This window comes from Pontivivens ytuae (genome assembly GCF_015679265.1).
Lineage (GTDB): Bacteria > Pseudomonadota > Alphaproteobacteria > Rhodobacterales > Rhodobacteraceae > Pontivivens > Pontivivens ytuae.
The window spans coordinates 1,007,383-1,063,022 of record NZ_CP064942.1 but is presented as its reverse complement, the minus strand read 5'-3'; the positions used below and the strand labels follow the sequence as shown (position 1 = coordinate 1,063,022).

53 protein-coding genes (2 of these 53 only partly in view) are annotated in these 55,640 nt (G+C 68.2%); 15 read left to right on the top strand and 38 right to left on the bottom strand.

Translation table 11 applies throughout. The annotated features are described in order from the left end of the window. The 3 genes in view from add to I0K15_RS05020 are tightly spaced (each overlapping or abutting the next) and all read left to right on the top strand, a layout consistent with a single transcriptional unit that may run on beyond the window. On the top strand, positions 1–183 hold the final stretch of the coding sequence (add, locus tag I0K15_RS05030; protein ID WP_196105373.1) for an adenosine deaminase. 795 nt of this gene lie to the left of the window's left edge; only the last 183 of its 978 coding nucleotides appear in the window; its start codon lies beyond the left edge, outside the window; its stop codon occupies positions 181–183. After that, positions 180–812 (top strand): uracil phosphoribosyltransferase, encoded by a 633-nt coding sequence (gene upp / locus I0K15_RS05025; RefSeq protein ID WP_196104312.1) that lies wholly within the window; start codon positions 180–182, stop codon positions 810–812. The genes add and upp overlap by 4 nt, the downstream gene beginning before the upstream one ends. Next, a complete protein-coding gene (locus I0K15_RS05020) occupies positions 809–1,336 on the top strand; it encodes a P-loop nucleotide/nucleoside kinase family protein (RefSeq protein ID WP_196104311.1) in 528 nt (175 codons plus the stop codon). Before upp ends, I0K15_RS05020 begins: the two co-directional genes overlap by 4 nt. 121 nt (positions 1,337–1,457) lie before the next feature. On the opposite strand, the gene I0K15_RS05015 is transcribed toward I0K15_RS05020, so the two are convergent. The 5 genes from I0K15_RS05015 to I0K15_RS04995 all read right to left on the bottom strand — a co-directional run bounded on the left by I0K15_RS05015 (position 1,458) and on the right by I0K15_RS04995 (position 4,935). Continuing rightward, the gene (locus I0K15_RS05015; RefSeq protein WP_196104310.1) at positions 1,458–1,661 is read right to left on the bottom strand and encodes a helix-turn-helix domain-containing protein; all 204 of its coding nucleotides are present in this window, start codon (positions 1,659–1,661) and stop codon (positions 1,458–1,460) included. After that, entirely contained in the window at positions 1,661–2,143 is a 483-nt protein-coding gene (locus I0K15_RS05010) for a DUF2975 domain-containing protein (protein WP_196104309.1), read from the bottom strand. Before I0K15_RS05010 ends, I0K15_RS05015 begins: the two co-directional genes overlap by 1 nt. A gap of 63 nt (positions 2,144–2,206) precedes the next feature. Continuing rightward, a complete protein-coding gene (locus tag I0K15_RS05005) occupies positions 2,207–2,899 on the bottom strand; it encodes an NAD(P)-dependent oxidoreductase (protein WP_196104308.1) in 693 nt (230 codons plus the stop codon). A 43-nt stretch (positions 2,900–2,942) separates the two neighbouring features. Then, entirely contained in the window at positions 2,943–3,842 is a 900-nt protein-coding gene (rpoH, locus tag I0K15_RS05000; RefSeq protein WP_196104307.1) for an RNA polymerase sigma factor RpoH, read from the bottom strand. A gap of 88 nt (positions 3,843–3,930) precedes the next feature. Continuing rightward, a complete protein-coding gene (locus I0K15_RS04995; RefSeq protein WP_196104306.1) occupies positions 3,931–4,935 on the bottom strand; it encodes an RluA family pseudouridine synthase in 1,005 nt (334 codons plus the stop codon). On the opposite strand from I0K15_RS04995, the gene I0K15_RS04990 reads away from it, so the two are divergent. Further along, positions 4,934–5,248, top strand: a complete 315-nt coding sequence (locus I0K15_RS04990; RefSeq protein ID WP_196104305.1) for a DUF6476 family protein — start codon at positions 4,934–4,936, stop codon at positions 5,246–5,248. The two genes, I0K15_RS04995 and I0K15_RS04990, sit on opposite strands and share 2 nt — an antisense overlap. Before the next feature lie 177 nt (positions 5,249–5,425). Here the strand turns inward: I0K15_RS04990 and I0K15_RS04985 are convergent, their stop codons facing one another. Further along, positions 5,426–5,737, bottom strand: coding sequence for a hypothetical protein (locus I0K15_RS04985; protein ID WP_196104304.1), 312 nt, complete (start codon positions 5,735–5,737; stop codon positions 5,426–5,428). A gap of 92 nt (positions 5,738–5,829) precedes the next feature. Between I0K15_RS04985 and I0K15_RS04980 the strand changes: the two genes are divergently transcribed. The 4 genes from I0K15_RS04980 (at position 5,830) to I0K15_RS04965 (ending at position 10,688) form a co-directional block, all read left to right on the top strand. Further along, on the top strand, positions 5,830–7,590 hold the full coding sequence (locus I0K15_RS04980) for an aminopeptidase P family protein (protein ID WP_196104303.1): 1,761 nt from the start codon (positions 5,830–5,832) through the stop codon (positions 7,588–7,590). A 70-nt stretch (positions 7,591–7,660) separates the two neighbouring features. Then, positions 7,661–8,005: a DUF427 domain-containing protein gene (locus I0K15_RS04975; RefSeq protein ID WP_196104302.1), complete on the top strand. Its 345-nt coding sequence runs from the start codon at positions 7,661–7,663 to the stop codon at positions 8,003–8,005. 71 nt (positions 8,006–8,076) lie between these two features. Further along, a complete protein-coding gene (locus tag I0K15_RS04970) occupies positions 8,077–9,744 on the top strand; it encodes a chloride channel protein (RefSeq protein ID WP_196104301.1) in 1,668 nt (555 codons plus the stop codon). Continuing rightward, complete coding sequence (locus tag I0K15_RS04965; RefSeq protein ID WP_196104300.1) at positions 9,741–10,688, top strand: Gfo/Idh/MocA family protein; 948 nt, start codon at positions 9,741–9,743, stop codon at positions 10,686–10,688. The genes I0K15_RS04970 and I0K15_RS04965 overlap by 4 nt, the downstream gene beginning before the upstream one ends. Here I0K15_RS04965 and I0K15_RS04960 read toward each other — a convergent pair. The 8 genes from I0K15_RS04960 to I0K15_RS04925 all read right to left on the bottom strand — a co-directional run bounded on the left by I0K15_RS04960 (position 10,685) and on the right by I0K15_RS04925 (position 18,820). After that, positions 10,685–12,043: a TrkH family potassium uptake protein gene (locus I0K15_RS04960; RefSeq protein WP_196104299.1), complete on the bottom strand. Its 1,359-nt coding sequence runs from the start codon at positions 12,041–12,043 to the stop codon at positions 10,685–10,687. The genes I0K15_RS04965 and I0K15_RS04960 overlap by 4 nt on opposite strands. A 71-nt stretch (positions 12,044–12,114) precedes the next feature. Then, positions 12,115–13,950 carry a M3 family oligoendopeptidase gene (locus I0K15_RS04955; RefSeq protein ID WP_196104298.1) on the bottom strand — a complete coding sequence of 612 codons (1,836 nt, stop codon included), beginning with the start codon at positions 13,948–13,950 and terminating at the stop codon, positions 12,115–12,117. A 125-nt stretch (positions 13,951–14,075) separates the two neighbouring features. After that, positions 14,076–14,522: an OmpA family protein gene (locus I0K15_RS04950; RefSeq protein WP_196104297.1), complete on the bottom strand. Its 447-nt coding sequence runs from the start codon at positions 14,520–14,522 to the stop codon at positions 14,076–14,078. 168 nt (positions 14,523–14,690) lie between these two features. Next, positions 14,691–15,842, bottom strand: a complete 1,152-nt coding sequence (locus I0K15_RS04945) for an FAD binding domain-containing protein (RefSeq protein WP_196104296.1) — start codon at positions 15,840–15,842, stop codon at positions 14,691–14,693. A 160-nt stretch (positions 15,843–16,002) separates the two neighbouring features. Then, positions 16,003–16,440 carry an OmpA family protein gene (locus I0K15_RS04940; protein ID WP_196104295.1) on the bottom strand — a complete coding sequence of 146 codons (438 nt, stop codon included), beginning with the start codon at positions 16,438–16,440 and terminating at the stop codon, positions 16,003–16,005. A gap of 224 nt (positions 16,441–16,664) precedes the next feature. Beyond that, positions 16,665–17,351 (bottom strand): molecular chaperone DjiA, encoded by a 687-nt coding sequence (locus I0K15_RS04935; RefSeq protein WP_196104294.1) that lies wholly within the window; start codon positions 17,349–17,351, stop codon positions 16,665–16,667. A 43-nt stretch (positions 17,352–17,394) separates the two neighbouring features. Continuing rightward, the gene (locus I0K15_RS04930; RefSeq protein WP_196104293.1) at positions 17,395–18,222 is read right to left on the bottom strand and encodes a PhzF family phenazine biosynthesis protein; all 828 of its coding nucleotides are present in this window, start codon (positions 18,220–18,222) and stop codon (positions 17,395–17,397) included. A 76-nt stretch (positions 18,223–18,298) separates the two neighbouring features. After that, positions 18,299–18,820 (bottom strand): GNAT family N-acetyltransferase, encoded by a 522-nt coding sequence (locus I0K15_RS04925; RefSeq protein WP_230374297.1) that lies wholly within the window; start codon positions 18,818–18,820, stop codon positions 18,299–18,301. Positions 18,821–18,853: 33 nt separating this feature from the next. Between I0K15_RS04925 and I0K15_RS04920 the strand changes: the two genes are divergently transcribed. After that, positions 18,854–22,459 (top strand): hydantoinase B/oxoprolinase family protein, encoded by a 3,606-nt coding sequence (locus I0K15_RS04920; protein ID WP_196104292.1) that lies wholly within the window; start codon positions 18,854–18,856, stop codon positions 22,457–22,459. 98 nt (positions 22,460–22,557) lie between these two features. On the opposite strand, the gene I0K15_RS04915 is transcribed toward I0K15_RS04920, so the two are convergent. The 5 genes from I0K15_RS04915 to I0K15_RS04895 all read right to left on the bottom strand — a co-directional run bounded on the left by I0K15_RS04915 (position 22,558) and on the right by I0K15_RS04895 (position 29,768). Then, positions 22,558–24,153: an ABC transporter ATP-binding protein gene (locus I0K15_RS04915; protein WP_196104291.1), complete on the bottom strand. Its 1,596-nt coding sequence runs from the start codon at positions 24,151–24,153 to the stop codon at positions 22,558–22,560. Next, positions 24,150–25,262, bottom strand: a complete 1,113-nt coding sequence (locus I0K15_RS04910) for an ABC transporter permease (protein WP_196104290.1) — start codon at positions 25,260–25,262, stop codon at positions 24,150–24,152. The genes I0K15_RS04915 and I0K15_RS04910 overlap by 4 nt, the downstream gene beginning before the upstream one ends. Then, positions 25,259–26,344: a microcin C ABC transporter permease YejB gene (locus tag I0K15_RS04905; RefSeq protein ID WP_196104289.1), complete on the bottom strand. Its 1,086-nt coding sequence runs from the start codon at positions 26,342–26,344 to the stop codon at positions 25,259–25,261. Before I0K15_RS04905 ends, I0K15_RS04910 begins: the two co-directional genes overlap by 4 nt. Before the next feature lie 6 nt (positions 26,345–26,350). Further along, a complete protein-coding gene (locus I0K15_RS04900) occupies positions 26,351–28,270 on the bottom strand; it encodes an extracellular solute-binding protein (RefSeq protein WP_196104288.1) in 1,920 nt (639 codons plus the stop codon). A 160-nt stretch (positions 28,271–28,430) separates the two neighbouring features. Next, on the bottom strand, positions 28,431–29,768 hold the full coding sequence (locus I0K15_RS04895; RefSeq protein ID WP_196104287.1) for a c-type cytochrome: 1,338 nt from the start codon (positions 29,766–29,768) through the stop codon (positions 28,431–28,433). A gap of 154 nt (positions 29,769–29,922) precedes the next feature. On the opposite strand from I0K15_RS04895, the gene I0K15_RS04890 reads away from it, so the two are divergent. Next, positions 29,923–30,762, top strand: a complete 840-nt coding sequence (locus I0K15_RS04890; protein ID WP_196104286.1) for a prephenate dehydratase — start codon at positions 29,923–29,925, stop codon at positions 30,760–30,762. A gap of 84 nt (positions 30,763–30,846) precedes the next feature. Here the strand turns inward: I0K15_RS04890 and I0K15_RS04885 are convergent, their stop codons facing one another. Beyond that, positions 30,847–31,698: a helix-turn-helix domain-containing protein gene (locus I0K15_RS04885; RefSeq protein ID WP_196104285.1), complete on the bottom strand. Its 852-nt coding sequence runs from the start codon at positions 31,696–31,698 to the stop codon at positions 30,847–30,849. Between the two features lie 123 nt (positions 31,699–31,821). Here I0K15_RS04885 and I0K15_RS04880 point away from each other — a divergent pair, with 123 nt between their 5' ends. The 3 genes from I0K15_RS04880 to I0K15_RS04870 all read left to right on the top strand — a co-directional run bounded on the left by I0K15_RS04880 (position 31,822) and on the right by I0K15_RS04870 (position 33,798). Further along, positions 31,822–32,022: a DUF2061 domain-containing protein gene (locus I0K15_RS04880; RefSeq protein WP_196104284.1), complete on the top strand. Its 201-nt coding sequence runs from the start codon at positions 31,822–31,824 to the stop codon at positions 32,020–32,022. A gap of 125 nt (positions 32,023–32,147) precedes the next feature. Beyond that, a complete protein-coding gene (locus I0K15_RS04875; RefSeq protein WP_196104283.1) occupies positions 32,148–32,765 on the top strand; it encodes a TetR/AcrR family transcriptional regulator in 618 nt (205 codons plus the stop codon). Positions 32,766–32,808: 43 nt separating this feature from the next. Next, on the top strand, positions 32,809–33,798 hold the full coding sequence (locus I0K15_RS04870; RefSeq protein WP_196104282.1) for a glutathione S-transferase family protein: 990 nt from the start codon (positions 32,809–32,811) through the stop codon (positions 33,796–33,798). A 206-nt stretch (positions 33,799–34,004) separates the two neighbouring features. Here I0K15_RS04870 and cobT read toward each other — a convergent pair whose 3' ends face one another. The 4 genes from cobT to I0K15_RS04850 all read right to left on the bottom strand — a co-directional run bounded on the left by cobT (position 34,005) and on the right by I0K15_RS04850 (position 37,626). Further along, positions 34,005–35,870: a cobaltochelatase subunit CobT gene (gene cobT / locus I0K15_RS04865; protein WP_196104281.1), complete on the bottom strand. Its 1,866-nt coding sequence runs from the start codon at positions 35,868–35,870 to the stop codon at positions 34,005–34,007. Continuing rightward, the gene (locus I0K15_RS04860; RefSeq protein ID WP_196104280.1) at positions 35,863–36,360 is read right to left on the bottom strand and encodes a bacteriocin immunity protein; all 498 of its coding nucleotides are present in this window, start codon (positions 36,358–36,360) and stop codon (positions 35,863–35,865) included. The genes cobT and I0K15_RS04860 overlap by 8 nt, the downstream gene beginning before the upstream one ends. A gap of 3 nt (positions 36,361–36,363) precedes the next feature. Further along, positions 36,364–37,350: a cobaltochelatase subunit CobS gene (cobS, locus tag I0K15_RS04855; RefSeq protein ID WP_196104279.1), complete on the bottom strand. Its 987-nt coding sequence runs from the start codon at positions 37,348–37,350 to the stop codon at positions 36,364–36,366. A 66-nt stretch (positions 37,351–37,416) separates the two neighbouring features. After that, entirely contained in the window at positions 37,417–37,626 is a 210-nt protein-coding gene (locus I0K15_RS04850) for a DUF2842 domain-containing protein (protein WP_338420757.1), read from the bottom strand. A gap of 103 nt (positions 37,627–37,729) precedes the next feature. Between I0K15_RS04850 and I0K15_RS04845 the strand changes: the two genes are divergently transcribed. Then, positions 37,730–38,752 (top strand): M42 family metallopeptidase, encoded by a 1,023-nt coding sequence (locus I0K15_RS04845; protein ID WP_196104277.1) that lies wholly within the window; start codon positions 37,730–37,732, stop codon positions 38,750–38,752. Positions 38,753–39,025: 273 nt separating this feature from the next. Here I0K15_RS04845 and recN read toward each other — a convergent pair whose 3' ends face one another. The 14 genes from recN to I0K15_RS04775 all read right to left on the bottom strand — a co-directional run bounded on the left by recN (position 39,026) and on the right by I0K15_RS04775 (position 55,321). Next, a complete protein-coding gene (gene recN, locus I0K15_RS04840; protein ID WP_196104276.1) occupies positions 39,026–40,678 on the bottom strand; it encodes a DNA repair protein RecN in 1,653 nt (550 codons plus the stop codon). Positions 40,679–40,682: 4 nt separating this feature from the next. Further along, on the bottom strand, positions 40,683–41,522 hold the full coding sequence (locus I0K15_RS04835; protein WP_196104275.1) for an outer membrane protein assembly factor BamD: 840 nt from the start codon (positions 41,520–41,522) through the stop codon (positions 40,683–40,685). Between the two features lie 133 nt (positions 41,523–41,655). Continuing rightward, positions 41,656–42,588 carry a UDP-3-O-acyl-N-acetylglucosamine deacetylase gene (lpxC, locus tag I0K15_RS04830; RefSeq protein ID WP_196104274.1) on the bottom strand — a complete coding sequence of 311 codons (933 nt, stop codon included), beginning with the start codon at positions 42,586–42,588 and terminating at the stop codon, positions 41,656–41,658. 213 nt (positions 42,589–42,801) lie between these two features. Further along, the gene (gene ftsZ, locus I0K15_RS04825; RefSeq protein ID WP_196104273.1) at positions 42,802–44,325 is read right to left on the bottom strand and encodes a cell division protein FtsZ; all 1,524 of its coding nucleotides are present in this window, start codon (positions 44,323–44,325) and stop codon (positions 42,802–42,804) included. A gap of 184 nt (positions 44,326–44,509) precedes the next feature. Next, the gene (locus I0K15_RS04820) at positions 44,510–45,667 is read right to left on the bottom strand and encodes a cytochrome P450 (protein WP_196104272.1); all 1,158 of its coding nucleotides are present in this window, start codon (positions 45,665–45,667) and stop codon (positions 44,510–44,512) included. Between the two features lie 82 nt (positions 45,668–45,749). Continuing rightward, positions 45,750–47,093: a cell division protein FtsA gene (gene ftsA / locus I0K15_RS04815; protein WP_196104271.1), complete on the bottom strand. Its 1,344-nt coding sequence runs from the start codon at positions 47,091–47,093 to the stop codon at positions 45,750–45,752. Beyond that, positions 47,090–47,956 (bottom strand): cell division protein FtsQ/DivIB, encoded by an 867-nt coding sequence (locus I0K15_RS04810; RefSeq protein ID WP_196104270.1) that lies wholly within the window; start codon positions 47,954–47,956, stop codon positions 47,090–47,092. The genes ftsA and I0K15_RS04810 overlap by 4 nt, the downstream gene beginning before the upstream one ends. Next, positions 47,944–48,864 carry a D-alanine--D-alanine ligase gene (locus I0K15_RS04805; RefSeq protein WP_196104269.1) on the bottom strand — a complete coding sequence of 307 codons (921 nt, stop codon included), beginning with the start codon at positions 48,862–48,864 and terminating at the stop codon, positions 47,944–47,946. Before I0K15_RS04805 ends, I0K15_RS04810 begins: the two co-directional genes overlap by 13 nt. A gap of 59 nt (positions 48,865–48,923) precedes the next feature. Next, positions 48,924–49,877 (bottom strand): UDP-N-acetylmuramate dehydrogenase, encoded by a 954-nt coding sequence (gene murB / locus I0K15_RS04800; RefSeq protein ID WP_196104268.1) that lies wholly within the window; start codon positions 49,875–49,877, stop codon positions 48,924–48,926. Between the two features lie 241 nt (positions 49,878–50,118). Continuing rightward, positions 50,119–51,522 (bottom strand): UDP-N-acetylmuramate--L-alanine ligase, encoded by a 1,404-nt coding sequence (gene murC / locus I0K15_RS04795; RefSeq protein ID WP_196104267.1) that lies wholly within the window; start codon positions 51,520–51,522, stop codon positions 50,119–50,121. After that, positions 51,519–52,619, bottom strand: a complete 1,101-nt coding sequence (murG, locus tag I0K15_RS04790; RefSeq protein WP_196104266.1) for an undecaprenyldiphospho-muramoylpentapeptide beta-N-acetylglucosaminyltransferase — start codon at positions 52,617–52,619, stop codon at positions 51,519–51,521. The genes murC and murG overlap by 4 nt, the downstream gene beginning before the upstream one ends. 41 nt (positions 52,620–52,660) lie before the next feature. After that, entirely contained in the window at positions 52,661–53,839 is a 1,179-nt protein-coding gene (locus I0K15_RS04785) for a peptidoglycan glycosyltransferase FtsW (protein ID WP_196104265.1), read from the bottom strand. A gap of 208 nt (positions 53,840–54,047) precedes the next feature. Continuing rightward, positions 54,048–54,668, bottom strand: a complete 621-nt coding sequence (locus I0K15_RS04780; RefSeq protein WP_196104264.1) for a class I SAM-dependent methyltransferase — start codon at positions 54,666–54,668, stop codon at positions 54,048–54,050. Next, the gene (locus I0K15_RS04775) at positions 54,665–55,321 is read right to left on the bottom strand and encodes an N-acetylmuramoyl-L-alanine amidase (RefSeq protein WP_196104263.1); all 657 of its coding nucleotides are present in this window, start codon (positions 55,319–55,321) and stop codon (positions 54,665–54,667) included. Before I0K15_RS04775 ends, I0K15_RS04780 begins: the two co-directional genes overlap by 4 nt. Between I0K15_RS04775 and I0K15_RS04770 the strand changes: the two genes are divergently transcribed. Then, positions 55,320–55,640: the 5' portion of a hypothetical protein gene (locus I0K15_RS04770; protein ID WP_230374296.1), read on the top strand. Its footprint extends 312 nt past the window's final position; 321 of the gene's 633 nt are visible here — the first part of the coding sequence; its start codon is at positions 55,320–55,322; its stop codon lies off the right edge, out of view. The genes I0K15_RS04775 and I0K15_RS04770 overlap by 2 nt on opposite strands.

Below are 55,640 nucleotides of genomic sequence, written 5' to 3'. Positions count from 1 at the left end.
TCCACTGACGATCCGCCCTATTTCCATACGTCGATGCGCAAGGAATATGCCGATCTCGCCCGGGTCTTCGGCTGGACGCGCGCGGAATTCGATGCCATCAACCGCGTCGCGCTCAACGCCGCCTTCTGCGATGCGGCGACCCGGGCGCGCCTGATGACCCGCTTCGAGGAGGCCACCGTATGACCCAGCACCTGACCGTCGTCGATCACCCGCTGGTGCAGCACAAGCTGACCCTGATGCGGGAGAAGGGGACCTCCACCGCCGTGTTCCGCCAGCTTCTGCGGGAGATCAGCCACCTGCTCGCCTATGAGGTCACGCGCGACCTGCCGATGACCACGACCCAGATCGACACGCCGCTGACCGAGATGGAGGCGCCGACGCTGAAGGGCAAGAAGCTCGCGCTGATCTCGATCCTGCGGGCGGGCAACGGGCTGCTGGACGGAGTGATGGACCTGATCCCCTCGGCCCGCGTCGGCTTCGTCGGCCTCTACCGGGATGAGGAGACGCTGAAGCCGGTGCAGTACTACTACAAGGTGCCCGCCGAGCTCGACAGCCGCGTGGTCATTGCGGTGGACCCGATGCTGGCGACAGGCAACTCGTCGGCCGCGGCGGTGGATCTGCTGAAGCAGTCGGGGGCGAAGGACATCCGCTTCCTCTGCCTGCTCGCGGCACCCGAGGGCGTGGCCTGCATGAAGGAACGGCACCCGGACGTGCGGATCGTGACTGCGGCACTCGACGAGCGGCTGAACGAGAAGGGCTACATCCTGCCCGGCCTCGGCGATGCGGGCGACCGGATGTTCGGGACGAAGTGATCGTCCACATCAATGGACGCCCGGGGACCGGCAAGCTCACCATCGGGACGGCGCTGGCCGAGCGGATCGGGGCGCGCCTGCTCGACAATCACACGATCTACAACCTCGCCTTCGCGCTGACCGAGGCGAAATCCCCCGCCTTCTACGAGGCCGTGGCGGAGGTGCGGGAGATCGCCCATCGCCGCGTGCTCGACCTGCCGGCGGAGGTGCCGGTGGTCCTGACGGATGCGCATTTTGCGGATTCCGCGCATGGACGGGCGGCGTGGGCGACCGGGGCGGCACTCGCCCGGCGGCGGGGCTGTCCGTATCTGGTCGTGGTGCTCGACTGTGCTGCGGAGGAGAACCTGCGGCGCCTGCAGAGCCCGGGCCGGGCGGGCAAGCGCAAGCCGCGGGACCCCGCTCTCTATCCTGGCATCACGGCGCGGCGCCCACTGATCCGCGAGGGCGGCGACCGGACGCTGGAGCTCGACGTGACGGAGCTGTCGGCGGAGGACGCGGCGGCGCAGATCGCCGACTGGATCTGACGGTGCCGTCATGGTCAGGCGATCCTCGGGTCGCGCCCGAGGATGACAATTGAGACGCCTGGCGGCGTCGCAGCTTTCCCGTGCGCCTGCGGCGGGCGAATGTTTGGGCGGAGCCGAAGGATCAGGGTTCCCACTCGATCAGGTCGCCGGGCTGGCAGTCGAGGGCGCGGCAGATCTTCTCCAACGTGTCGAAGCGCAGGCCCTTCGCCTTGCCGGTCTTGAGGATCGAGAGGTTCTGCTCGCTGATCCCGATCTCGGCGGCGAGATCCTTTGAGCGCATCTTGCGCCGCGCGAGCATCACGTCGAGGCGAATGACGATCGGCATCAGATGATGAGCTTGCGCTCTTCGGCCTGCGCGGCGGCTTCGGCCAGCGCGCTCGCGACGACGAGCAGGAGAGCCGCGAGCACCGCGAAGCCGATCACGTCGCTGGAGATCGCGATGGCGAGCGTGCGCTGCCCCGGCCCGTTCGCCCAGCTGTCGAGGACGGAGAAGGCGGCGCCGACGATTGGCGTCAGGACCGCCTGGACCAGCAGCGACAGGGCGAAGCGGCGCAGGTCGCGGGTGGCGCTGGCGGTCAGTACACCACCCCGGCGCGCCGCCTCGAAGAACCGGGCGAGGGCGGCGAGGCCCCAGAGGCCGACGGTGACCGGGGGCACGAGCACCGCGATGCCGATCAGCGCGAGCGCGGGGTCGAGGCCCCGCGTGGCGATGGTGTAGAGCGCGGCGACCGGGATCACGACGACGGCCAAGTGGCAGGTGACGCGCGCCGCGAGGCAGGCGCGGCGCAGGGCAGGGGAGAGGGGCATGACTTCGCTCCAGACAATCAGTGATTCATGTCTTACATGAATTTATGATCGCTGGATAGGGTGTCAGGCGACACTTGGTGTCTTGCGGGCGAGCACCTTCCCATCGTCCTTCTGCGCGAAGCAGGGGCACTTGCGGATCCACGTCTCCTCGACCGCGCAGGTCACGAGAAACTCCGCGAGGTCGGCGCGGCGCGTCAGCCAGCAGCCCTCCGGAGCGCGGTCGGCATGGGGTTCGGGGGGAGGGCTGTCGATCGCGTCGTCCTGCAGGTAGCCGGCGCGGACGGCGGTGAAGCGGAGTTTCGGATGCGCACCCAACTGCCGCTCCATCGCGCGCATCTGGGAATAGACCCGGGTGAGCGCCATGACGGGCCCCGCGCGGAACCAGAGCGGGCCGTAATCGTTGCCGCGCGACCAGAGGGCGGAGACGCAGATGAGGCGGTCGAGGCCCGCATCCTCCATTGCGTTGACCACGTTCATGTGCCCATCGGTGTAGAGCGGTGGCGGGGAGGCGAGCGTCGCTGGATCGTTGCCGACGCCCAAGGTCGAGATCACCGCATCTACGCCGTTGAGCGCCTCGGGCAGGCCCCGCGGCTCCATCACGTCGACGGCGACGGGGCGCACCTCGGCATCGGTAGTCTCGATGTCACCGGGATCGCGCGCCGCGGCGTTCACCTTGAGGCCGCGGTGGCGCGCGGCCTCGACCACCAGTTTGCCGGTGTCACCGGTGGCGCCGAGGACAAGGATGCGTTCGATCATCTGCCTTCTCCCTTTCGGGGCAGGCAGATAGGACGCCCGGCGGTCAGTTCACCGCCGGGATCATGTTCTGCTCTGCGGCAAGCTCACGCATCCGCTTCTGCAGCTTCTCGAAGGCGCGGACCTCGATCTGGCGGATCCGCTCGCGGCTGACGCCGTACTCCTGGGAGAGATCCTCCAGCGTCTGCGGCTCGTCCTTCAGCTTGCGCTCCGTCAGGATGTGGCGCTCGCGCTCGTTGAGCATCTCCATCGACTGCATCAGCAGCTCGCGGCGGTTGTCGAGTTCGTCCTGCTCGGCATAGGCCTCGGCCTGATCGGCATCCTCGTCCGTCAGCCAGTCCTGCCACTCGGAAGCGCCCTCGCCGTCCGATTTCAGCGGGGCGTTGAGCGAGGCGTCACCGCCGGAGAGGCGACGGTTCATGGACGTTACCTCCTCCTCCGTCACGCCGAGATCGGTGGCGATCTTCTGCACGTGCTCGGGGCGGAGATCCCCCTCCTCTAGCGCGCCGATCTTGTTCTTGGCCTTGCGCAGGTTGAAGAAGAGCTTCTTCTGCGCGGCGGTCGTGCCCATCTTCACGAGGGACCAGGACCGCAGGATGTATTCTTGGATCGACGCGCGGATCCACCACATCGCGTAGGTGGCGAGGCGGAAGCCCTTTTCCGGGTCGAAGCGTTTGACGGCCTGCATGAGGCCCACGTTCGCCTCGCTCACCACCTCTGCCGTCGGGAGGCCATAGCCGCGATAGCCCATGGCGATCTTCGCCGCGAGGCGCAGGTGCGAGGTGACGAGCTTGTGCGCGCTCTCCTTGTCCTGGTGATCGACCCAGGCCTTGGCGAGCATGTACTCCTCCTCCGGCTCCAGCATGGGGAACTTGCGGATCTCCTGCATGTAGCGGGACAGGCCCTGTTCGGGGCTTGGAGCGGGAAGACTGGTGTAATTGGCCATGAGAAAACCCCCTGGTGGCTGGGCGTTGAACCCTATCTGGGGATTATACGCGGAATTGCAAGGAATGGATCGCAAGAAATGCGATTGTTCACCGGAGTGAACGGAGGTCACTTAGCAGATCGGCCATGTCGGCTGGTAGCTCGCTTTCGAATTCCAGCGCGTCTCCGGTGATCGGATGAGCGAAGCCGAGCGTGGCGGCGTGCAGCGCCTGGCGGGGGAACTCGCGCAGGAAGCGGGCGGCCTCCGGCACCGAGCGATGGCCGCCATAGACCGGATCGCCGACGAGGGCATGGCCCGCATGGGTCATGTGAACCCGGATCTGGTGGGTGCGCCCGGTCTCGAGTTTGCACTCGATCAGGGCGGCGAGGGGCCGGGCGAGATCGAAGCGTTCGAGCACGCGCGCACGGGTGACGGCGTGACGGCCCGTGGGGCGCACGGCCATCTTCTTGCGGTCGGCGGGGTGGCGGTCGAGATTGGTTTCGATGCGGATCACGCCGCCCGGCTCCATCACCAGCCCGGGCACACCGCGCAGGCGCGGGTCGCCCGGATCGGGCACGCCGTGGCAGATCGCGCGGTAGCGCCGGTCGATGTCGTGGGCGGCGAAGCGGGCGGCGAGGGCCTGGTGCGCGGCGTCGCTCTTCGCCACCACCAGGAGGCCCGACGTGTCCTTGTCGATCCGGTGGACGATGCCGGGCCGCCGCTCCCCTCCGATGCCGGAGAGGCTGTCGCCGCAATGGTGAAGCAGCGCGTTGACGAGGGTGCCGCTCTCCGCCCCCGGCGCGGGGTGGACAACCATGCCCGCTTGCTTGTCCACGACGATCAGGTGCGCATCCTCGTAGGCGACGGTGAGGGGAATGTCCTCTGGCTGCGGCTCCGGATCGGTGGCGGGGGGCAGGGTGACGGCGAAGCGCTCGCCGGGGGCGACACGGCGGCGGATGTCGGTCTCGATGCCATGCGGGCCTTCGACCGCGCCGCCCTCGATCAGCGCGCGCAGGCGGGAGCGGGAGAGGCCCGTCCCCTCTGGCGCCACGTCGGCGAGGACCTTATCAAGGCGGCCGGCATTGGCCGCGATCAGCTCGAAAGGTTCAGACATGGCGACGCCCTCCGATCAGGACCCGCCGGAGCCCGCGAACCTGCGGTTCCTGCGCCGGCTCGTCACCGTGCTCACGGCAGTGATGATCCTCGGCGTGATAGCGATCGTGGGCCTGCTTGTCATCCGCCTGGGCGGCGGGGCCGAGGCGCCGGTGGTGCCGGAGGTGGTTGCTTTGCCCGAGGGCGAGCGGGCGGAAGCGGTGACGCAGGGCCGCGGCTGGTTCGCGGTGGTCACGACGGATGAGGGCGGTCGGCAGCGGATCCGGATCTTCGGTGAGGGCGGTGCCCTGCGCGAGGTCGTGGAGATCGAGTAGGAGCGGCGTGCGGAGGGCAGCGCCCGACCCTGGGTGGGCGCCAGCGAACGCTCGCCGCGATGTACCGACCGCTCAAGCAACCCTACTGCAGTTCCGATTGATACGTTGCAAAGCGCCCTCCCAGGGTCGGGCGCTGCCCGGCCTGTCAGCCGGGCGGGCCATTCGTGACGGCAGCGCTCACCGCAACTGAGGCTCACCCCGTCCCGCGATCCAGAACAGGATCGCGAAGCCGATCATGATCGGGAAGAGCGGCGTCTGCAGCACCGGGAACACCAGGTTCTCCCAGATCCATGGACCCGAGGGCAGGTAGCGCTCCACCCCCGGCTGCAGGCCCAGCAGGCTCTCGCGATGGATGCTCGCCCAGATCTCCCCCGTGTCGAACATGCGGAAGGCGCGGTCCTGCATCACCGTGGCGGTGAAGTCGAAGTAGAGGCGCACGAACGCGGCCACGAACAGAACGTAGGACAGAACACGGAAGGTCTTGCGCATCCGGGGAGATCTCCTTGGGTCGGGGCCTTGCGCCGGCGGGCGGCGATGGCGAAGGTGCGAACTCTGGCTCACGCTTATCCTCGGGAGTGATCATGTTCCAATCCTTCGAGATGTCCACCTCTCCCGACACCGGCGCGCCGCGGCTGGCCGCCCTGCGCGCCGAGATGGCGGCGCAGGGCCTCGACGCCTTTCTCGTGCCGCGCGCCGACGCCCATCAGGGGGAGAACGTGGCCCCTCGCGACGAGCGGCTGGCCTGGCTGACGGGCTTCACCGGCTCCGCGGGCTTCTGCGTTGTGCTGGCGGGCGAGGCCGGGGTCTTCATCGACGGGCGCTACACGCTGCAGGTCCGCAACCAGGTGGATACGGAGGTCTTCACTCCGGTGGACTGGACCGAGATCCAGGTCGGCGACTGGCTGGCCGAGCGGCTGGAGACGGGCGTCGTCGGCTTCGATCCGTGGCTCCACACGCCCGCCGAGATCGCGAAGCTGGAGAAGGCCTTGGACGGCGTCGAACTCCGCCCTGTCGCCAACGCCGTCGATGCGGTGTGGGAGGATCAGCCCCAGCCGCCCGCCGAGCCCATCGTGGAGCATCCGCTCGAATTCGCGGGGGAGAGTGCCGCGGACAAGGCCGCGCGGCTGGCCAAGGAGCTGCGGGAGAAGGGGGCTGCGGCCGCCGTCCTGACGCTGCCCGACTCCGTCGCGTGGCTCCTCAACATCCGCGGGGCCGACATCGCGCGCACGCCGGTGCCGCATCTCTTCGCGATCCTGCACGACGATGGCCGCGTGGATCTTTTCGGCCAGCCGCGTCCTGCTCCAGTGGAGATCACGCTGATGGCCGAGTTCGAGGGCGCGCTGAAGGCTCTTCAAGGCAAGGTGGCGCTCCACAAGGGTACTGCGCCGGTCTGGGTGGCCGAGCGGCTCGACCATGTGGAGATCGTGGATCACGAGCCCGTCCGCCTGCCCAAGGCGCGAAAGAACGCGGCCGAGATCGAGGGGGCGCGTACCGCCCACCGCCGCGACGGCGCCGCGATGGCGGAGTTCCTGTGCTGGCTCGACAGCGCCGCGCCCTCCGGCGAGCTCACCGAGATTGCCATCGTCAAGGAGCTGGAGGCGAGGCGCCGCGCCACCAACCAGCTCAAGGACATCTCCTTCGAGACGATCTCCGGCAGCGGACCCAATGGCGCCATCGTGCATTACCGCGTGACGGAGCAGAGCGACCGGACGCTGGTGCCGGGCGAGCTGATGCTGGTGGATTCGGGCGGCCAATACGCCGATGGGACCACCGACGTCACCCGCACCATGGCCACCGGACCGGTGGACCCCGATGCCGCTCGCGCCTTCACGCTGGTGCTCGAGGGGATGATCGCGATCTCCCGCCTGCGCTGGCCGGAAGGGCTGGGTGGCGCGCATCTCGACGCGCTCGCCCGCGCGCCGCTCTGGTCGGCGGGGTTCGACTACGCCCACGGCACGGGCCACGGCGTCGGCGCCTATCTTGGCGTGCACGAGGGGCCGCAAAGCCTGTCGCGCCGCTCCACCGTCGCCTTCGAGCCGGGCATGATCCTGTCCAATGAGCCCGGTTACTACCGCGAGGGCGCCTTCGGCATCCGCATCGAGAACCTGGTGGTGGTCGAGGAGCCGACGACGCCGGAGGGCGGCGACCAGCCCATGCTCTCCTTCGAGACGCTGACACTGGTGCCCATTGACCGGCGGCTCATCCAGCCCCACCTGCTGGGAGCTGCCGAGCGCGACTGGCTCGACAGCTATCACGCCCGGGTGCTGGCCGAGATCGGCCCGCTCGTCTCGCCCGAGACCCGCGACTGGCTCACCGCCGCCTGCGCCCCGCTCACCGACTGACCGTTACCGAACCGTCATCTGCGACGGGCAAGGTGACGGCCCACCCCGCCACGACATGAGGAGACCCCCCATGGTCGACCGCTACATCACCATCACGAAGGCCGACGGCACCTGGGTCGTGCGTGCCGCCGGTGCCATCATAGCCGAAAGCGCCAATGCCCTCGAACTGGCCGAAGGCGACTACCCGCATGTGATCTATTTCCCGCGCGAGGACATCGCGATGGAGTTTCTCGACCGGACCGATCGCGCCTCGCACTGCCCGCACAAGGGCGACGCCTGCTACTTCTCGATCGTGGCCAAAAGCGGCACCCTCGCCAATGTCGCCTGGTCCTACGAGAGCCCGAAGGCGGAGGTCGAGCGCATCCGCGACCACGTCGCCTTCTACACCGACCGGGTGACGGTCGAACAACTGTGAGCATCCCGCTCTGATCCACGACTTTTCAGCCCTCCGCCCCGGTGCTAGGACCGGAGACAGGCGGAGGGCCGATGGGCAACATCCTTAGACGCAAGTGGAGGCTGGTGCGCCGCAAGTGGGCGGACGATATCCGACGTCTGCGCAAGGACGGCCCGGGTGAGATCCAGTTCTGGCTGCTCGCCCTGGTCATCGGGATCTTCGCCGGGATCGTCGCCATCCTGTTCCGCGAGGGTATCGCGCTGTTGCAGGAAACCTTCTACGGCGAGACCGATCAGCAACTGCATTCGCACCTCTCGACGCTGCACTGGACCGTGGTGGTCGGGATCCCGATCCTCGGCGGCCTCGCGGTCGGGCTGATCCTCTGGCGGTTCACGCCGGACGGGCGCGGGCGCTCGGTCGCCCACGTGATCGAGGGCGCCGCGCTGGGCCGCGGGCGGGTGGAGCAGGAGGCGGGGCTCGCCTCCGCCGCCGCGTCGCTCATCACGCTCTCGACCGGAGGCTCGACCGGGCGGGAGGGGCCGGTGGTGCACCTTGCCGCCGTCATCTCCTCGCAGGTGTCGAACTGGATCCGGGCGAGCGACATGACGGCGCGCGACCTGATGGGCTGCGCCGTGGCGGGCGCGGTGTCGGCGAGCTTCAACGCACCGATCGCAGGAGCGCTCTTCGCGCTGGAGGTCATCCTGCGCCACTTCGCCATCCACGCCTTCGCCCCCATCGTGGTCGCTTCGGTCGCGGGCACGGTCGTCTCGCGCCTCTGGTCGGGGGACGGCCCGGAATTCATGCTGCCCGAGCACACGCTCGCCTTTTATGTGGAGCTCCCGGCGTTCATGCTGCTGGGCCTCATCTGCGGGCTGGTGGCCGTTGCGATGATGAAGGCGATCTTCCTCGCCGAGGATGCAGGCGACTGGGTGCAGGAGAAGCTGCGCCTGCCGATCCCCCTGCGCCCGGCGCTGGCGGGGGCCATCCTAGGCGTCATCGCCATCTACTTTCCCCACATCATCGGCGTCGGGTACGAGACGACGAACCGCGCGCTGTCGGGCGAGTTCGCGCTCTGGACCGCGTTCCTCTTTGCCGTGGTGAAGGTCGTCGCCGTGGCCGTCACCATGGCCGGTCGCATGGGCGGCGGGGTGTTCTCCCCCTCGCTGATGCTCGGCGCGCTGACGGGGCTCGCCTTCGGCTGGGTCGCGACGGCGATCTTCCCGACGGTGAGTGGGGCGCAGTCGCTCTATGCCCTCGCCGGGATGGGGGCGGTGGCGGCCGCGGTGCTGGGCGCCCCGATCTCCACCACGTTGATCGTCTTCGAGCTGACCGGCGACTGGCAGGCCGGGATCGCGGTGATGGTTGCCGTCTCCCTCGCCACCGCCGTGTCGGTGAAGCTCGTCGACCGCTCCTTCTTCCTCACGCAGCTCGAACGGGCCGGGCGCCACGTCGCCGCTGGGCCGCAGGATTACGTGCTCTGTACCATCACCGTGGGCGCCCTCATGCGCCCGCGCGGGGCGGAGAACGGGGCCTCCGACACGCAAAGCTGGAGCCTTGTGGAGCAGGGTGCCTACCTCACCCGCGCCGACACGCTGGAGACGGCGATGCCGCTTTTCGAGCGCATCAAGGGCGGCGTCGTGCCGGTGGTCGACGCCCGCAAGGACGGCCCGCCGGAGCTATTGGGCGCGCTCTTCCAGGTCGATGCGCTCAAGGCCTACAACCGTGCACTCGCCGAGGTGGCGAAGGAGGAGCATTCATGACCGAGGTTCGCTGGGGCATTCTGGGCGCGGCCAAGATCGCGCTGACCGACGTGATGCCCGCCATCCACCTGTCGAAGCGCGGCCGGGTGCAGGCCGTCGCCTCCCGCTCCGCCAAGCGGGTCGCGGGCTACGAGCCGATTGCGCATTACACCGATTACAACTCGCTGATCGACGATCCGGATGTCGACGCGATCTACATCCCCTTGCCGAACCACATGCACGTGGAGTGGACCAAGCGCGCGGCGGAGGCGGGCAAGCACGTGCTCTGCGAGAAGCCGATCGCGTGGGATGCCGCGCAGGTCGAGGAGCTGATCGGCGTGCGCGATCGCACCGGCAAGCTGATTGCCGAGGCCTTCATGGTCTGCCACCACCCGCAATGGCACCTCGTGCGCGACCTGCTCGCCGAGGGGACGATCGGCAAGCTGGTGCACGTCCAAGGCGCCTTCGCCTTCTTCAACGACGATGGCGACAACATCCGGAACCGGGCCGAGACGGAGGGCGGCGCGCTCGGCGATATCGGCGTCTATCCGTCGGTTACAACCCGCTTCGTGACGGGAGCGGAGCCGGTCTCCGCCACCGCGAAGCTGACGATGGAGAACGGGGTCGATGTGACCGCGCGCACGATGGTGGATTTCGACGGCTTCGCGCTCGATTTCCACTGCTCGATGCGCATGGCGTCGCACCAGTCCATGAGCTTCCACGGCACCCGCGGCGTCATCGAGGTGCCCGCCCCCTTCAACGCCCGCAAGTTCGGCGAGGCACGCGTCATCGTCCGCCGGGGCCACGAGGCGCGGGAGCATCGCTTCCCCGAGGTCGAGCAATACCTCCGCCAGATGGACGCGTTCAATGCCGCCGTGCTGGACGGAACGGACTTCCCGGTGACGCTCGAATTCTCCCGCGGGAACGCCGCGATGATCGACATGATCCGCGCAGCCGGCGCCTAGAGCACGAGTTCGTTGTCCTGCTCCTCCTCCCGGCTTTCGTCGTGGGAGGCGATGGCGATGCCGAAGGTGAGGATCCCGACGCGGCCCGCGGTCATCAGCACGATGATGATGAGCTTGCCCAGCGGTGAGAGATCGCCGGTGATCCCCATGCTCAGCCCCACCGTGCCCATGGCCGAGATCACCTCGAACATCACGACCTCGAAGGCCGCACCGGGCTCCGTGAGGAACAGGAAGAACATCGCGAGCCCGGCGAGCACCAGGTAGAAGGCGAGCGAGGAGGCGGCGAGCTGCAACCGGTCCAGCGGCACACGGCGCTTGAGATACCGGATCTCATCGCGCCCCTTCAGCGTCGAGCGGACGAGGCCGACGAGAGCGGCGAAGGACGTCGTCTTGAGGCCCCCGCCGGTGCCCGCAGGCGAGGCGCCGATGATCATCAGGAAGAAGAAGAGCATCAGCGCCGCAAGGCTCATCGCACCGATCGGCATGGTGTTGAAACCGACCGTCGTCGTCGCCGTCATCGTCTGGAAGAAGGCGGCGAGCAGCCGCTCCACCGGCGGCAGCGCGTTGATCGAGGGCTCCACCACGAAGAGCACGGCGGTGCCCACGATCAGGAACAGGAGCGTCATCCGCACGATGACCTTCGAGGAGAACCCGAGCCAGCGCCGCTGCGCGGTAAGCGTCCGCCAGGTGTCCACCACGATCAGGAAGCCCATGGCCCCAAGGATCGACAGGGCCGAGATTACGATGTTGATGCCCGCATGGCCGGCATAGCCCTCGAAACTCGTCGAGAAGAGGCTGAAGCCCGCCGTGCAGAAGGCGGAGATCGAGTGGAAGATGGCGAGCCACAGCGCGTTCGGCTCGCCTGCCGCCGCGAACATCGGCCAGAGCGCCAGCGCGCCGATCGTCTCCGCGATCAGGGTGAAGACGACGACCCAGACGACGAAATGGCCGGGGCGGATATGCTCCGGCAGGTTGAAGGCGTGCTTCGTCGTGCGCGCCCGCATCCCCGGCAGCTTGCCCAGGATCGCGAGCGTCGCGAAGGAACCGATGGTCATGTAGCCGAGGCCGCCCGCCTGGATCAGCAGGATGATGACGATCTCGCCGAACAGGGTGAAGCTGCCGCCCGGATCGACGCTGACGAGCCCCGTGGTGGAGACTGCGGAGGTCGCGATGAAGAGCGCATCGAGCGGGCTAACGGGAACCTGTTGCGCGACCGGCAGGGACAAGAGGACCCAGCCGATCAGCATGTAACTGACATAGCCGGTCAGCAGCAGCTTCGCCGGCGACATGCTGATGAGAGCGATGCGAAAGCGGGCGACCGCCTTCAAATGCGACTTGCCGTGAGCCTCGGCCATCAGAGTTCCATTCCGCTACGGAACCTCGTCTAAGGTCCCGTGACGGCAAGATATTCCGATGGAGGGGAAGGTCACGCCTCCATCGCTTCCAACTCGTCGATCAGCCCTTCAATGACGCTCAGCCCCTTGTCCCAGAACTTCGGGTCGGAGGCGTCGAGGCCGAAGGGCGCCAGCAGCTCCTTGTGATGCTTCGACCCGCCGGCCTCCAGCATCGCGAAGTACTTCTCCCGGAACTCCGGATCGCCCTCCTCGTAGACGGCGTAGAGCGCGTTCACCAGCCCGTCGCCGAAGGCATAGGCGTAGACGTAGAACGGCGAGTGGATGAAGTGGGGGATGTAGGACCAGAAGGTCTCGTACCCCTCCACGAACTCGAAGACGGGGCCGAGGCTTTCGGCCTGAACGCTCATCCAGATCGCGTTGATGTCGTCGGGCGTCAGTTCACCCTGTCGCCGCGCGTCGTGCAGCTTCACCTCGAAATCGTAGAAGGCGATCTGGCGCACGACCGTGTTGATCATGTCCTCGACCTTGGAAGCGATCAGCGCCTTGCGCTTCTCCGGCTCCGTGGTCTGGGCGAGCAGCTTCTTGAAGGTCAGCATCTCGCCGAACACGCTCGCGGTCTCGGCCAGCGTCAGCGGGGTGGAGGACAGCAGCTCCCCCTGCTTGGCCGCGAGCCGCTGGTGGACGCCGTGGCCAAGCTCGTGGGCCAACGTCATCACGTCCCGCTGCTTGCCAAGGTAGTTCAGCATGACGAAGGGGTGCGCGTCCGTCACCGTGGGATGGGCGAAGGCGCCGGGGGCCTTGCCGGGCTTCACCGGTGCATCAATCCAGCCTTCGGTGAAGAAGGGCTCGGCGAGCTCCGCCATCTTCGGATCGAAGCCCGCATAGGCGTCGAGCACCGTGTCCTTGGCCTCGTCCCAGCCGATCACGCGGTCGTCGGCGGTGGGCAGCGGCGCGTTGCGGTCCCAGACCTGCATCGTGTCGAGGCCGAGCCACTTCGCCTTCAGCGCATAATAGCGGTGCGACAGCCGAGGATAGGCCGCGACCACCGCGTCGCGCAGCGCCTGCACCACCTCGGGCTCCACATGGTTGGACAGGTGGCGGGAGGCCTGCGGCGTCGGCAGCTTGCGCCAGCGATCCTCGATCTCCTTTTCCTTGGCGAGCGTGTTGGTGATGCGGGCAAAGAGCGGCAGGTGCTCGCGGAACACGGCGATCAGCGCATGGGTCGCCGCCTCCCGCTTCGCCCGGTCGGTGTCGGTGAGCAGGTTGAGCGTCGCCTCCAGCGGCAGCATCTCGCCGCTCACCTCGAATTCCAGCCCGGCCATCGTCTCATCGAACAGGCGGTTCCAGGCGGCGGCCCCGACGACGGACTGGTCGTGCAGGAACTGCTCCAATTCGTCGGAGAGCTGGTACGGCTTCATTGCGCGCATCCGGTCGAGCACCGGCTTGTAGCGGCGCAGCTCCGCGCTTTGATCGATGAGCATCGTGTAGCGCTCGTCCTCGATCCGGTTCATCTCCAGGCTGAAGAAGACGAGGTCGGCGCTGATCGCGGTGATCCTGTCCTGCATGTCGGACATGAACTTCGCGCGCTGCGGATCGGTGGTGTTCTGGTAGTAGCGCAGGCCGGCATAGGACATCACGCGGCCCATCACGGTCTGGATGCCCTCATAGCGCTGGATGCAGGTGGCGAGCGCGTCCGGGCTTTTCTCCGCCAACTGGCCCTCGTAGTCGGAACGGAAGCCCTTCGTCTCGCCGGCCAGCCAGTCGAGATCCGCGGTCAGCTTCTCGTCATCCGGGGCGGCGTAGAGGGCGGAGAAGTCCCATTCCGGCAGACCCTCCAGCTCCCCCGGGCCCCCGGCAGCCTCGGCATTCAGGCGGGTGGGCAGGGTGGTGAGAGGCTGCGAGAACATGGGCGGCTCCTTGGCTGTCGATTGATCCTGACAGTTAAGCGGGTGCGCCCCGCCTGCAATGGCCCATCAACGAAAATGCCCCGCGCGAATGGGCGCGGGGCATCTGGAAACGGGAGTGGCGGCCGTCAGTTGGACAGGCCGATCTCCACCCGGCGGTTGCGCGGCTCGCGCACGCCGTCCTCGGTCGGCACGGCGAGGTCGTTCTCGGACCGGCCCGACGCGGTGATGATCGCGGGGTTCACGCCGTCGGCGACCATCGCGCCCACGACGGTGGAGGCGCGCGCCTCCGACAGACCCTGGTTGTATTCGACGGAGCCGGAGGTGTCGGTGTGCCCGACGACCGACACCGACGTCGCACCACCGGCCATCGCGGCCGACGCGGCTTCGGACACGGTCTGCTGGCCGAGATCGGTCAGGTCAGCGCGGTCGAAGCCGAAGAAGACGGTGTATTCGGTCGCGGCGGGAGCCTCGACGGCGGGCGGGGGCGGAGGGGGCGGCGGCGCCTCCTGGACGTGAGCACATGCGCCGAGTACCGCGGAGGCACCAATCAATGCGGTGGTAACGGACTTCATCCCTCTCTCCATTCCTTGTCAGAGGTCACGACCGCGCAAGGCGCGATCCTGTCAGGTGAGATAGGGTGGCCGCGGCGGGCGCCCTCCCGCGGATCAGGTGCATCGCGGCATTTTCGAGTTTTGATGCAAAAAAGCATCTATCCGGCGCAGATTGCGATGCTCAGCCGTTCAGGCCGCGGCGATACCCAGCCCCGAATGCGCTGCGAGCCGCCGTCCGTGGCGGGCGAGCACTGTCAGGTCCGCATTTCGCGACGCGTCCCATTGTTCAAGGCGCTCCGTCGGCGGGGGCGTTCCGCCGCGCCAGTCCCGCAGGGCCTCCGCCAGCAAGGCGGCGTCGCCGAACGCCTTCGACGTGCCGGAGGCCGTGTGGGGTCGGGCCGTCCCCGCCGCATCGCCAAGCAGCACAGCACGACCATGGACGCGCGGCTGCACGTCCACGTCCTGCACCGGCTGCATGAAGAGCGTCGACGCCGCCACCAGATCGCGCAGGAGCGGCGGCAGGCAGCGCTCGGCGAGCTCCGCAACGGTGCGCATCGCGTCCTCCGAAGCCTCACCGGGCGGGAGGAAGGAGCGGAACTGCGTCCCCGACCGGCCCATCATCAGGTGGACGAGTGCCTCTTCCGGCGTGTTCACGTAGCAGACCCAGTTCACCCGCCGCGCCCCGGGCCTCGTCGCGCCGTCCGCACCCGGCACGAGGTAGCAGAGCATCTGCAGGCCCGGGCTGTTGTAGAAGGTGAACCGGTCGGCCAGCGCCGCGACCAGCTGGCGGGGCAGGGCGCTCTCTTCCTCCAGCCCGCGCCAGGCGACGTAGCCCGCGTATTGCGCGTCGCTGCCCGCGTCGGTCAGCAGCGCGCGGCAGGTGGAATTGATGCCGTCCGCGCCGATCAGCAGATCCGCCTCCGTGTCGTAGCCGTCGGCAAAGGCGATCGAGATCCCGTCCCCGCTCTGATCGATCGACATCAGCCGGCTGTCCTGCCGGTAGCAGGCATCGGCAAGATGCGCGCGCATCGTCTTGTAGAGTGTGTCCCACGCGGTCATGAGCTGCGGCGCCTGCTGCCGCTGCGGGGTGCCGTCCTGCTTGAGGAAGACCCGCTCGTGCAGCTCGACGCAGATCGCGCGGGTGCCGACGCCGATGCGGTTGAGGAGGGCCTCGATCTCCGGCTGCATGACGACGCCCGCGCCGCGCACCTGCATCGCACCCGCTGACCGCTCGTAGACCGCGACGTCAGCGCCGAGGCGGAGGCGGAGTTCGAGCGCTGCGGCCAGCCCGCCGACCGATCCCCCGACAATGGCGGCCCTGAAGGGCGGATCGACCTGCATCCCCGACGCTCCCCGAAATCCTAGCATTGCATTTGGAGACGTGTGGCGCCCTGCGGGCCGGGCAAGGTCAGGCGTGGCAGCTCACCCCTCCCGAAATGCAAAGGGCCGCCCCGGATGGAGCGGCCCTGCATCGGCCCGAAAGCCGATATGGGAACGGCGATCAGTTGATGCCGATTTCCACGCGGCGGTTGCGCGGCTCGCGCACGCCGTCTTCGGTCGGCACTGCGAGCTCGAGCTCGGAGCGGCCGGATGCCGTGATGATTGCCGGGTTCACGCCGTCCGCAACCATTGCGCCCACGACGGTGGCCGCGCGTGCCTCGGAGAGGCCCTGGTTGTACTGGACGGAGCCGACGGTGTCGGTGTGGCCCACGACGGAGACGGAGGATGCGCCAACGCTGGTTGCGGCAGCAGCTGCCTCGGACACGGTCTGCGCGCCGAGATCGGTCAGGTCGGCACGATCGAAGCCGAAGAACACCGTGTACTCGGTCGCGACGGTCTCAACCGCCGGCTCCTCGACGACAAGGACTTCCTCCTGCTGGGCGCAGGCTGCGAGTGCGAGTGCAGCACCCGCAATCATGACGGAAGAAACAGCTTTCATCCCTCTCTCCATTCCTTTGAGTCGCGACGCGGACGCGCCGCATAGGGGTTTCGGGGCCCATTGCGGACCACCTTCATTATGCGCAGTCACCAGTCCATTTCACAATGCGGAATTGCGTTTCAGCAAAAAGCATCGATTCATGCCCGGTCACAAGCCGATAACACGGCCATGTGACAGAAAGTTCCGAAAAAATCGACTGCAACCGGAGGTTGTGTTGCCGGAAGTCAGGCAGCGGTGCGTTCTTGCAGCACTTCCTCCCAGGCCCGGTTGATCGCGGCGAGCCTGCGGGTGGCGAGCTTCACCGCCTCCTCCGGCACGCCGCGGGCGACCATGCGGTCGGGATGCGTCTCACGCACCAGATCGCGCCAGCGGGTGCGCATCTCCTCCAGCGACATCTCCGGCGTGATGCCGAGCACGTCGTAGGGATCGGGCTCCGCATCCGGGACCTGACGCGCACGGATCGCGCGGAAGCACCGCTCGCCCAGACCGAAGATCTCTGCCGTGCGGCGCAGGAAATCGTTTTCCGCTGGGTGATAGACCCCGTCGGCGACGGCGATGTGGAAGAGACCTTCGAGCAGATCTTCCAGCGCCGCCTTTTCCTCGACGAACATGCTGGCGATGCGCTCGGCATAGGCCTCGTACCCCGCACTGTCCTGTCGGGCGAGGTTGAAGACCTTCGCCGCCTTCTCCTCATCGGCAGGGGCGATGTGGAAGACCTCGCGGAAGGCCGTCACCTCGTCGCGGGTCACGTGCCCGTCCGCCTTCGCCATCTTCGCCCCCAGCGCGATAACCGCGATGGTGAACGCGACGGAGCGTTCGGGCGGCGTGCGCAGACGCTCGAACACCGCCGACAGGCTCTCGCCGGAGCGGAGCGCACCGATGGCATCGTTTATGCGGGACCAGATCGACATTGGCGAAGTCTAGCAGACGCGGTTCAAAGGGCCAGAAGAAGGCTTAACGAATACGACGGATTGTTCCGCCGACCCGGACACCTGCGCCCGGTTCGGGCAGCGCCTCTGCCTCCAACTGGCAGGGAACGCCCATGTCGTGGCCTTGCAGGATGGTGAGCGGCCCGGTGAGGAGGCCGCTGTCACGCAGCCAGCCGACCATGGCCGCGGCGGCTGCACCCGTCGCCGGATCCTCCAGCACGCCACCGGAGGCGAAGGCGTTGCGGGCGTGGAACACGCCGTCCGCGTCCAGGTGGACGAGGGCGATGGTGACGAGCCCGTGCGTTTCCATCAGCGCCTTGCCCGCGGTCAGGTCATAGTCCATCGTCGCCAGCCGCGCCCGGTCCGCGAGGCGCAGCACCGCGTGGCGCGCCCCGGCCTCCGCCAACACCGGCGGCCATTCGGGGGCGAGGTCAGTGGCCGTGAGACCGAAGAGGGCGAGGATCTCATCCAGCGCCTCTTCCCCAATCGCCTGATGCCGCGCCGGGGGCGAGGTGAACTCCGCGCGCCAGCCGTTCCCGACGCGCTCCGCCGTCAGCGTCACCGCTCCGCCGGCCGTGCGCAGCGCGTAGGTCCCCGGGCCGTGTGCTGCGCCCAACGTCGCGCCGAGCGCGATCGTCGCGTGCCCGCAGAACGGCACCTCGCTCGCCGGGGCGAAGTAGCGGACATGCCAGCCGTCGCCCTCCGGCGCGGCGAAGGCCGTCTCCGAATAACCGAGATCCGCCGCGATGGCCTGCATCCGCTCCACATCGGGATGGGCGTCGCCGAGCAGGACGCCCGCCGGGTTGCCGCCGTGATCGCCATCGCTGAAGGCGGCGAGATGTTCGATGGTCATGCCGATGTCTCCTTTGCCCAGCCAGCCTGCGCCCGCCCGGGGCCTTGCGTCCAACGCCGATCCGGCATGGGTCCGATCAGAGCGGCTTATGCATCAGGACCAGATCGAGCAGGCGATCGAACTTGCGCCCCGCGCCCGGAATGCGCCCGGCCTCTTCGAAACCACAGCGGCGGTGGAAGGCGATGGCCGCCTCGTTCTCCCCGCTGATCCCCGCGATCAGCCGTTCGAGGCCCGCCGTCTGCGCCCGCTCCTCAAGTGCTGTGAGCAGCCGGCGACCGCCGCCTGCCCCCTGCGCGTCCTCCGCCAGGTAAACCGTGATCTCCGCCACATGCGCGTAGCCCGGCCCGCCGCGGAACCGGCCCCACGTCGCGAAACCCACGCAGCCGCCATCGTCGAGGACCAGCACCGGTCGCCCCGCCGCCTGTTGCGTGGCGAGCCACGTGCGTAGCGCGCCCTCGCCCTTCTCCTCGGTCGTGAAGGTCGCCGTCGTCTCGCGGATCACCCGGTTCCAGATCGCCGCGATCGCCACCGCGTCGTCGGGCCGCGCGTCCCTGATCTCGCCTGCCATGTGCTTGCCCTTCGTCGTGGTGCGCGCCAAGACTAGGCGCGAATTGGCAAAAGGACAGCGGGCATGAGCGGAGCGTGGGATTTCTGGATCGACCGCGGCGGCACCTTCACCGACATTGTCGCCCGGGATCCGGAGGGCGGCCTGCATACCGCGAAGCTCCTGTCCGAGAACCCCGAGCAGTATGAGGATGCAGCCCTTGAAGGCATCCGCCGCTTCCTCGGCGTCGACGGCACGATCCCGCTCGCGCGCGTCGCCTCGGTCAAGATGGGCACGACGGTCGCAACCAATGCTCTGCTGGAGCGGAAGGGGGATCGCACGGCGTTGGTCATCACCAGGGGCCTCGCCGATCAGCTCCGCCTCGGCTACCAGCACCGGCCCCGTCTCTTCGATCGGCATATCGTGCTGCCCGAGATGCTCTACGAGACGGTGGTGGAGGCCGACGAGCGCGTGCGTGCCGACGGCACGGTGGTGCGCCCGCTCGACGAAGCCGCGCTGCGCGACGCGCTTAAGGGCGTGAAGGGGCAGGGCATCGACGCCCTCGCCATCGTCTTCGTCCACGGCTATCGGCATCAAGCCCACGAGGCCGCGGCCGCGAAGATCGCCCGCGATCTCGGCTTCGCGCAGGTGAGCGTCAGCCATGAGGTCTCTCCGCTGATGAAGATGGTCTCGCGCGGCGACACGACGGTGGTGGACGCCTACCTCTCCCCGATCCTGCGCCGCTATGTCGATCGCGTGGCAGGCGCCTTCGACGGCGATCCGGCGGGGAAGCTGATGTTCATGCAGTCCTCCGGCGGGCTGACGGATGCGCGCATGTTCCAGGGCAAGGACGCGATCCTGTCCGGTCCCGCCGGCGGCGTGGTCGGCGCCGTCCGCACCTCCGAGATCGCGGGCTTCGAGAAGATCATCGGCTTCGACATGGGCGGCACCTCCACCGATGTCTGCCACTACGCGGGCGAATACGAGCGGGTGCTGAACACCGAGGTCGCGGGCGTGCGCATTACCGCGCCCATGATGAACATCCACACGGTCGCGGCGGGGGGCGGCTCGCTGCTCACCTTCGACGGTCAGCGGATGCGGGTGGGACCCGAGAGCGCGGGCGCCGATCCCGGCCCTGCCTGCTACGGCCGCGGCGGGCCGCTCGCGGTGACGGATGCAAACGTTCTGACCGGCAAGCTGCGGCCCGAGTTCTTCCCCGCCATCTTCGGCCCCGACGCCGACCGCCCGCTCGATGTTGATGCGACCCGCGCCGCCTTCGAAGCACTCGCGGTCGAGGCCGGGATGGCGCCGGAAGAAATGGCCGACGGCTTCCTGCGCATCGCGGTCGAGAACATGGCGAACGCGATCAAGAAGATCTCCGTCCAGCGCGGCTACGAGGTTTCGAAATACTGCCTGACGGTGTTCGGCGGGGCCGGCGCTCAGCACGCCTGCGCCATCGCCGACACGCTGGGAATGGAGACCTGCCTGATCCACCCCTTGGCCTCGCTGCTCTCCGCCTACGGCATGGGACTCGCCGACATCCGGGCGAGCCGCCAGCAGGCGCTGGAACTGGAGCTGGGAGATGCATCGCGGCTGGAGGCGGCGAATATCATCGAGAGCCTGATGGCCCAGACCGCCGACGAGGTGATCGCGCAGGGCGTGGGCGAGGAGGCGCTGCGCTTCGACAAGGTGCTCAATCTGAAGGTGAAGGGGACCGACACCGCGCTCCCCATCCCCTTCGACACGCTCGACGCACTGCGCACGGCGTTCGACACCGCCCACAAGCAACGCTTCGGCTTCGCCCCCGGCGACGTGCCGCTGGTCATCGAGAGCGTCGCGGTGGAGGCGGTGGGCGAGGCCGCGGACCTCAGCGAGAACCGTCACGAAACCGACACGCGCGACGAGATTTATGACACCGCGTTAACCGCGCCGATCTATGCGGGCGGCTGGCATGATGCCCGCTTCGTCCGCCGCGAGGTTCTCCGCCCCGGCGATACGCTCACCGGTCCCGCCGTCCTTGTCGAGCCGCATACGAGCATCGTCATCGAACCCGGGTGGCAGGCCCGGATCACGGCGCATGACCACGTCACCCTCCACCGGATCGAGCCGCGCGAGAACGCCTTCGCCGTGGGGACCGAGGCCGACCCGGTGATGCTGGAGGTCTTCAACAACCTCTACATGTCCATCGCCGAGCAGATGGGCGCGGTGCTGGAAAACACCGCCGCCTCCGTCACGATCAAAGAGCGGCTGGATTTCTCCTGCGCCGTCTTCGATGCGGAGGGCGACCTGATCGCCAACGCGCCGCATATGCCGGTGCATCTGGGCTCGATGGGTGCCTCCGTGAAGGCGATCATCGCGCAGAACCCGGACATGGGGCCGGGCGATGTCTACGTGCTCAACGCGCCCTACAACGGCGGCACGCACCTGCCGGACATCACGGTCGTGCAGCCCGTGTTCTCCGAGGGCGGCGACCTGCTCTTCTTCACCTCCGCGCGTGGACACCATACGGATGTAGGCGGCCTCACCCCCGGCTCGATGCCCCCCGACAGCCGCACGATCCACGACGAGGGCGCGCTGATCGACAACTGGAAGCTGGTCGATGCGGGGCGGTTTCGGGAGGGCGAGACCCGCGACCTCCTCCTCTCCGCCAAGTACCCGGTCCGCGCCGTCGACACCAACATCGCCGATCTCAAGGCGCAGGTGGCAAGCTGCGAGAAGGGGGCGCAGGAGCTCCTGAAGATGGTCGCGCTTTTCGGCCTCGACGTCGTGCGCGCCTACATGGACCATGTGCAGAACAACGCCGAGGAATGCGTGCGCCGCGCCATCGAGACGCTGCACGACGCCGAATACACCTACGCCATGGACCCCGATTTCGACGGCAACCCGCGCGAGATCCGGGTGAAGATCAGCGTGGACCGCGAGGCGCGGTCGGCCAGGATCGACTTCACGGGCACCACGGGCCAGCTCGCCACCAACTACAACGCGCCCGAGCCGGTGACGCGGGCGGCGGTCCTCTACGTCTTCCGCCTGCTGGTCGATGACGACATCCCGATGAACGAGGGCGTGATGAAACCGCTGGAGGTCGTGCTGCCGCAGGGCACCATGCTCTCCCCCGAATATCCCGCGGCAGTGATTGCGGGGAACGTGGAGACGTCGCAGGCCGTGACCTCGGCCCTCCTGCTGGCGCTGGGCGTCCAGGCGGCGGCGCAGTCCACGATGAACAACACGACCTTCGGCAACGCGACCTACCAGTATTACGAGACGATCTGCGGCGGCTCCGGCGCGGGCGTGCTCAACAACGGCAAGGGGCATCCGGGCACCGGGGGGGTGCACACGCACATGACCAATTCGCGCCTGACCGATCCGGAGGTGCTGGAATGGCGCTTCCCGGTGGTGCTCGACGAGTTCTCCCTGCGCCGCGGCTCGGGCGGCGAGGGACGGTTCCGCGGGGGTGACGGCACGCGGCGGCGCATCCGGTTCCTGGAGGAGATGACGCTCGCCGTCCTCTCAGGTCACCGCACGCTGCCGCCTCCCGGCCTGGACGGGGGCGGGCCGGGCGCGCTGGGGATCAGCCGCGTGACCCGTGCGGATGGCAGCGAGGAGACTTTGCGCTCCGCCGACAAGACCGAGATGGCGCCAGGCGACACCTACTGGCTCGACACACCCTCTGGCGGAGGCTACGGGCGCGCCTGACGGCGCGGGCCTTCGGCGAGGATATTTGGGCGAATCCGAAGGAGGCTTTCGGATTCGCCCAAATATCCATGTCGGAAGGCGAGCAGCCCGCGCGACGGCTATTCGGCCGCCGCCACGTCGCCCGGCGTGCCGAAGGCCGCGCGCATCAGCTCGCGGGTATAGTCGGTCTGCGGCGCGTCGAAGATCGCATCCGCGGGCCCCTGTTCCACCACATCGCCGAGGCGCATGACCATGACCTTGTGGCTCATCGCGCGCACCACCTTCAGGTCGTGGCTGATGAAGATGTAGCCGAGGCCGTAGCGCCGTTGCAGCTCGCGCAGGAGGTCCACGATCTGGACCTGCACGGTCATGTCGAGCGCCGAGGTTGGCTCGTCGAGCACCACCAGTTTGGGCCGCAGGATCATCGCCCGCGCGATGGCGATACGCTGGCGCTGACCGCCGGAAAACTCGTGCGGGTAGCGGTCCATCGTCTCCGGGTCGATGCCGACCTCCGCAAGGATCTCGGCCACCTGGTCTCGCGCCGTGCGCCCGTCGCCGGTGCCGTGCACGCCAAGCCCCTCGGCCACGATCTCCGCCACGCTCATACGCGGTGACAGCGAGCCGTAGGGGTCCTGGAACACGATCTGCATGTCGGCGCGCAGCGGGCGGAGCTGCTTGTTCTTCAGCCCCTGGATGTCTCGCCCGAGAAAGACGATCGGCCCTTCGGAGGAGATCAGCCGCATGATGGCGAGCGCCAGCGTGGTCTTGCCCGACCCGCTCTCTCCCACCACGCCCAGCGTCTCGCCCGCGCGGACGGTCACGGTCGCGGCATTCACGGCCTTCACATGGCCCGTGACCCGGCGCAGGAGGCCCGTCTTGATCGGGAACCAGATCCGGAGGTCCTTCGTCTCCACCAGCGTGTCAGCGCCACTCGGCACCGGTTGCGGCTTGTCGGTGGGCTCGGCGGCCAGCAGCTTCTGCGTGTAGGGGTGCTGCGGATCGGCGAAGAGGCGGGCGGTCGGGCCCTGTTCCACGATCTCGCCGTCCTTCATCACGCAGACCCGGTCGGCGATGCGGCGCACGATGCCGAGGTCGTGCGTGATGAAGAGCATCCCCATCCCCTCATCCCGCTGCAGCGCCTTCAACAGCTCCAGGATCTGCGCCTGGATCGTGACGTCGAGCGCGGTGGTCGGCTCGTCGGCCACCAGCAGCTTCGGCCCGTTGGCGAGCGCCATGGCGATCATCACGCGCTGGCGCTGCCCGCCGGAGAGCTCGTGCGGATAGCTCTTCAACCGATTCTCGGCATCGCGGATGCCCACCCGGTCGAGCAGTTCGATGATGCGCGCGCGCGCCGTGTCACCGCTCAGCCCCTGGTGGATCGCGAGGCTCTCCCCGATCTGCTTCTCGATGGTCTGGAGCGGGTTGAGCGAGGTCATCGGCTCCTGAAAGATGAAGCTGATGTCGTTGCCCCGGATCTCCCGCAGGGTTTGCGGCGTGGCACCCCGGATCTCCCGCCCCTCGTAGCGGACGGAGCCGGTGACCGTGGCGCTGTCGGGCAAGAGCTCGACGGTGGACAGCGCGGTGAGCGACTTGCCCGATCCGCTCTCCCCGACCAGAGCGACCGTTTCACCCTTCTCGACGGTGAAGCTCACGCCGCGCACCGCCTGCATCTCGGCAAAGCTCACGCGTAGATCTTGGACCTCGAGCAGGCTCATTTCAGCACCTTCCGCGGGTCGAACGCGTCCCGCACGCCCTCGAAGATGAAGACGAGAAGCGACAGCATGATGGCGAGGCTGAGGAACGCGGTGATCCCCAGATGCGGCGCGGTCAGGTTGTTGCGGGCCTGGAGCGCGAGTTCCCCCAACGAAGGGTAGTTCGACGGCAGGCCGAAGCCGAGGAAGTCGAGCGTGGCGAGCCCTGCGATGGACGATGTGATCAGGAACGGCATCAGCGTCACCGTCGCCACCATCGCGTTCGGCAGCACATGGCGGAACATGATGACCCCGTCCGTCACGCCAAGCGCGCGGGCCGCTCGGACATATTCGAAGTTGCGTGCCCGCAGGAACTCCGCCCGCACGACGCCCACCAGCGCCGTCCAGGAGAAGAGTGAGATCAGCGCCACCAGCAGCCAGAAGTTCATGGTGAAGAGGGCGGCCGCGATGATGATGATGTAGAGCGACGGCGTCGCCCCCCAGATCTCCACGAACCGCTGGAAGAAGAGGTCGAGCCAGCCGCCGAAATAGCCCTGCACGGCGCCCGCCGCGATCCCCACGACCGAGGAGATGAAGACGGTGGCGAACGCGAACAGCACCGCCGTGCGGAAGCCGTAGATCACGCGCGCCAGCACGTCGCGCGCCTGATCGTCGGTGCCCAGCAGATGCAGCGCGTCCGGCGAGGACGGCGCCCGCGCGACCTCGTAGCTGATCGTGTTGAAGGAGTAAGGGTTGAGCGGCCAGATCATCCAGCCCGCTGGCACCACCTCGCCCTCCACGGTGCCCGAAGCCTCCGCCTCGGCCATCGCCTCCTCGGGGATGTCGAAGCACGCCTCCGACCCGCCGGTGGTGATCAGGCACTGCACGTAAGGATCGCGGAAATCGGCGAGGAAGCCGGGATCGCCGCCGAAATCCACCTCCTCGTAGACGCCGCCAAGCGCGGGGAACATCAGCTCCCCCTGGTAGGACAGCACGATGGGCCGGTCGTTGGAGATGACCTCGGCAATCAGCGACAGCCCGAACAGTACGGCGAAGATCCAGAAGGACCAGAGCGCGCGCCTGTTCCCGCGAAAGGCATTGAGCCGCCGGCGTTGGAGAGGGGTGAGCGTCATGTCTGGCGGCTCTCGAAATCGATGCGCGGGTCCACCAGCACGTACATCAGGTCGGACAGGATCCCGATCAGCAGCCCGATCAGGCCGAAGACGTAGAGCGTGCCGAAGACGACGGGGTAATCCCGCTCCACCGCCGACTGGAAGCCGAGCAGCCCCAGCCCGTCGAGGGAGAAGATCGTCTCGATGATCAGGCTTGCCCCGAAGAAGACCGAAACGAACAGCCCCGGAAAGCCCGCGATGATGATGAGCATCGCGTTGCGGAACACGTGACCGTAGAGCACGCGGCTCTCCGTCAGGCCCTTGGCCCTCGCAGTCATCACGTATTGCTTGCGGATCTCGTCGAGGAAGGAGTTCTTCGTCAGCAGCGTCAGCGTGGCGAAACTCGCGATGGTGGATGCGATCACCGGCAGCGTGATGTGCCACAGGTAGTCGGTGATCTTCTGCCACCACGGGAACGTCTCCCACCCCGGGGAGGTGAGACCCCGTGCCGGGAAGATCTGGAAATACGACCCGCCCGCGAACAACACCAGCAGCAGAACGGCGAACAGGAAGCCCGGGATCGCGTAGGCCACGATGATGATGCCGGAGGTGTAGGTGTCGAACCGCGTGCCGTCCTTCACCGCCTTGCGGATGCCGAGCGGGATGGAGATGAGGTAGGCGATCAGCGTCGACCACAGGCCCAGCGTGATCGACACCGGCAGCTTCTCGATCACAAGATCGACGACGGAGATCGAGCGCTGGTAGCTCTCCCCGAAATCGAACTGCAGGTAGTTCCACATCATCAACAGGAACCGCTCGGCGGGCGGGCGGTCGAGGCCGAACTGCTCTTCCAGCTCCGCGATGAAGTCGGGGGGCAGACCGCGGGCGCCCTGATACTCACCGCCGCCCTGCGCCGTCTCGATCCCCGCATCGCCACTACCGCCCGTGAAGCGCTCGGTAGAGCCTGCGGCGCCGTTGATCTCGGCAATGATCTGCTCGATCGGGCCGCCCGGCAGGAACTGCGTCAGGGTGAAGTTGATCAGCATGATCCCGAACAGGGTCGGGATCACCAGAAGCAGACGGCGAAGGATGTAGGCGCCCATGACGGATCAGAGCACCCCGGCCGCGCGCAGCCGATCGGCCTTCTCCTCGTCCCACCACCATGTGCCGGTGGCGAGCGAGTAGGGCGGGATGATCTCGGGCCGGGAATAGACATCGAGATAGGCCACGAAGTACTGGCCCGAATGCCATTGCGGCACCCAGATGAACATCGAGCGCAGCACCCGGTCGAGCGCCTGGACCCGCGTGCGCAGCTCGTCCCGCGTCTCCGCCTCGCCGATGCGCAACAGGAGCTGATCGACGCCCTCGTTGGCGATGCCCGAAAGGTTGAAGGTGTCGGGCTCGTTGGCGCTTTGCGAGCCGAAGATCACCTGCGTGCTCTGGCTCGGCGTCAGCGACATGCGGAAGCCCTGCGTGACCATGTCGAAGTCGAGCTCCCGCTGGCGACGCTGGGCCTGGGCGGCGTCCACCATCTCCGCATCGACGTCGATGCCGATCGCTTCGAGGTTCTGGGCAAAGCCGTTGATGATCCGCTCGAAGGACGGGCTGTCGTTCAGGATCTCGATCCGGAACTGCTCACCCGCCTCGTTGACGAGCCGCCCGTTTTGCAGCGTCCAGCCCGCCTCGCGGAAGAGTTGCACGGCGCGGCGCTGCAGCCGCCGGTCAAGCCGCTGCCCGCCGGAGACGGGGGGCACGTATGCCTCCTCGCTGAACACCGTCTCGGGGATGTAGTCGCGCACCGGCTCCAGCAGGGCAAGTTCCTCCTCCGAAGGCATTCCGGTCGCCTGGAAATCCGTATTCTCCCAGAAGCTGTCGGTCCGGTTGTAGAGGCCGTAGAACAGCGCCTGGTTCGCGAACTCGAAGTTGAACATCAGGCTGATCGCCTCGCGCACCCGCGGGTCCTGGAACCGGTCGCGCCGCATGTTTATCCACCAGCCCTGCGTGCCGACCGAGCGGCCATCTGGCAGCGTCTCCCGCGCCACGTAGCCGTCGTTGAGCGCGGGCCAATCATAGGCCGTGGCCCACAGGCGCGAGGTGTTCTCCTGCCGGAAGGTGTAGACGCCCGCCTTGAACGCCTCGAACGCGGCGGTGGAGTCGGTGAAGTACTCCCAGCGGTATTCGTCGAAATTGTTGGAGCCGACGTTCACCGGCAGATCGGCGCCCCAGTAGTCCTCGACCCGCTCGTAGACGACCGAGCGGCCTGCATCGATGCTCTTGAGCCGATAGGGGCCGGAGCCCGGGATCGGGTCCAGCGTCGTCTGCGTGAAGTCATTGTTGTCGAGCCAGTCCTTCGACAGAATCGACATGCCGCCCGCCAGCAGGGGCAGGTTGCGCGTCGAGACACCGTCCTTGAAATCGAAGCGGACGCGGTGGGTGTCGAGCGCCTCGACCCCCTCGAAATCGGCGAAGATGCCGAGGCGGTAGCGCGCCGGGTTGCCGAACTCCATCAGCGCGTCATAGGTCGCGACCACATCCTCCGCCGTGATCGGCGTACCGTCGTGAAAGCGCGCCTCGGGCCGCATGTTGAAGATGACCCAGCTCCGATCCTCGGGATACTCGATGGTCTCTGCCACCAGCCCGTAGGCTGAATCCGGCTCGTCGGCGCTGCCCGCCATCAGGCTGTCATACATCAGCGCCGCGCCGCCGACGGCCACGCCGTCCCGGACGAAGGGATTGGCGCTGTCGAAGGTGCCGAACGCCCATTGCGAGAAGTAGCCGCCCTTGGGTGCCTCCGGGTTCACGTAGTCGAAATGCGCGAAACCCTCTTCGTATTTCAGCGCGCCGAAGGAGGAGATGCCGTGCGCCACGGTCACGCCGCCCTCATGGCCCTCCGCCCACGCGGTAGCTGCGCCCGTCAGGACGAGCGCGAAGGCGATCCCGGCGCGGCGGACCCGTTCAAGGAACCCGGCGCCCGTTTCGTCAGGGCGTGGGGCGGCACGGAGACGGGCTTTGCGCAGGCTGAAAACCATCTGGATCCCTTCGGCAACTGAGATACCTTAATCGTTAGGTCGCGCCCCGGGTGGTGACAACCCGCGAAGCGAACGACGCGACGCATCCACGCAGCCCCAGATGTGAAAAAGCCGCCCGGTCGGGGCGGCTTCCTCGCAATTTCAGTCGGTTAGGAGTGCGTCACTCCGCACCCGCCGCCTCGAGATAGGCGATCAGGTTTGCGCGATCTTCCTCGCTGCGCATCCCGGCATAGCCCATCCGCGTGCCCGGCACCCACTGACGCGGGTTCTCCAGGTAGCCGTTGAGCTCCTCGTAGGTCCAGACGCCGCCCTTCTCGGCCAGCGCGCCGGAGTAGTTGAAGCCCTCCACCGAGGCCACTTCACGGCCGACGATGTTGTAGAGGTGCGGGCCCGCGCGGTTCACGCCGTCCTCCAGCACGTGACAGGCACGGCAGGCGCGGAACAGGCTCTCGCCCGCTTCGGCGGATGCGTTCTGCATGAAGGCGGGAACGGCTGCAGCGGCGTCCTCGGCCGGAGCGGCTTCTTCCGCGGGTGCGGCCTCGGCGGCTTCGTCAGCCGGCGCTTCCTGCTCCGCCGTCTCGGTCACCTGAGCCTCTTCCGTTGCCGCAGTCTCTTCTTCGGTCACGGCGACGTCGGCTTCGGCGGTCGCCGTCTCTTCGGCAGGTGCTTCGGCGGTCTCTTCCTCAACGGGAGCTTCCTCTGCCGGCGCTTCGGCGGCCTCTTCTTCAACCGGAGCTTCTTCCGCGGGCGCCTCGGCCGCATCCTCTTCGACCGGTGCTTCTTCCGCGGGCGCCTCGGCCGCATCCTCTTCGACCGGCGCTGCTTCCGCAGGTGCCTCGGCCGCTTCTTCCTCGACCGGTGCTTCTTCCGCCGGAGCCGCTGCCGTCTCTTCCTCGGTCATCGCCTCTTCGGTGGCGGCCGCTTCTGTGGCTTCACCCTCGACGGAGGCTTCCTCCTCCGGCAGCACGATGAATTCGGAGATGTCCTGACCACCGGCCGCCGCGATGTAGGCGATCACGTCGGCGCGGTCCTCGGCGCGGCGCATTCCGTTATAGGCCATCTTGGTGCCGGGCGCCCAGCCCCGCGGGTTCTCGATGAAGGCGCTGATTGCTTCGGCGGTCCAGACATCACCCATCCCGGCGAGCGCATCGGAGTAGTCATAGCCTGCGACGCTGCCGATCTCCCGGCCCAGCAGGCCGACGAGGTGCGGACCGACGCCGTTGGCCTCCTCCTCCGCGTTGTGGCATGCGGCACACGCCCGGAACGACGATGCCTCGGCGGAGGCGGTTTGCAGAAGCTCACCGATCGACGGGCCGGCGTCTGCCACCTCGACCTCGGCGCCCTCTTCCTCGGGCAGTTCGATCTCGAAGGCGAGATGCTCCTCGTCATGCCCGCCATAGAAGCCGTAGACGCTATCGCTGACCCAGCCGAACAGCAGGAGCAGGAGGAACGCCCCCAGCACCCCGGCTACGATCTTGTTGAGTTCGAGACTGTCCATGCGATAGGCACCTTCCTCACTGACCGGGACGGCTGGCCCGGAGGTTCCGAATTTCCAGCGTGTAGTAGCCGTTCCCCCACACGGTTTTCAAGGTATAGAAGGCGCGACGAAGCGACCTCGTTCCGGGGGCGCGACCATAGGGCACGAGGCTTGAATGAATAGGACTGGAACCATCTCTTTCCAGGGGGAGCTCGGCGCGTATTCCCATCAGGCGTGCCGCGAGATGTTTCCGGACATGGAGCCGTTGCCCTGCCGAACCTTCGAAGGCGCGATCGAGGCCGTGCGCACCGGCCGCGCCGATCTGGGCATGATCGCGGTCGAGAACTCGACCTATGGCCGCGTGGCCGACGTGCACCAACTGTTGCCCGACAGCGGCCTGCACATCATCGGTGAGCACTTCGTGCGCGTGCACATCAACCTTCTGGCGCTGCCCGGCACGACGCTCGGCACCGTGCGCGAGGCGATGAGCCACACGGTGTTGCTGGGCCAGTGCCGCAGCTTCCTCAACACCCACGGCATCCAGCCGATCACCGGGGCGGACACGGCCGGTTCCGCGCGGACGGTGGCGGAGCTCGCCGACCCCGCCCGGGCCGCGCTCGCCTCGGAGCTTGCTGGGGAGATCTACGGCCTCGACGTGCTCGCCCGCCATATCGAGGACGCGCACAACAACACGACCCGCTTCCTCGTCATGGCGCCCCACGGTGTGCTGCCCGAGGTCTCGGACCGGCCGATGATGACGAGCTTCCTCTTCCGGGTGCGCAACATCCCGGCGGCGCTTTACAAGGCGATGGGCGGGTTCGCGACGAACGGCGTCAACATGACGAAGCTCGAAAGCTACATGACCGACGGCTCCTTCACCGCGACGCAGTTCTTCGCGGAGGTCGACGGCCACCCGGACGAGCCGGGCGTGGCCCGCGCGCTGGAGGAGCTCGACTACTTCACCTCGTCGCTCCGCATCCTCGGGGTCTATCCGAAGAGCGGCTTCCGCCTCTGAGCACCGTGCGCCTCCGGCGGGCGTATTGTTTGGAAAGATGAAAGCGGCCCGCGCCTTCATCTTTCCCCAAATGCGCCCTTCCCGTCAGCGCACCATGCGATCGCGCAACTGACGGATCGCGGCGGCCGCATCGCGCGCGTCGATCTCCGCCTCCCGCACCAGACGGTCGAAATGGCGGGAGAGGGACGCGACGCGGCTCGACTCGCGGAAGGCGAGGTAGCTCTGCCCGATATAGATGATCGCGAGGATCGGGCCGAAGGTGGTGATCGGCGCCGAGTAGACCCGGTGCATGTCGAACTGGAAGAGCCGCAGCGTGGGGTAGAGCCGCTCGCAGTCCTCCGCCATGCGCCGGAGCTGCTCGGCCCGGATGTCGCGGTCGAGCCCGAACCAGTAGCCCGTCCCGGCGGCGAAGGCGGACAGGGCCGAGAGCGGCATCGCGATCTCGTAATCCGATTGCTGCCGGTCGAGCCAGGCCATCGCGTCCTCCGTCGCGCCGATCGCCTGATCGGTGGTCCGGTCCGCGGCGGGCGCGTATTCCCAGGCGATGACCTCCGGCGTTTTCAGGAAGTCGGGCAGGGTGGCGGGCACGTGGCGGATCTTGTAGCCACGCGCCTCCTCGTGCCAAGCCATGAGCTGTGCATCCACCGCGCTGCGCGCCGCATCCGTCATGGTCATCGCGTTGGCGATCAGGTCGCCGGGCCGCTCTGGCCGGTCGGTGAGCCCCGCCAGCCAGTCCATCGAGACGCCGAGCGCCACGGCCGCATCGGCGGCGAGCTGCACGTTGGGCAGCCGGACCTCGCCCGCGGACAGGAGCTGGGAGATCGTGGAGCGGTCCACGCCCGTCTCCCGCGCCAGCGCGCTGCGGCTCACGCCCTTTACGGTCATCGCCTGGTCGAGCCGTTCGCGGAACAGGGCGGCGCGCGCGCGTTTGTCCATTTTTCCACCGGGTGTTGAGAAAAGTCATCAGCCGAGACTTCGTGCAGCGTAAGCTCCGAATTCCCGCGTGTCGAGCCGCAGCCTACACAGGGGGCATCACGTCACCAACGAAAGGGATTTCCGATGGATCGCCCGATCCGAACCGTCGCAAAGGCCGTCTGCTGGCAGATGCTCGGCCTCATCTCCATGGGCCTGATCGGCCTCGTCTTCACCGGCTCGCTGACCCAAGGCGCGGGCATCGCGCTGAGCGGCGCCGTCACGGGCCTTGCCACCTACGTGGTGCACGAACGGGTCTGGGCGCGGATCGGGTGGGGCCGGATCTGACGCGCGCACCTGCCATTTGGTGCCTTTTCGCTACGGAACGCGCAGGCGTGATCGGCGGATCGCCGCGGGATCGTTGTCAACTGGACGCTTGTTCAGTTAGTCTGGACCCCGGACAGGGGATCGCGATGGCACGAAAGACCGGGTCGAACGGGGAGAAGACGAGGGCCGCGGTGGAGGAAGCCGCCATCCGGCTCATCGCCCGCCACGGCTTCGCCGCCGTCTCCATGCGCCAGATCGCGCGGGAGGTCGGCGTGCAGGCGGGCGCCCTCTACCTCTACACTCCTGACAAGCAGAGCCTGCTCTTCGACATCATGCGCGGGCATATGGAGCATCTGCTCGCGAGCTGGGAAGCCGAGGCGCCGGACCCCGCCACCCCTGCCGTCGCGCGGCTGGAGCGGCTGGTGCGTTTCCACATCGACTACCACATCCACCGGCCCGAAAAGGTCTTCATCTCCTACATGGAGCTGCGCAACCTCGAGCCCGACAACTTCGCCGAGATCGAGCGCCTGCGTCGCGCCTACGAGGGCGTTCTGGAGGACATTCTGCGCGCCGGAGCGGCCGACGGCGTCTTCCACATGGAGGACGCGCGGATCACCACGATGGCGATGATCGCCATGCTCACCGGGGTCTCCACCTGGTATCGCGACAGTGGACGGTTGCAACCGGCGGCAATCGCAGCACATTACGTCGATATGGCCTTCCGGCTGGTTGGGGGAGCGCGCATCGCGCAAGCCGCCGAGTAGCGCCGGACACGAAGGCGCCTGCCTGCCGGAGACGGATCTTTCCATGAGCGCACGTTACGAGCTGATCGGCCTCACGGCCTCGCCCTACTCCATGAAGGTGCGCGCGCTCCTGCGCTATCGCCGCATCCCCTTCGACTGGATCGTGGAGATGCCGCAGCTCACGGGCCGCAAGGTCGAGGTCTCGCCCGTGCTGCTGCCGGTGCTGCGTCACCCGATGGGCCGGGACATGACGGATTCGACCGAGATCGCGGGCATCCTGGAGCGTGAGATCATCAACGGGCGCGAGGTTGTGCCGCCGGGCGACGACGCCGCCTTCCTCAACGCGCTGATCGAGGACATGGCCGACGAGTGGCTCACGAAGGCGATGTTCTGGTACCGCTGGTCGACACCCGAGGGCGCTGATTTTGCCATGCGCTGGCTCGGCGGCGAGATCGGCGCGACTGTGCCCGAGGCGATGCGACCCGTCCTGCCCGCCACGGTGCGCAAGCGGCAGGAGGACCGGATGCCCATGGTGGGTGCGACAGCGGAGAACGGCCCGGTGATCGAGGCGGGCTACCGCGCGGTGCTCGCCGCGATGAACGGGTTGCTGGAGGAGCGCGGCTACCTCTTCGGTTCGCGGCCCGCGCTCGCCGATTTCGCGCTGTTCGGCCAGCTCAGCCAGCTCGCCTTCGACCCGGTCTCGGAGCGGATCATGATGGCCGAGGGCGAAGCTGTGGCCCACTGGCTGCGGCGGATCGATGACGCGTCCGGGCTGGAGGGGGCGTGGGAGGACGACCTCACCGTGCTGCGCCCGCTGCTGGAGCTGGTCGGCGGCGACTATCTGCCGTTTCTGGAGGCCAACGCGGCCGCGCTCGACGCCGAGCAGAACATGCTGGAGGTCGAGCTCGCTTCCGGCCCCTACCGCCAGATGCCGTTCCGCTGGCAGGCCAAGTGCCTCGACCGGCTGCGGGAGCTCCATGCGGGCGCCGACCTGAACCCCGCGATCCGGGAGATGCTGGAGCAGACCGGCTGCGACCGGGTGCTTCAGGGGTAGCCTTAGCGCCCGCTGCGGGCGGCGGGATCTGGATACGTGGGCGAATCCGAAAGGGTGGGGTGCGCGTCTGTTAGGCCGCACGCCCGGTTGGGCTGTCGTGTTTGAGTATTTGGGCGAACTCGAAAGGCTGAGGCAGCGGTAGCGCGGCGCAGCCGCGCCCGGCCCAACGGGAGGGAGCCGGCAGGCGCGCGACGGGCGGGAGGGCTTCAGCCCGCCTTGCGCCGTTCGGCCTTGGCGCGCAGGCGCGGGTCCGCCTCGAAGAGGGCGGCGAGCTGTTCGGTCATCGCACCCGCGAGCTGCTCCACGTCGGTGATCGTCACGGCCCGCTGGTAGTAGCGGGTCACGTCGTGGCCGATGCCGATGGCGAGCAGTTCGACCTGCTTGCGCCGCTCGATCATCGCGATCACGTCGCGCAGGTGCTTTTCGAGGTAGTTCGGCGGGTTGGCCGACAGGGTGGAATCGTCCACCGGCGCGCCGTCGGAGATCACCATCAGGATGCGCCGCGCCTCGGGCCGCCCGGTCAGGCGCTTGTGTGCCCATTCCAGCGCCTCGCCGTCAATGTTCTCCTTCAGCAGCCCTTCCTTCATCATCAGGCCGAGGTTCGGGCGCACGCGGCGCCATGGGGCATCCGCGCGCTTGTAGATGATGTGGCGCAGGTCGTTGAGGCGGCCGGGCATCGGCGGGCGGCCGGCATGCAGCCAGCTCTCACGGCTCTGCCCGCCTTTCCAGGCGCGGGTGGTGAAGCCCAGGATCTCGACCTTCACTTGGCAGCGCTCCAGTGTCTGGGAGAGGACGTCCGCACAGATCGCCGCGATGGAGATCGGGCGGCCGCGCATGGAGCCGGAATTGTCGAGGAGGAGGGTCACCACCGTGTCGCGGAACTCCGTGTCCTGCTCGACCTTGAAGCTCAGCGGCGTCGTCGGGTTCGCGACTACGCGGGCGAGGCGACCCGCGTCGAGCACGCCTTCCTCCTGATCGAAGTCCCAGCTCCGGTTCTGCTGCGCCTGGAGGCGGCGTTGCAGCCGGTTGGCGAGGCGCGATACAGCACCTTTCAGCGGCTCGAGCTGCTGGTCGAGATAGGCACGCAGGCGTTCGAGCTCGTCGGGACCGGCGAGGTCCTCGGCCATCACCTCCTCGTCGAAATCGGTGGTGAAGACGTCGTAGTTCGGGTCGGCCTCGCTGATCGGCGGGGGCGGGAGGTCGGCGGGCGGCTCGCCCTCCTGCATCTCCGCATCCTCGGCCATGTCGGCCTCTTCGGTCTCGTCCTGGGCGACCTGCGCCTCGGCGGCGTCGGGATCGGCTTCGGAGGTTTCCTCGGAGGTCTCGTCGGAAGCCTCGGTCTCGTCCTGCTGATCGCCGCCGTCCTGCTCGGCCTCGGGCTCCTCCTGCTCCTCGGCCTCCGCGTCGGCGCCCTCCTCCTCGTCGCCCGCATCGGGATCGTCGCCGAGCTCCTCGCCATAGCCGAGATCGTCGATGACCTGGCGGGCGAAGCGGGCGAAGGCGCGCTGGTCGGCGAGCACTTCGTCGAGATTTTCGAGGGTGGCGCCGGCCTGCTGCTCGAGGAAGCCGCGCCAGAGCTCCATCACGTTGTTGGCGGATTCCGGCAGAGGCCGGCCTGTGGCGAGGTGGCGGACGAGGTAGCCCGCGGCCTCGGCGAGCGGGGCCTGCGACGCCTCGATGATGTCGCCGTAGCCCATGCGCTGGGCGTCCGCCTCGATCTTCGCATCGATGTTGCCCGCACAGCCCGGCATGGCGCGGGTGCCCACGGCCTCGCACCGGGCCTTCTCCATCGCCTCGTAGATGTCGCGGGCCATCTCGCCCTGCGGGACGTAGCGGTTGTGAGTGGATGCGTTGTGGAAACGTGTGCGCAGCGCGTAGGCGTCTGCCGTGCCGCGGGCGAGCATCACCTCGTCACGGGTCATGCGGCGCGTGACCTGCGGCAGCCGCGCGGTGTCATTCGACATGCCCGGCGGGTCGACGGAGTAGCTGACCTTCATCTCCGGCTCGTTGGCGAGCGTGCGGGTGGCCTCGGCCAGGGCCTTCTTGAACGGGTCTGCGGGGTTGTCACTCATATTCTGGCAGTTCCGTTGTGATTGCCTGCGCGCTCAGCGCCTCGTCCACGATATCTTCGGCCGATGGTTCGGCCTTGCCAAGACGATCCAGCCAGTCCTGCGCCGGGTAGTGGATCAGGTCCGAGACCGCGGGGTGCGCCACGTTCCGGTCGAAGAGCGAGAGATAGTAGTGGTACTCCCGCTCGCTCAGCACGGAGCGGATGCGCTCCACGATGTCGATGAACTCCGCCCGGGTGAGGTCGGTCACCCGCGGCGCCTCGGGCGTCAGGGCGATCTCTGCGGCGTCGCGATCGGTCATGTGACCGTAGAGCTCGCGGTAGTACTCCGCCTCCAGATCGTCGTGACCGCTCAGCGCGCGCAGCATCTCCAGCGGGGCCGACACGTCGTCACCGGTGTCGAGGCCGTCGACGATGTCGGCGACCAGATGCTCGGCCGTGTCGACCATCTCTGGATCGAGCGCCGGCGGGTGGAGTTCCGGGCGCAGCGCCATGGCTCAGCCGAGGCTCACGCTCGCCGCGCTCTCCGGCAGCTCCTCGTCGAAGCAGCGCTGGTAGAACTCGGCGACGGTCTGCCGCTCCAGCTCGTCGCACTTGTTGAGGAACGTCAGGCGGAAGGCGAAGCCCACATCGCCGAAGATGCGCGCGTTCTCCGCCCAGGCGATCACGGTCCGGGGCGACATGACAGTGGAGATGTCCCCGTTCATGAAGGCGGTCCGGGTGAGGTCGGCCACGGTCACCATCTGGCGGATCTTGCGCTGGCCTTCCTCGTCACCCCAAGAGGGGTTCTTGGCGAGCACGATCTCCGTCTCCGCGTCATGCGGCAGGTAGTTGAGCGTGGCGACCAGCGACCAGCGGTCCATCTGGCCCTGGTTGATCTGCTGGGTGCCGTGGTAGAGGCCCGTCGTATCGCCCAGACCGACCGTGTTCGCAGTTGCGAAGAGGCGGAAATAGGGGTTCGGGTGGATCACCTCGTTCTGGTCGAGCAGCGTCAGCTTGCCATCCCGCTCCAGCACGCGCTGGATCACGAACATGACGTCGGGGCGGCCCGCATCGTACTCGTCGAACACGATCGCGACCGGGTTGCGCAGCGCCCAGGGCAGGATGCCTTCCTGGAACTCGGTGACCTGCACCCCGTCCTTGAGCTTGATCGCGTCCTTGCCGATCAGATCGATCCGCGAGATGTGGCTGTCGAGGTTCACGCGCACGCAGGGCCAGTTCAGGCGGGATGCGACCTGCTCGATATGGGTCGATTTCCCGGTGCCGTGGTAGCCCTGGATCATCACGCGACGGTTGTGCGCGAATCCAGCAAGAATCGCTAAGGTTGTGTCACGGTCAAACCGATAGGTCGGATCGAGCTCGGGAACCCGGTCCGTGGGCGCGTCGAAGCCCTTTACCGTCATGTCGCTGTCGATACCGAAGGCCTCGCGGACCGAAATGTCCTGAGTTGGCGTGTCGCTCATCGGGGTCGCTCCGTCGGCCATGCTTATTCTCCCGCACAAGTTGCGTCTTTGTCGGCGATTTATTGCTGCGGTGCAAGAGGAACGGCGTCAGCCGTCCGGGTCAGGTTTGCCGACGCCTTTAAAGACATTCTTGAACGGCAAGGCCCACAGAATTCCTGCAACCGCATACATGAGGAACTCGATCGCGATGTGCTGGCGCGGGATCGAAACCAGCACCACCCAGGCGATGATGGTGTAGATCGGCAGCCAGACTAGGAGGAGGATGATCGACCAGCGGCGGCGGGCTTTGTAGGACATCGGCATGATGCGACACATAGACCGTCCCGCCCGCCTTGGGGAGGGGCAGTGTGACGCGCCGGTCCCCGTGCTATGTCGAGGGCCGACCACCAAGGAGGACACCATGGACATCGACCTGCTCAAGCGCCTGTGTGAGACCCCCGGCGTACCGGGCCGCGAGCACCGCGTGCGCGCCCTGATCGAGGCGGAGATCGAGGGCCTCGCAGACGAGGTTCGCATCGACCCGATGGGCAGCCTGCTCGTGAAGCGCAATGGCTCGGGCAAGCGGGTCATGCTCCTGTGCCACATGGACGAGATCGGGTTTCTCGTCAGCCACGTGAGCGAGGAGGGGTGGATCCACGTCAATCCCGTGGGCGGCTTCGACAACCGGAACTTGTTTTCACGCCGGGTGCTGGTCTGCACGAAGGACGGCGATCTGAAGGGGGTGATGAACCCCGGCGGCAAGCCGGTCCACATCGCCTCGCCCGAGGATCGCAAGAAGGTGCCCGAGATCTCCGAGTTCTTCGTCGATGTCGGCATGGGCAAGGCGACCGCCGACAAGGTGCGCGTCGGTGACTACGTCGTGATGGACGAGCCGCTGGTGGAGATGGGCGACAAGGTGGTGTCGAAGGCGCTCGACAACCGTATCGCCTGCTGGCTGGGTATCGAGGCGCTGCGTGCGGCGAAGGAAAGCGGGCACGACTGCGAGCTCCACGTCGCCTTCACCGTGCAGGAGGAGGTCGGCCTGCGCGGCGCGCGCACCGCGTCCTTCGATATCAAGCCCGAGATCGGCTTCGGCATCGATACCACGCTCGCCTGCGATACGCCGGGCGTGCCGAAACCGCAGAGCGTGACGGAGCAGGGCAAGGGCTTCGGCCTCCACATCAAGGACGGCAGCTTCATCGCCGATATCGACCTAGTGGAGGAGATCGAGGCGCTGGCCGTGGAGGCGGAGATCCCGCACCAGCGGACCATCCTGGCCTCTGGGGGTCAGGATGGTGCGGCCGCCCAGCAGGCGGCAGCGGGCGCGCGGGCCGTGGGCATCGTGGTGGGCACCCGCTACATCCACACGGTGACGGAGATGATCCACAAGAGCGACCTTCAGGCGGCGCGCGACATCCTGGCGACGTGGATCGCGAAGAACTGAACGGGGCCGGGGCATGCGCCCCGGTTCTGCCTCCGGCGGGAGTATTTTTACGAACTCGAAAGGGGAATCGTGGCGTAATGCGTCTGCGGTACAGGCTGGAGAGCCGATGACCGCCGAAGTCGAAAGCGCGCCCCGGCTCTCCGCCGGTCGCCGAGTTGGGCACAGGCCGAGTGGTCGGGGCGACATTCCGGATGAAGCAGCGCGATATGCGTCTTCGACTTCGGTGAAGTACTCAATCGACTGACGATGAAGTCGCGCAGGCCGTAGTGTGGATCACCCGTCCAGCAGCGCCTTCGCCGCCTGGCGCGCGGCGTCGGTCAGCTTATCGCCGGACAGCATCCGGGCGATCTCATCGGTGCGGTCGGAGGGGGCGAGGGGGGTGACGCGGGTCGTCGTGATCCCGCCTTCCACCGATTTCGCGATGCGCCAGTGATGCGCGCCGCGGGCGGCCACCTGCGGCGAGTGGGTGACCACGAGGACCTGCGCCTTGTCCGCGATGGTGCCGAGGCGGCGTCCGACGGCGTCCGCGGTGGCGCCACCGACGCCGCGGTCGATCTCGTCGAAGATCAGGGTGAGGCCTTCCGCTCGGGTCGTCAGGCAGACCTTCAGCGCGAGCAGGAAGCGGGAGAGCTCGCCACCCGAGGCGATCTTGTTGATCGGGCCGGCAGGCGCGCCGGGATTGGTGGCGACGGTGAAGGTAACGGCCTCGCGGCCCTCTGGTCCGGGCGGCGCGTCGGCGATGGCGGTGGTGAAGACCGCGCGCTCCATCTTCAGCGGGCCAAGTTCGGCGGCCATCGCGGCGTCTAGGCGGGCGGCGGCGGTGCGACGCAGGTCGCCGAGCGCGGTGGCCGCCGTATCGTATTCGCCCTCTGCTTCAGTCAGCGCCACCTCCAGACCGGCGATCTCCTCCGCGCCGCCGTCGATGGCGGCGAGGCGGGTGCGCAGCTCGTCCGCGAACCCGGCGAGGTCGTCGGGCAGGACGTTGTGCTTGCGGGCGAGGCCGCGGATGGCGAAGAGGCGTTCCTCCACCCGCTCCAGCTCCATCGGATCGGCGTCGAGCTGTTCCAACGCCGACGCAACGCCGGCCTGCGCCTCGGCCAGTTCCGAGAGCGCGCGTTCCAGCGCCGCCACCGGCTGCTCCAGCAGTCCTTCGAGACTGCCCGCCGCGCCTTCCAGCCAGCGAAGCGCGTCGTTCATCGGGCCTTCGGCGCCTTGGGGGCCGAGCGCGCCATCGGCCTTCGTCACATCCTCGCCGACGCGGGCGGCGGCCTGCATGTGGCGGCGGCGGGTGTCGAGCGTCTCGTCCTCGCCGGGCTGCGGGTCGAGTGCGTCGAGTTCGCCGATGGCGTGGCGCAGGAACTCCTCGTCGCTACGGGCGGCCTCCAGCCGGGCACGGGCCTCGTCGAGCGCGCGCCGGGCGGCGGACACGGCCCGCCAGGTCTGGCCGGTCCCCTCCAGCGCGTCCTCTGCGCCCGCAAAGGCGTCGAGCAGGGCGCGGTGGCCTTTCGGGTCGAGCAGCCCGCGGTCGTCATGCTGGCCGTGGATCTCGACGAGATGCGCACCGATGCGGCGCAGGATCTCGCCGGAGCAGCGGCGGTCGTTCACCCAGGCGGTCTTGCGCCCGCCCTCGCCGTTGACGCGCCGGATCAGGAGCGTGTCGCCTTCGTCGGGGAGCCCCGCCTCCTCCAGTTCGGCGCGGATCGGACTGTCAGGCGGCAGGGCGAATTCCGCCACCACCTCGCCCTGCTCCGCGCCCTTGCGGATCAGATCGGCCCGGCCGCGGTGGCCGAGCGCGAAGCCAAGCGCGTCGAGCAGGATCGATTTGCCCGCCCCCGTCTCCCCGGTCAGCACGTTCAGGCCGGGGCGGAAGGCCAGCTCCACATGGTCGATCAGGATGATGTCGCGAACCGACAGGCTCAGCAGCATGGGCTCAGAGCCATTCGCCCAGCACGATCTGCCGCCAGAGCCGCCCCGCCGTCGTCCCGTCGGGGGAGGCGTTGTCGAGCCCGTTCGACTGGATCAGGGCGTAGCTGTCCTCGTACCAGTCGGAGCCCGGGAAGTTGTAGCCGAGGATCGACGCCGCCTTCAGAGCCTCGTCGTCGAAGCCGAGGGCGAGGTAGCTTTCCACCATCCGGTGCAGCGCCTCGGGCGTGTGGGAGGTCGTCTGGTACTCGTCCACCACGGCCTGGAAGCGGCGCAGGGCGGCGATGTAGTGACCGCGCTTGAGGTAGTAGCGCCCGATCTCCATCTCCTTGCCTGCGAGGTGGTCGAGGGCCAGGTCGAATTGCAGTTCACCCTCGCGGGCGTATTCCGTGCCCGGATAGCGCTCGATCAGGACGCGAAGCGCCTGCAGTGCCTCCAGCGTATTGGACTGGTCGCGGCCCACATCGGTGATCTGGTCGTACCAGCTCTGCGCGATGAGGTACTGCGCGTAGGCGGCCTCGGGATCGGCCGGGTAGAAGCTGATGTAGCGCTCGGCGGCCGAGCGGGCCTCCACGAAATCCGTCGCCTCGTAGTAGGAGAAGGAGGACATGATCAGCGCACGCTTCGCCCACTGGGAGTAGGGGTAGAGCCGCTCGATCTCCGAGAAGGTGGCCGCCGCCGTCCGCGGCTGGCCGCGCTGGAGCTGATCCTCGGCCAGTTCGAAGATCTCCTGGGCCGAACGGGCCTCCAGGTTCGCCGTCTCGTCATTGTCGCCGCGGAACAGGCCGCAGGCCGAGAGGCTGATCGCCGCGAGGAGGATGAACAGCAGCCGCGTCACGCGCATCATGAGTGGTAGTCCCGTCTTTCGCCGCGGGCGGCCGGCGCCCGCTTCCTTCCCTGCGGACGCCATGCGCCCGGACTTTCCCGTGCAATAACACGGATCGCGAGCGGTGGGGAAGCGTGGCCTGCGGCCGTCGCGATCACGCGATGCGGCGCAGTGCCTCCTCCTGCCGCGTCACGCCCGGCAGGCCCGCGACGTCACGGTCGCGGCACACGTCTAGGCGCACGGCACCCGGCGTGGCGAAGAGCTTGTGCAGCAGGCGGTTGGTCACGCCGTGGCCTGCGCGCACGCCGGTATAGCGCGCGAGGAGCGGTGCACCGGCCAGCGCGAGGTCGCCCACTGCGTCCAGCATCTTGTGGCGCACGGCCTCGTCCGCGTGGCGGAAGCCCTCCGGGTTCTGCACCGTGCGGCCTTCGACCACGACGGCGTTGTCGAGCGAGCCGCCGAGGGCCAGGCCCTGCGCCCGCAGCGCGTCCACGTCCGCTGCGCGCACGAAGGTACGGCTGTCCATCAGCTCGTCCACGAAGGCACCGTTCACGACGGCGAGGCGCTTGGACTGCCAGCCGATCGCGGTGTTCGGGAAGTCGATCTCGAAATCCACCTCGAAGTGGCGGGCGGGCTCGAGCGCCGCGTAGGCACCACCCTCATCGAGCTCCACGCGCTTGAGCACGCGCAGCACGGTGCGGCGCGCGTCCTGCTCGGCCAGACCGGTGTTGAGGAACGCCCGCACGAAGGGTGCAGCACTGCCGTCCATGATCGGGATCTCGGGGCCGTCCACCTCGATCAGCGCGTTGGAGATGCCGCAGCCATGCAGGGCGGCCATCAGGTGCTCGATGGTGGAGACGGTGACGCCCGCCTCGTTCGCGATCCGCGTGTTCAGCGTCGTGTCGGTCACCGCGTCCCAGCTCGCCGGGATCATGGTGTCACGTGCGACGAGGTCCATGCGACGGAACCAGATGCCGTGATGGACCGATGCGGGACGGACCACCAGCTCGGCCGAGCGGCCCGAATGCAGGCCGATACCGGACAACCGGACGGCACGGCGAAGCGTCGTCTGATAAAGCGATTGCAAGCCTGACCTCGTTCAATAACGGGAAGACTTCGTGGGCTTCCCTTTGTTCGTTAACGCATAAATAGGGGCTGGGGACCGATCGGTTCAAATCAAGCTATGTGTCTGTTTGTGTCACATCACATTAACAAAGTTAGTGCGTTGATCCGAAACGAAAATCGCCCCGCACGAAGGCGGGGCGATCAAGGGGAATGCGCGTATTCCCGTCTGGCGTGATCAGTTGGCCTGGCGCCGCAGGAACGCCGGGATTTCAATCCGTTGCCGCTCATCCTCGTCGAGGCGGTCGGCTGGACGCGGCGTGGCCTGCGGCACGGCGCGGGGCTTTGCCTGCTGCGGCTCGGTCCGCGGGGCCGGCGTGCCCTCGGGCTGGCCCGTCATCCGGTTGATGAGCGAGTTGATCCCGAAGCCGGGCTTGCGCTCACCGTCCTGGGCCTGCGGCGCAGGGGTGGGCGCCGGACGCGGCGGCGTGGAATGCGAGGGCTGCTTGGCCACGGCGGCCTGAAGCCGGGCGAGCGTCTCGTTCGAGGGCTCACCGGCCGGGCGCGCGGTCTCGGCCACGGTCTCCTCCGCCGGAAGCTCCGGCTCGGGCGCGGCTTCAATGCGCGGCTCGGGCGTGCTCTGCCGGCTCGCGATCAGGTCCGACACGGTGGTCGGGTTGGTCACGACCGGGGCCGCCGCGGGCTCGGGCTCGGCAACGGGGGCCGGGGCGGGTGCTGCGACCGGTGCCGGGGCAGAGCGGGCGGCTGCCTGCTCCGCCGCGATCTGCTCGGCCATGGCCGCGTCGATGCCGGTCGCGACGACCGAGACGCGCAGCACGCCGTCGAGCGCCGGGTCCAGCGTGGAGCCCACGATGATGTTCGCGTCCTCGTCCACTTCCTTGCGGATGCGGGAGGCGGCCTCGTCCAGCTCGAACAGCGTCATGTCGTTGCCGCCGGTGACGTTGATCAGGACGCCTTTCGCGCCCTTCAGGCTGATCTCGTCGAGGAGCGGGTTCGCAATGGCACGCTCGGCGGCGTCGACCGCGCGGGTCTCGCCATCGGCCTCGCCCGTGCCCATCATCGCCTTGCCCATCTCGTCCATGACGGAGCGGACATCCGCGAAGTCGAGGTTGATCAGGCCCGGACGCACCATCAGGTCCGTCACGCCCTTCACACCCTGGTAGAGCACGTCGTCGGCCATCATGAAGGCCTCGGTGAACGTGGTCTTCTCGTTGGCGAGGCGGAACAGGTTCTGGTTCGGGATGATGATCAGCGTATCGACGTGCTGCTGCAGCTCGGCGATGCCCTCATCGGCCTGGCGCATCCGCTTCGACCCTTCGAAGTGAAAGGGCTTGGTCACGACGCCGACCGTCAGGATGCCCATCTCGCGGGCCGCCTGCGCGATGATCGGCGCGCCACCGGTGCCGGTGCCGCCGCCCATGCCGGCGGTGATGAAGCACATGTGGGAGCCCGCGAGGTGATCGACGATCTCCTCGATGCTCTCCTCGGCCGCGGCGGCACCCACGGCGGGCTTCGCACCCGCGCCCAGACCCTCGGTCACCTGGGTGCCCATCTGGATCTTGCGGCTCGCCTGGGCCTGCTGCAGCGCCTGCGCGTCGGTGTTCGCCACCACGAACTCCGCACCTTCCAGCTGCTTGTCGATCATGTTGTTGACCGCGTTGCCGCCCGCACCGCCTACGCCGAAGACGAGGATGCGCGGCTTCAACTCGGTCTGCTCGGGCATCCGAAGAGTCAGACTCATGATGTGATCCGCCTGTATGTTGCTCTGCTCTACCGCTCGAGGGGTCCTCGTTGTTCGGGACCTCCTTCTGATTCGCTAAAGTAACTCAAAGGCTGGAGTCGGTCACGGTAAAAAGGGTTGCGAAAACTGTAAATCCGGCGAAAACAAGGCGCTCTCGGCAGGTTTCGGCCAGTTCCGGGTCACATCAGCCCCAAGTCACGGCCACCTCGAGCGGTCCGCGGAAGGCCCAGCCGCCGAACCGGGCCGGACGGGCGGGGTTGAGGCGCAGGTTCGCCAGCCGGTCGAAGAGCATCGGCACTGCGACCTCCGCGATCAGGCAGCGCGACGCCCAGGCGCCGGCGCAGAAATGCGGGCCCGCGCCGAAGGCGATGGAGGGGCCGGCGTCCTGCGTGATGTCGAAGGCGTCCGGTCTGGCGAAGACCGCCTCGTCCCGGTTGCCGGAGCCGAACATCAGGAACACGCGGTCGTCCTCGGCATAGGCGATGCCGTCGACCTCCGCCTCCTCAGCGATGCGGCGCGGCGACATGCCGATGGGGCTGATCCAGCGGGCGTATTCCTCGAACGCGGCGAGCCAAGGGGCCTCGCCTCGCCGGATCATCGCGAGCTGTTCCGGATGGCTCAGGAGCGCCCAGGCACAGCCCGCGATGGCGTCGCGCGGCTCGTTCTGTCCGCCGGAGATCGCGAGCTTCACGTTGGCCCGGATCCGGTCCTCACCCAGACCCGCCGCCTGCTGCGTGGCGATCAGGGAGTGCTCCGGCGGGGCGGCGAGCTGCGCGTCGATATGCCGGTCGATGGAGGCGGTGCAGTCGTGGCAGCGCGCCTCGACCTCCGCGTCGCCCGCGTAGTTGGCACAACCGTCGATCATGCCCTGGCTGACGCGGTCCATCTCCCGCCAGTCCATGTTGTCGAGCCCGGTGATGGCCTTCAGTGCCTCGGCACTGACCGGCATCGCGTAATCCGCCACAAGATCGCAGGCGCCGCGCGGGGCGAGATCGTCAAGCACCTGTTCCGTCGCCGCCTCGAACCGCGCGCGCCACACGTCCTTCACCGTGCGGGGGGAGACCGTGGGGAAGATCGCCCGCCGCTCCGACATGTGGCCGTCGCCGTCGCGGCGCATCATGTTCTCGCCCATCAGGACAGTCATCAGGCCGTCGGGCTGGTACGACGAGAAGACGCTTGTCTTCTTCTCGTTGCGGAAGATGTCGTCGCGCCGGGTCATCAGCGTCGCGCCCAGCTGCGGGACGAAGCACACCGGCGCCTCCGCCCGCATCCGCTTCAGGTCGGGATAAGGATCGGCCCAGAAGGCCGCGGGGTCGATCTCGTAGACGGGCGCATTGGACATCCGCAAAGCGTCCGCGGCCCGTTTGCAACCGTCAATCGGCCCCACGCGCTTCGGATTTGCCCAGATATCCCCGCCGGAGGCGCTACCAGTTCTCGCGGAACCAGCGCATCGCCTTGCGCAGCCGCTGGGTGCCGTAGCGATCGGCGGGCACCTCGAAGTCCCAGCACTCGTCCGACGGCTTGGCCAGGTGCAGCGCCAGCCCCACCGCGGCGGAGAACTGGGCGGAGGTCTGGGCCTGAGGCAGCCCCGGAATGCGCAGCGGGCGGCCGAGCCGCACCTGACGGCCGAGGATGCGGGCCGCGATCTCCTCCAGCCCCGGCACGAGGCTGCCGCCGCCGGTCAGCACGATGCGGCGACCCGGCATGTGCTCGAAGCTCGCGGCATCGAGACGGTCGCGGGCGGCCTCGAGGATCTCTTCGACGCGCGGACGCATGACGCCGATCAGCTCGGCGCGGCTCACGGTAGGCCGCGTCGGCGTGTGGTCGTTGGGATCGCGTGCCACCTCGATCAGGTCGCGATCGTCGCGCGAGGTCGCGACCAGCCCGCCGTGGAACGTCTTTATCCGCTCGGCCACCGCGTTTGATACGGCCAGCCCGTGGCAGATGTCGGAGGTCACGTGATCGCCCCCCAGCCGCACGGTGTCGGCGTAGATCATCTGCCGCTTCATGAAGATCGACAGGCCCGTCGAGCCACCGCCGAGGTCGATGCAGGCCCCGCCAAGCTCCAGCTCATCCTCCGTCATCGCGGCGAGCCCCGCGGCGTAGGACGAGTGCACCAGCCCCGACAGTTCCAGATCGCAGCGGCGGAAGACCTGCACCATGTTGGCGATGCTCTCCGCACTCACGGTCATCATGTGCATGTCGACACTGAGCCGCGCACCGGTGAGGCCCCGCGGATCGGTCAGCCCGGTGCGGTGGTCGAGGGTGAAGTTGACCGGCAGCGCATGCAGCACCTCGCGGCCCGCGCCATAGTCCGGCACCTCGCCCTGTGCGAGCGCCTCGCCGATATCGGCCTCGGTCACCTCGCCATGCTCGACCTCCGCCTCGCCCAGCAGGCCGTAGGAACGGGGGCGTCCGCCGGAATAGCAGGCGATGACGTGATCGACGCGGACCTCGGCCATCTTCTGGGCTGCGTTGATGACGGTGCGCACGCCGCGCTCGACCTCCTCCATCGCCGCGATCTCACCCAGCTCGATCCCGCGGGAGCGGGTGGTGGCCGCGCCGATGACCTTCAGCCCCGCCTGCCCGTCGAGCCGCCCGACGCCATCCGCGCGGGTGGCACGCAGCAGGGCGAAGTCGATGGCGAGGATCAGGCAGGTGATCTTGGACGAGCCGAGGTCGACGATGGCGACGAGCCCGCGGCGCAGCGCGTTCTCCCGCCGCTCACGCATGGCGCGCTGCGATTGGTAGAGCAGGTTCCGGGTCATGCGTCCTCTCCCGCTTCCATGGCGCGCAGGCGCCGCATCTCGCGCACGGCGTGGTCGGTGAGGCGCACGGTGGGGCGGGTGCGGTCGCGCATGTCGATGGCCTCGATGTCGCGCTCCAGCATCTCCTCGCTGAGATGCAGGGCGAGGACGTGGAGCAGCGCCTCCACCGCGCCGCTCTCGGGCAGGAGGATGCGCTGCCCGCGGTCGAGCGCGATGTCCCAGCGCCGTTCGCCGACGCGGACCATGCCGCGGATGCGCGGGCCGAGGGGCCCGGCGGCTTCGGCGAGCGCCAGCGCCTCGCCCACATGCTCTGCAGCCCCCGTGCCGAAGATCATCGGCAGGTCTGGCCGCTCGGGGGCGGGGGACAGGTCGCTGACCACGACGCCATGCGGATCGACGAGGTGCAGGCCCTGCCGGTCACGCCAGACGGCGACGGGAATGCGCTCGGTCACGCGCACCTTCAGCGCCTTGTCCGGCCCGATGGTGAGCTGCGCGGTATCGATGGGCGCCAGCGCCTCCACCCGCGCGCGTGCCTCATCGAGGTCGAGGCGGAGGGAGGAGGCGGGCAGCTCCACCGCCAGCGCATCCGCCACCTCGGCGGTCAGATCGGGGCCTGCGCCCTCGATCTCCAGCGCCAGTACGGCGAACTCGGGGTGATCGACGACGGCGGAATGTGCGGCCATCACCTGCGCCCGCACCCACGCCTGATTGTGGGGATTGGCCGCCAGACCGCCGACGACCATCGCGATGACGCTCAGCGGCAGGCCACGCTTCACCATCAGGCGGACCCGTGGGCTCAGCCACCAGCGCGACAGGCGGTAGCGCCAGCGGGACGGGGCGTAGTCGCGTTTCAGCGGTCGCATGAGGCGTCCTCCACCAGCATCCGGCAGAGCTTGCCGAAGGAGATCCCGATCTGTGCCGCCTGCTCGGGCGTCAGCGAGGTCGGCGTCATGCCGGGCTGGGTGTTGGTCTCCAGGAGGTAGAGGCCCTCGGCGCCCCGGCTCTCGTCCCAGCGCATGTCGGTGCGCGACACGCCGCGGCAGCCCAGCACCTCGTGCGCGCGGGTGGCATAGTCGAGGCAGAGCGCCGTGATCTCCTCCGGCAGCTCGGCGGGCACCACGTGGCGCGATCCGCCCTCGCCGTACTTCGCCTGGTAGTCGTACCAGCCGGTGTTGGAGATGATGTCGGTGACCGCGATCGCTCCGTGCCCGTCGAGCACGCTGACGGTCAGCTCGCGGCCCGGCACGTATTCCTCGACCATCACCTCGCCCGGCATGTCGTCGGAGAGCTTCGCGGGGCCGTTGGCGCCGGCCTGCACGATATAGATGCCGACCGAGGAGCCCTCGTTATAGGGCTTCACCACGTAGGGCGGCTCCATCGGGTGGGCTTCCATCGCCTCGGCCTTGGTGCAGCGCACGTCCGTGGCGATGGGCAGGCCCGCGCGGCGATAGGCGGCCTTGGTCTTCAGCTTGTCCATGGCGAGCGCGGAGGCGAGCACGCCGGAATGGGTGTAGGGAATGCGGAGCCATTCCAGGAGGCCCTGCACGCAGCCATCCTCGCCCCAGCGGCCGTGCAGCGCGTTGTAGACGGCGGTAGGCTTTTCGCGCACGAGATCGGCAGGCAGCGTCGGGCCCGCGTCGATCTCCACCACTTCGAATCCTTCATCCCGCAACGCGGCCGCGACCAGCTCACCGGAGACGAGCGACACTTCTCGCTCGGCCGACGGGCCGCCCTTCAGGACCGCGATGCGGGGCTGTCCACTGCTCGACATGCCCGCCTCGTTCTGGTGTCGCCCCGGTTTCATGTCCCTGCGTTGAGGGTCCGGGGTCGTCAGCGGCCGGAGTGATCCCCGATCCGCATGATTTCCCATTCTAGCTCAATGCCGGAATGGGCCAAAACCCTTTTTCGAACCTCCTCGCCCAGGTTTTCCAGATCGGCCGAGGTCGCGGTGCCGGTGTTGACGAGGAAGTTGGAGTGCTTGGGGCTCATAATTGCCCCGCCCAGCGTCAGCCCGCGGCAGCCCGCATCGTCGATCACCTTCCACGCCTTGAGGTCATGCACGTCGTCGTCGCGGCCCGTCGAGGAGTATCCCGCCGGATTGCGAAAGGTGGAGCCGCAGGACAGGTCATCGACCGGCTGGCTCTCAGCTCGTTTGGCGAGCTGATCCTCCATCTTCTGCGCCAGTTCCGCCGGGTCGCCGGCGGGTCCTTCGAGAAGGACGGAGGTCACGACCATGCCGTCCGGCAGGTCCGAGGAGCGGTAGGCGAACCCGATCTCGTCCTTAGCGAGCGTGATCGGCGTGCCGTCGCGCAGGTAGCCCGAGACCTCGACCACCGCGTCCGCCGTGTAGCTGCCGTAGCAGCCTGCGTTCATCTTCACGGCACCGCCGATGGCGCCGGGGATGGTGCGCAGGAAGGTGAGGTCGATGCCCGCTTCCGCCGCGCGCTTGGCCACCTGCGCGTCGAGCGCGGCGCAGCCGGTGCGGACGCGGGTCCCCTCGATCTCGACGGTGTTGAAGCCGCGGCCCATGCGGATCACGACGCCGCGGATGCCGCCGTCGCGAACGATCATGTTGGAGCAGACGCCGATGGGCAGGACAGGGATGTCTGCTGGGCAGGCGGCGAGGAAGGCCGCGAGGTCGGCCTCGTCGGCCGGCATGAACAGCACCTCCGCCGGGCCGCCGGTGCGCAGCCAGCTCATTGCGCTCATGTCGCGTTCTTGAAGGTAGCGGCCGCGGATCTCGGGGAGGCGGTCGAGAAGGCTCAAGTGCTGCGTGTCGCCCATCGTTACTGGCCTCGCGCCCGGCCCGAGGGGGGCGCAAACGCGCCCGCCTTGGGGGCGGGTCGGGCGCGTCGGCGATGCGGAACGCATCGCCGAAGGGAGGAAGAGGACGGCGCAGCGTCCCCCCTCCCTATCCCTCCCCCCGGCGGGGGGAGGGGAGCGCTTCGGTCCCCGTGGTGCGCTTTGGTTGGATTCGTGTGCTTCCTCCCCCCGCCGGGGGGAGGAGAGGAGGGGGGCCGTACCATCACGTCAGGCTCCGCGGTAGCGCGTGCGCCCACTGGGTGATCGTCCCGGCGCCGAGGAACACGACCATGTCCCCGGCCTCGGCCACCTCGCGCACGAAATCCGGGATGCCCTTCGGCGCATCCACGGCCCGCACGTCGCGGTGGCCGTGGGACGTAATGCCCTCGACTAGAGCCGCCTGGTCCGCCCCCGCGATGGGCTCCTCCCCCGCCGCGTAGACCGAGGAGATCCCCACCACGTCCGCCTCGTTGAAGCAGGTGCAGAAGTCGTCGAAGAGGCTCGCCACGCGGCTGAACCGGTGCGGTTGGTGGATCGCGATCACCCGGCCCTTCGTGGCCTTCCGCGCCGCCTTCAGCACCGCCGCAATCTCCACCGGGTGGTGTCCGTAATCGTCGATGATCGTGATGCCGCCGACCTCGGCGACATGGGTGAAGCGTCGGTTGACGCCGCCGAAACCGCTCAGCCCTTTGCGGATCGCCTCGTCCGGGATGCGCAGGTCGAGTGCCACGGCAATCGCCGCCAGCGCGTTCTGCACGTTGTGCTCGCCCGGCATCGGCAGGCGCAGCCCCTCGATCCGCCGCTCGCCATGGCGGTGCCGCGCGATCACGTCGAAACAGGCGACCGGCCCGTCATAGCGCAGGTTCACGGCGCAGATATCGGCCTGGAGCGAAAACCCATAGGTGATGACCCGCTTGTCGATCACCCGGCCCTTCAACGCCTGGCACTCGGGGTGGTCGATGCAGATCACGGCCGCACCGTAGAACGGAATGTTGGATACGAAGCTGTCGAAGGCCGCGCGGATCGCGTCGAAGTCCCCGTAATGGTCCATGTGCTCGGGGTCGATATTGGTGATGATCCCGATGGTCGCCGGCAGCTTGAGGAATGTTCCGTCACTCTCGTCCGCCTCGACCACCATCCAGTCGCCGTCGCCCATCCGCGCGTTCGAGCCGTAGGCATGGATGATCCCGCCATTGATGACGGTCGGGTCCACCCCGCCTGCGTCCAGAATGGCGGCGACCAGCGACGTCGTCGTCGTCTTCCCATGCGTTCCCGCCACCGCGACGTTGGACTTCAGCCGCATCAGCTCCGCCAGCATCTCCGCCCGCCGCACGATCGGCAGGCCGCGCGCGCGGGCGCCGTCAAGCTCCGGATTGCCCTTCTTGATCGCGGTGGAGACGACGACGACCTCGGCATTCTCGAGGTTGTCCTCCGACTGGCCGATGAACGTCTCCGCCCCGTGCTCGCGCAGCCGCTCCAGGATTGGGCCGTCCTTGAGGTCGGAGCCCTGCACCTTGTAGCCGTGGTTCAGCATCACCTCGGCGATACCGGACATGCCGATACCGCCCATGCCCACGAAGTGGATCGAGCCGATGTCCTGCGGCAGGCGGGTGGGACGGTCGTTCATGCGTTTCCTTTCATCTCGGCGACCCGCTCGACCAGATCGGCGAGGCGGGCCTGCGCGTCGGGCTTCGCGACGCCCTGTGCGGCATCGGCCATGGCGCGGGCGCGCGCCGGGCGCGACAGGATCGCGCTGATCTCGGCGGCGAGGCGGTCCGTGTCAACCTCGTTTTCGCGGAGCATGACGGCCGCTTCCGCCTCCACCAGCCCGCGGGCATTGGCCGTCTGATGATCGTCGGCGGCGAGCGCGAAGGGGATCAGGATCGAGGGCCGCCCGACCACCGAGATATCGGCGACCGACGAGGCCCCCGACCTGCTGATGACGAGCTGGCAGGCGGCCAGCCGCTCGGGCACGTCGTCGAAGAAACCTTTCACCTCGGCCGCGATCCCGGCGTCAGCATAGGCGTTGCGTACTCTCGCCTCGTCCTCGCCGCGGGCCTGGTGGGCGACGTCGAGCCGGGCGCGCAGGTCTTCGGGCAGGGCGGCGAGAGCCGGGGGCACCTCCCGACTCATGATCGCGGCCCCCTGGCTGCCGCCGATGATCACCACCTTGAGGGACCCGTCGGACGGGAAGTCGTAGGGCGCGCCGGCCTGTGCCGCGATCGTGCCGCGCACCGGGTTGCCGGTGTGCTCGGCATCGACACCGGGGGGTAGGACGGTGGGCCAGACCGAGCAGGCGACCTTGTCCGCACGCTTGGCGAAGAGGCGGTTAACCCGCCCCGGAATGCCGTTCTGTTCGTGGATCAGCGTGGGAATGCCCAGGAGCTTCGCCGCCGTCATCGCAGGCACGGCCGGATAGCCGCCGAACCCCGCCACCGCCGCGGGCCGGTCGCGGCGCATGGCGCTCACCGCCTCCAGCACGCCGCGGCCGATCATCAGGGGCGCCACCAGCTTGCCGAGCGCCCCGCCGCGCGCCGGGGTCGCGGCGCGCACGACCTCCCGCGGCACATCCTCCGGAAAGGCCCCGGCATAGCGCGCGCCGCGTATGTCCGTGGAGAGCGACACCCGCCAGCCGCGCGCCAGCATCTCCTCCGCCAGCGCCTGCGCAGGGAACATGTGCCCGCCCGTTCCGCCTGCCGCGATGACCAATTTGCGTCCGCCCATGCCCCCGCTCTCTCTTCGTCAAATATCCCCGCCGGAGGCGCTTACCCGTGCCGCCCGCCGAGCCCCAGTGCGTCGCCCAGGTCGTCCTGCGGCCGCGTCCGGGTAAACGCGATCAGCATGCCGAGCGACACCCCCGTCGCCAGCAGTGACGAACCGCCATAGCTCACGAAGGGCAGCGTCATGCCCTTCGCCGGCAACAGCCGCACCGCCACGCCCATGTTGATGACCGACTGCATGGCGAAAAGCGCCGCCAGCCCAGTGCCCGCCAGCCGGATGAACGCATCCCGCTCCCGGCTCAGACGAAAGAGCGCGCGGAGCGTGATGAAGGCGAAGAGCCCGATGATGACGAGCACCAGAAGCAGGCCGTACTCCTCCGCCGCGACCGCGATGATGAAGTCGGTATGCGCATCCGGCAGACGCCACTTCACCAGCCCCTCACCGACGCCGACGCCGAGAAATCCGCCCTCGCGGATCGCGGCGGTGGCGTAGCCGATCTGCGTCGTGGGATCGACCACCGGGTCGAGATAACCGTCGATCCGCCGGGCGAAATGCTCCGAGTTGTTGTAGGCGAAGATGCCGGTCGCCACGACCGCGCCGGCCAGCGAGACAAGCAGCAGCATCGGCGCGCCCGCCACGAAATACATCAGTCCCCAGGCGGCAAGGATCAGGCTCGCTTGCCCGAAATCCGGTTGCAGGGCGAGGCTCGCTGCGACCGCCACGGCCAGCCCGAAGGAGAGCGACTTGCCCGGCGGCCCGCCGCGCGCCATCGAGCCGGTCATCAGCCAGGCCGCGAAGACGACGAAGACGGGTTTCAGGAACTCCGAGGGCTGGATGCTCGCGAATCCCAGCGAGTACCAGCGCGTCGCGCCCTTGCCGAAATCGGTGCCGAGCACCGGCAGGAGCAGGACGGCGAGAAAGGTCAGCCCGAACCCGATCGTGGCCCAGCGGCGCAGTGCCCGCGGCTCCCACATCGACACGATCAGCATGGCCGCGAGCCCCACCACCCCGAACACCGCCTGCCGGGTCACGTAATGGAACGGATCGAGCCCGTTGCGCGCGGCCAGTGGCGGCGAGGCGGCGAGGCCCAGCAAGAGACCCAGCAGGAACAGCACGAGCACCGCCGACAGCGTCCAGCGGTCGACCGTGCGCCACCAGCGCGGCACGATCGGCTCGCGCTCCGCGCTCGGCGCACCCTCGGCGCCGAATACCATCTCCGTCATGCGACTGCCCTCACGCCCGCTGCTTCCGCCGACACTGCCTCGCCCGCCCGGCCTGTTCTCGGCCGGTTCGCGCAGGGGTGATGTTAGCGTGTTGCGCCCGGCCGGGCCAGTCTTGCGGCGGCGTGCGGTTTGAGAGTGTGGATTTGCGTATTTGGACAAAGAAGAAGGCGGGGATTTCTTCTTTGTCCAAATACGCGATCGCGCGAGGTCAGCCGGTGCTGCCGTCCGCCCTCCGGGCGAGCCAAACGGTGTGGCGGTCGCAGTCGGGATCTTCGGCGAGATAGCCGCGCAGCGTCAGCCCTTCGGCCGCCATCAGTGCGACGTATTCCTCCGGGTCGAGGCTCGCGTGATAGACGGGCTCGCCGCCGACCCGTCCCCACGCCTCGCCCGCGGCGGGACCGGAGGTAAACATCAGGGCGCCGCCCGGTGCGAGATGCGCGGCGAAGATCGGGAACATCGCCCGCTGCGCGTCCGGCGTGAGGTGGAAGAAGCTGTCCCACGCGACGATCCCATCGAAGCGGCGGTCGAGGGCGAGGGTGCGCATGTCGGCTTCGATCCACTCGGCCTCAGGCAGGTGGGCGCGGGCGAGCTCGAGCATTTCGGGCGCGCCGTCGACGCCGGTGACGGCGAAACCACGCTGCATCAGCCAGCGGGCGATCGGGACGCCGGAGCCACAGCCGAGGTCGAGCACGTGGCCGCCGGATGGGAGGAGAGCGGCGAGGCGATTGAGCCACGGTTGCTCGAAGACGCCCGTTGGACGGCCACGGTCCCACGTGGCCGCCTGCCGTCGATAGGTCGACAGGATGTCGTCGGGGTCCGAACGGCTCACAGGCCGACCACCTTCATGTCTTCTGTGCCGAGCGGGCCGGTGGCGCCGCGCCGGTGGCGCAGGCGGACGGCGGTGAGGATGTCTTCCGGTGTCGCCTCCGCCGTCCAGCCGCAGGTGCGGGCGGCCATCAGGAACCGTTCCATATCTGGAGAGGACCCCACGCCAGCCACCGCGGGCTGCGCATGACCAGCGCGCTCCAGCCGTGCCCAGTCGAAGTGTGTGCCCGGATCGCTCTTCCGCCCGGGGGCGCAGTCGGAGTGTCCGATCACGCCCTCCGGTCCGATCCGCCAGTGGTCGCGCAGGTCGCTGAGCAACGCCTCCAGCGACAGCATCTGAGCTTCCGGGAATGGCGCATCACCGGGATTGTCGAGCTCGATGCCCAGCGAGTGGCTGTTCACGTCCGTCACGTTCAGCCACGCGCCCGCGCCCGCGTGCCAGGCGCGATGTTCGTCGGCCACCAGCCGGGTCACGTCACCATCTCGGTCGATCACGTAGTGGGCGGAGACCTCGCAGGCCGGATCGCACAGCCGCGCGATGGCCGCCGCCGCGCTCCCCATCGCCGTATAGTGCAGCACGATCAGTGAGGGTACGGCGCCGCGCCGGTCGCCGTAGTTGGGCGAAGGGCATTCGCGGATGGACAGGGGCGGTCGCATGGCGGCACCCTGCCAAGACCGCTGCGCCCGGGCAAGGGAGGCCGTCCTGCCGCACACCAACCGCGTCACCCCCTTCGGCGAGATCACCGCCTCTCCGGCGCGCGGCGCGTGGACCGGCAACCGGGGCGGGCGGCTGCACCGGGAGGACGGGACGCTCACGCGCCGCTGGGCCTCGAAGCACTGGATCATCTGCCGCCTGCAGTGGAAGGGCTGGCGGCGGAAGGTGATGGGGCCGGGCTACACGCATCTCTTCTTTCTCGACGAGGCGACGGCCTTTGCCGCCGGCCACCGCCCCTGCTTCCTGTGTCGGCGGGAGGCG

Coding starts and splice junctions, on each gene's coding strand:
- I0K15_RS04850 (WP_338420757.1), bottom strand. CDS start 37,626: ATGTCCTACAAAGCCCGCCGCCGCTGGTCGATCATCCTCCTCCTAGTC.
- I0K15_RS04860 (WP_196104280.1), bottom strand. CDS start 36,360: ATGGCGCTGCGCCCGGAACTCCACCCGCCGGCGCTCGATCCAGAGATG.
- I0K15_RS04920 (WP_196104292.1), top strand. CDS start 18,854: ATGAGCGGAGCGTGGGATTTCTGGATCGACCGCGGCGGCACCTTCACC.
- I0K15_RS04945 (WP_196104296.1), bottom strand. CDS start 15,842: ATGCAGGTCGATCCGCCCTTCAGGGCCGCCATTGTCGGGGGATCGGTC.
- murG (WP_196104266.1), bottom strand. CDS start 52,619: ATGGGCGGACGCAAATTGGTCATCGCGGCAGGCGGAACGGGCGGGCAC.
- I0K15_RS04805 (WP_196104269.1), bottom strand. CDS start 48,864: ATGTCGAGCAGTGGACAGCCCCGCATCGCGGTCCTGAAGGGCGGCCCG.
- I0K15_RS04950 (WP_196104297.1), bottom strand. CDS start 14,522: ATGAAGTCCGTTACCACCGCATTGATTGGTGCCTCCGCGGTACTCGGC.
- I0K15_RS04900 (WP_196104288.1), bottom strand. CDS start 28,270: ATGGTTTTCAGCCTGCGCAAAGCCCGTCTCCGTGCCGCCCCACGCCCT.
- upp (WP_196104312.1), top strand. CDS start 180: ATGACCCAGCACCTGACCGTCGTCGATCACCCGCTGGTGCAGCACAAG.
- I0K15_RS05010 (WP_196104309.1), bottom strand. CDS start 2,143: ATGCCCCTCTCCCCTGCCCTGCGCCGCGCCTGCCTCGCGGCGCGCGTC.
- I0K15_RS04915 (WP_196104291.1), bottom strand. CDS start 24,153: ATGAGCCTGCTCGAGGTCCAAGATCTACGCGTGAGCTTTGCCGAGATG.
- recN (WP_196104276.1), bottom strand. CDS start 40,678: ATGCTGCTGAGCCTGTCGGTTCGCGACATCATCCTGATCGACCATGTG.
- I0K15_RS04935 (WP_196104294.1), bottom strand. CDS start 17,351: ATGTCGATCTGGTCCCGCATAAACGATGCCATCGGTGCGCTCCGCTCC.
- I0K15_RS04775 (WP_196104263.1), bottom strand. CDS start 55,321: ATGCGACCGCCCCTGTCCATCCGCGAATGCCCTTCGCCCAACTACGGC.
- I0K15_RS04955 (WP_196104298.1), bottom strand. CDS start 13,950: ATGTTCTCGCAGCCTCTCACCACCCTGCCCACCCGCCTGAATGCCGAG.
- I0K15_RS04885 (WP_196104285.1), bottom strand. CDS start 31,698: ATGGACAAACGCGCGCGCGCCGCCCTGTTCCGCGAACGGCTCGACCAG.
- I0K15_RS04845 (WP_196104277.1), top strand. CDS start 37,730: ATGGACATCGACCTGCTCAAGCGCCTGTGTGAGACCCCCGGCGTACCG.
- murB (WP_196104268.1), bottom strand. CDS start 49,877: ATGGGCGACACGCAGCACTTGAGCCTTCTCGACCGCCTCCCCGAGATC.
- I0K15_RS04980 (WP_196104303.1), top strand. CDS start 5,830: ATGTTCCAATCCTTCGAGATGTCCACCTCTCCCGACACCGGCGCGCCG.
- I0K15_RS04940 (WP_196104295.1), bottom strand. CDS start 16,440: ATGAAAGCTGTTTCTTCCGTCATGATTGCGGGTGCTGCACTCGCACTC.
- rpoH (WP_196104307.1), bottom strand. CDS start 3,842: ATGGCCAATTACACCAGTCTTCCCGCTCCAAGCCCCGAACAGGGCCTG.
- I0K15_RS04990 (WP_196104305.1), top strand. CDS start 4,934: ATGGCGACGCCCTCCGATCAGGACCCGCCGGAGCCCGCGAACCTGCGG.
- I0K15_RS04895 (WP_196104287.1), bottom strand. CDS start 29,768: ATGGACAGTCTCGAACTCAACAAGATCGTAGCCGGGGTGCTGGGGGCG.
- I0K15_RS05005 (WP_196104308.1), bottom strand. CDS start 2,899: ATGATCGAACGCATCCTTGTCCTCGGCGCCACCGGTGACACCGGCAAA.
- I0K15_RS04975 (WP_196104302.1), top strand. CDS start 7,661: ATGGTCGACCGCTACATCACCATCACGAAGGCCGACGGCACCTGGGTC.
- I0K15_RS04875 (WP_196104283.1), top strand. CDS start 32,148: ATGGCACGAAAGACCGGGTCGAACGGGGAGAAGACGAGGGCCGCGGTG.
- cobT (WP_196104281.1), bottom strand. CDS start 35,870: ATGAGTGACAACCCCGCAGACCCGTTCAAGAAGGCCCTGGCCGAGGCC.
- I0K15_RS04905 (WP_196104289.1), bottom strand. CDS start 26,344: ATGGGCGCCTACATCCTTCGCCGTCTGCTTCTGGTGATCCCGACCCTG.
- I0K15_RS04960 (WP_196104299.1), bottom strand. CDS start 12,043: ATGGCCGAGGCTCACGGCAAGTCGCATTTGAAGGCGGTCGCCCGCTTT.
- I0K15_RS04870 (WP_196104282.1), top strand. CDS start 32,809: ATGAGCGCACGTTACGAGCTGATCGGCCTCACGGCCTCGCCCTACTCC.
- I0K15_RS04965 (WP_196104300.1), top strand. CDS start 9,741: ATGACCGAGGTTCGCTGGGGCATTCTGGGCGCGGCCAAGATCGCGCTG.
- I0K15_RS04890 (WP_196104286.1), top strand. CDS start 29,923: ATGAATAGGACTGGAACCATCTCTTTCCAGGGGGAGCTCGGCGCGTAT.
- I0K15_RS04930 (WP_196104293.1), bottom strand. CDS start 18,222: ATGACCATCGAACATCTCGCCGCCTTCAGCGATGGCGATCACGGCGGC.
- ftsZ (WP_196104273.1), bottom strand. CDS start 44,325: ATGAGTCTGACTCTTCGGATGCCCGAGCAGACCGAGTTGAAGCCGCGC.
- ftsA (WP_196104271.1), bottom strand. CDS start 47,093: ATGACCCGGAACCTGCTCTACCAATCGCAGCGCGCCATGCGTGAGCGG.
- I0K15_RS04820 (WP_196104272.1), bottom strand. CDS start 45,667: ATGTCCAATGCGCCCGTCTACGAGATCGACCCCGCGGCCTTCTGGGCC.
- I0K15_RS05015 (WP_196104310.1), bottom strand. CDS start 1,661: ATGCCGATCGTCATTCGCCTCGACGTGATGCTCGCGCGGCGCAAGATG.
- I0K15_RS04910 (WP_196104290.1), bottom strand. CDS start 25,262: ATGACGCTCACCCCTCTCCAACGCCGGCGGCTCAATGCCTTTCGCGGG.
- I0K15_RS04810 (WP_196104270.1), bottom strand. CDS start 47,956: ATGCGACCGCTGAAACGCGACTACGCCCCGTCCCGCTGGCGCTACCGC.
- cobS (WP_196104279.1), bottom strand. CDS start 37,350: ATGGCCGACGGAGCGACCCCGATGAGCGACACGCCAACTCAGGACATT.
- I0K15_RS04995 (WP_196104306.1), bottom strand. CDS start 4,935: ATGTCTGAACCTTTCGAGCTGATCGCGGCCAATGCCGGCCGCCTTGAT.
- I0K15_RS04785 (WP_196104265.1), bottom strand. CDS start 53,839: ATGACGGAGATGGTATTCGGCGCCGAGGGTGCGCCGAGCGCGGAGCGC.
- I0K15_RS04880 (WP_196104284.1), top strand. CDS start 31,822: ATGGATCGCCCGATCCGAACCGTCGCAAAGGCCGTCTGCTGGCAGATG.
- murC (WP_196104267.1), bottom strand. CDS start 51,522: ATGAACGACCGTCCCACCCGCCTGCCGCAGGACATCGGCTCGATCCAC.
- I0K15_RS04835 (WP_196104275.1), bottom strand. CDS start 41,522: ATGATGCGCGTGACGCGGCTGCTGTTCATCCTCCTCGCGGCGATCAGC.
- I0K15_RS04970 (WP_196104301.1), top strand. CDS start 8,077: ATGGGCAACATCCTTAGACGCAAGTGGAGGCTGGTGCGCCGCAAGTGG.
- I0K15_RS04985 (WP_196104304.1), bottom strand. CDS start 5,737: ATGCGCAAGACCTTCCGTGTTCTGTCCTACGTTCTGTTCGTGGCCGCG.